57 protein-coding genes, 1 pseudogene and 1 riboswitch (2 of these 59 cut by a window edge) are annotated in these 57,671 nt (G+C 33.4%); of the genes and pseudogenes, 32 read left to right on the forward strand and 26 right to left on the reverse strand.

Features of this window, described 5'->3' with window-relative positions:
• Both CL818_RS06915 and CL818_RS06920 read right to left on the reverse strand, forming a co-directional pair.
• A protein-coding gene (locus CL818_RS06915; RefSeq protein WP_272973163.1) for a gluzincin family metallopeptidase crosses the window boundary here: on the reverse strand, positions 1–852 show its start. 1,962 nt of this gene lie to the left of the window's left edge; 852 of the gene's 2,814 nt are visible here — the first part of the coding sequence; the start codon lies at positions 850–852; the stop codon falls past the left edge of the window.
• A 73-nt stretch (positions 853–925) separates the two neighbouring features.
• Positions 926–1,615, reverse strand: coding sequence for an LOG family protein (locus CL818_RS06920; RefSeq protein WP_013187748.1), 690 nt, complete (start codon positions 1,613–1,615; stop codon positions 926–928).
• 248 nt (positions 1,616–1,863) lie between these two features.
• On the opposite strand from CL818_RS06920, the pseudogene CL818_RS06925 reads away from it, so the two are divergent.
• The 3 genes and pseudogenes from CL818_RS06925 to CL818_RS06935 all read left to right on the forward strand — a co-directional run bounded on the left by CL818_RS06925 (position 1,864) and on the right by CL818_RS06935 (position 5,377).
• Positions 1,864–3,128, forward strand: a pseudogene (locus tag CL818_RS06925) (PQQ-dependent sugar dehydrogenase).
• A 124-nt stretch (positions 3,129–3,252) separates the two neighbouring features.
• The gene (locus CL818_RS06930; protein WP_283641764.1) at positions 3,253–4,302 is read left to right on the forward strand and encodes an NAD(P)-dependent alcohol dehydrogenase; all 1,050 of its coding nucleotides are present in this window, start codon (positions 3,253–3,255) and stop codon (positions 4,300–4,302) included.
• A 166-nt stretch (positions 4,303–4,468) separates the two neighbouring features.
• The gene (locus tag CL818_RS06935) at positions 4,469–5,377 is read left to right on the forward strand and encodes an EamA family transporter (RefSeq protein ID WP_272973161.1); all 909 of its coding nucleotides are present in this window, start codon (positions 4,469–4,471) and stop codon (positions 5,375–5,377) included.
• Between the two features lie 53 nt (positions 5,378–5,430).
• On the opposite strand, the gene CL818_RS06940 is transcribed toward CL818_RS06935, so the two are convergent.
• Complete coding sequence (locus CL818_RS06940; RefSeq protein ID WP_013187752.1) at positions 5,431–5,691, reverse strand: hypothetical protein; 261 nt, start codon at positions 5,689–5,691, stop codon at positions 5,431–5,433.
• Between the two features lie 120 nt (positions 5,692–5,811).
• Here CL818_RS06940 and CL818_RS06945 point away from each other — a divergent pair, with 120 nt between their 5' ends.
• Positions 5,812–7,086: an MFS transporter gene (locus CL818_RS06945; RefSeq protein WP_272973160.1), complete on the forward strand. Its 1,275-nt coding sequence runs from the start codon at positions 5,812–5,814 to the stop codon at positions 7,084–7,086.
• A gap of 63 nt (positions 7,087–7,149) precedes the next feature.
• Here the strand turns inward: CL818_RS06945 and CL818_RS06950 are convergent, their stop codons facing one another.
• The 5 genes from CL818_RS06950 to CL818_RS06970 are packed head-to-tail and all read right to left on the reverse strand — an operon-like array spanning position 7,150 to position 13,962.
• Complete coding sequence (locus tag CL818_RS06950; protein ID WP_272973159.1) at positions 7,150–7,734, reverse strand: TetR/AcrR family transcriptional regulator; 585 nt, start codon at positions 7,732–7,734, stop codon at positions 7,150–7,152.
• A 10-nt stretch (positions 7,735–7,744) separates the two neighbouring features.
• A complete protein-coding gene (locus CL818_RS06955) occupies positions 7,745–9,151 on the reverse strand; it encodes a TolC family protein (RefSeq protein WP_272973158.1) in 1,407 nt (468 codons plus the stop codon).
• Between the two features lie 2 nt (positions 9,152–9,153).
• Positions 9,154–12,303: an efflux RND transporter permease subunit gene (locus tag CL818_RS06960; protein ID WP_272973157.1), complete on the reverse strand. Its 3,150-nt coding sequence runs from the start codon at positions 12,301–12,303 to the stop codon at positions 9,154–9,156.
• An 18-nt stretch (positions 12,304–12,321) separates the two neighbouring features.
• The gene (locus tag CL818_RS06965; RefSeq protein WP_272973156.1) at positions 12,322–13,455 is read right to left on the reverse strand and encodes an efflux RND transporter periplasmic adaptor subunit; all 1,134 of its coding nucleotides are present in this window, start codon (positions 13,453–13,455) and stop codon (positions 12,322–12,324) included.
• Positions 13,456–13,464: 9 nt separating this feature from the next.
• On the reverse strand, positions 13,465–13,962 hold the full coding sequence (locus tag CL818_RS06970; RefSeq protein WP_013187759.1) for a GbsR/MarR family transcriptional regulator: 498 nt from the start codon (positions 13,960–13,962) through the stop codon (positions 13,465–13,467).
• 263 nt (positions 13,963–14,225) lie between these two features.
• Between CL818_RS06970 and CL818_RS06975 the strand changes: the two genes are divergently transcribed.
• Positions 14,226–17,678, forward strand: a complete 3,453-nt coding sequence (locus CL818_RS06975) for a pyruvate carboxylase (protein ID WP_272973155.1) — start codon at positions 14,226–14,228, stop codon at positions 17,676–17,678.
• Between the two features lie 79 nt (positions 17,679–17,757).
• Here the strand turns inward: CL818_RS06975 and CL818_RS06980 are convergent, their stop codons facing one another.
• From CL818_RS06980 to CL818_RS06995, 4 genes are all read right to left on the reverse strand, one after another.
• Positions 17,758–17,967 (reverse strand): hypothetical protein, encoded by a 210-nt coding sequence (locus CL818_RS06980; RefSeq protein WP_013187761.1) that lies wholly within the window; start codon positions 17,965–17,967, stop codon positions 17,758–17,760.
• Positions 17,968–18,073: 106 nt separating this feature from the next.
• Complete coding sequence (locus CL818_RS06985; protein ID WP_013187762.1) at positions 18,074–18,988, reverse strand: helix-turn-helix domain-containing protein; 915 nt, start codon at positions 18,986–18,988, stop codon at positions 18,074–18,076.
• Positions 18,989–19,000: 12 nt separating this feature from the next.
• Complete coding sequence (locus CL818_RS06990) at positions 19,001–20,107, reverse strand: MBL fold metallo-hydrolase (RefSeq protein ID WP_272973154.1); 1,107 nt, start codon at positions 20,105–20,107, stop codon at positions 19,001–19,003.
• Positions 20,108–20,144: 37 nt separating this feature from the next.
• Positions 20,145–20,288 carry a hypothetical protein gene (locus tag CL818_RS06995; protein WP_272973153.1) on the reverse strand — a complete coding sequence of 48 codons (144 nt, stop codon included), beginning with the start codon at positions 20,286–20,288 and terminating at the stop codon, positions 20,145–20,147.
• Positions 20,289–20,515: 227 nt separating this feature from the next.
• Here CL818_RS06995 and CL818_RS07000 point away from each other — a divergent pair, with 227 nt between their 5' ends.
• Positions 20,516–21,544 (forward strand): LLM class flavin-dependent oxidoreductase, encoded by a 1,029-nt coding sequence (locus CL818_RS07000; RefSeq protein WP_272973152.1) that lies wholly within the window; start codon positions 20,516–20,518, stop codon positions 21,542–21,544.
• Here the strand turns inward: CL818_RS07000 and CL818_RS07005 are convergent.
• The 3 genes from CL818_RS07005 to CL818_RS07015 all read right to left on the reverse strand — a co-directional run bounded on the left by CL818_RS07005 (position 21,541) and on the right by CL818_RS07015 (position 24,600).
• Positions 21,541–22,866, reverse strand: coding sequence for a Na+/H+ antiporter NhaC family protein (locus CL818_RS07005; protein ID WP_272973151.1), 1,326 nt, complete (start codon positions 22,864–22,866; stop codon positions 21,541–21,543). The two genes, CL818_RS07000 and CL818_RS07005, sit on opposite strands and share 4 nt — an antisense overlap.
• A gap of 51 nt (positions 22,867–22,917) precedes the next feature.
• A riboswitch (SAM-I-IV-variant riboswitch) is annotated at positions 22,918–23,016 on the reverse strand.
• Positions 23,017–23,157: 141 nt separating this feature from the next.
• Entirely contained in the window at positions 23,158–23,961 is an 804-nt protein-coding gene (locus CL818_RS07010; RefSeq protein WP_272973150.1) for a type 1 glutamine amidotransferase domain-containing protein, read from the reverse strand.
• A gap of 6 nt (positions 23,962–23,967) precedes the next feature.
• The gene (locus CL818_RS07015; RefSeq protein ID WP_272973149.1) at positions 23,968–24,600 is read right to left on the reverse strand and encodes a nitroreductase family protein; all 633 of its coding nucleotides are present in this window, start codon (positions 24,598–24,600) and stop codon (positions 23,968–23,970) included.
• Between the two features lie 214 nt (positions 24,601–24,814).
• Here CL818_RS07015 and CL818_RS07020 point away from each other — a divergent pair, with 214 nt between their 5' ends.
• A complete protein-coding gene (locus CL818_RS07020; protein ID WP_272973148.1) occupies positions 24,815–25,192 on the forward strand; it encodes a nuclear transport factor 2 family protein in 378 nt (125 codons plus the stop codon).
• A gap of 48 nt (positions 25,193–25,240) precedes the next feature.
• Here CL818_RS07020 and CL818_RS07025 read toward each other — a convergent pair whose 3' ends face one another.
• Positions 25,241–25,801 (reverse strand): YceI family protein, encoded by a 561-nt coding sequence (locus tag CL818_RS07025; protein WP_286972473.1) that lies wholly within the window; start codon positions 25,799–25,801, stop codon positions 25,241–25,243.
• Positions 25,802–25,919: 118 nt separating this feature from the next.
• Here CL818_RS07025 and CL818_RS07030 point away from each other — a divergent pair, with 118 nt between their 5' ends.
• The 4 genes from CL818_RS07030 to CL818_RS07045 all read left to right on the forward strand — a co-directional run bounded on the left by CL818_RS07030 (position 25,920) and on the right by CL818_RS07045 (position 30,391).
• Complete coding sequence (locus CL818_RS07030; protein ID WP_272973146.1) at positions 25,920–26,789, forward strand: winged helix-turn-helix domain-containing protein; 870 nt, start codon at positions 25,920–25,922, stop codon at positions 26,787–26,789.
• Positions 26,790–26,893: 104 nt separating this feature from the next.
• A complete protein-coding gene (locus CL818_RS07035; RefSeq protein ID WP_272973145.1) occupies positions 26,894–28,207 on the forward strand; it encodes a DEAD/DEAH box helicase in 1,314 nt (437 codons plus the stop codon).
• A 183-nt stretch (positions 28,208–28,390) separates the two neighbouring features.
• Positions 28,391–28,840, forward strand: a complete 450-nt coding sequence (locus CL818_RS07040; RefSeq protein WP_272973144.1) for a KTSC domain-containing protein — start codon at positions 28,391–28,393, stop codon at positions 28,838–28,840.
• 21 nt (positions 28,841–28,861) lie between these two features.
• A complete protein-coding gene (locus CL818_RS07045; RefSeq protein ID WP_272973143.1) occupies positions 28,862–30,391 on the forward strand; it encodes an SDR family NAD(P)-dependent oxidoreductase in 1,530 nt (509 codons plus the stop codon).
• 13 nt (positions 30,392–30,404) lie between these two features.
• Here CL818_RS07045 and CL818_RS07050 read toward each other — a convergent pair whose 3' ends face one another.
• From CL818_RS07050 to CL818_RS07060, 3 genes are all read right to left on the reverse strand, one after another.
• The gene (locus CL818_RS07050) at positions 30,405–31,145 is read right to left on the reverse strand and encodes an acyl-CoA desaturase (RefSeq protein ID WP_272973142.1); all 741 of its coding nucleotides are present in this window, start codon (positions 31,143–31,145) and stop codon (positions 30,405–30,407) included.
• 70 nt (positions 31,146–31,215) lie between these two features.
• Positions 31,216–31,785, reverse strand: a complete 570-nt coding sequence (locus CL818_RS07055; protein WP_013187777.1) for a Crp/Fnr family transcriptional regulator — start codon at positions 31,783–31,785, stop codon at positions 31,216–31,218.
• Positions 31,786–31,848: 63 nt separating this feature from the next.
• Positions 31,849–32,217, reverse strand: a complete 369-nt coding sequence (locus tag CL818_RS07060; RefSeq protein ID WP_272973141.1) for a winged helix-turn-helix transcriptional regulator — start codon at positions 32,215–32,217, stop codon at positions 31,849–31,851.
• 232 nt (positions 32,218–32,449) lie between these two features.
• Here CL818_RS07060 and CL818_RS07065 point away from each other — a divergent pair, with 232 nt between their 5' ends.
• From CL818_RS07065 to CL818_RS07105, 9 genes are all read left to right on the forward strand, one after another.
• Positions 32,450–33,457, forward strand: a complete 1,008-nt coding sequence (locus tag CL818_RS07065; RefSeq protein WP_272973140.1) for a zinc-binding alcohol dehydrogenase family protein — start codon at positions 32,450–32,452, stop codon at positions 33,455–33,457.
• Positions 33,458–33,469: 12 nt separating this feature from the next.
• Positions 33,470–34,309, forward strand: a complete 840-nt coding sequence (locus CL818_RS07070) for a DUF4437 domain-containing protein (RefSeq protein ID WP_272973139.1) — start codon at positions 33,470–33,472, stop codon at positions 34,307–34,309.
• 18 nt (positions 34,310–34,327) lie between these two features.
• On the forward strand, positions 34,328–35,185 hold the full coding sequence (locus CL818_RS07075; RefSeq protein ID WP_272973138.1) for an AraC family transcriptional regulator: 858 nt from the start codon (positions 34,328–34,330) through the stop codon (positions 35,183–35,185).
• Between the two features lie 125 nt (positions 35,186–35,310).
• Positions 35,311–36,156, forward strand: coding sequence for an enoyl-CoA hydratase/isomerase family protein (locus CL818_RS07080; protein WP_272973137.1), 846 nt, complete (start codon positions 35,311–35,313; stop codon positions 36,154–36,156).
• Positions 36,157–36,184: 28 nt separating this feature from the next.
• Entirely contained in the window at positions 36,185–37,174 is a 990-nt protein-coding gene (locus tag CL818_RS07085) for a zinc-dependent alcohol dehydrogenase family protein (protein ID WP_272973136.1), read from the forward strand.
• A 67-nt stretch (positions 37,175–37,241) separates the two neighbouring features.
• The gene (locus CL818_RS07090; RefSeq protein WP_272973135.1) at positions 37,242–38,192 is read left to right on the forward strand and encodes an LLM class oxidoreductase; all 951 of its coding nucleotides are present in this window, start codon (positions 37,242–37,244) and stop codon (positions 38,190–38,192) included.
• A 16-nt stretch (positions 38,193–38,208) separates the two neighbouring features.
• On the forward strand, positions 38,209–39,024 hold the full coding sequence (locus tag CL818_RS07095; protein ID WP_272973134.1) for an SDR family NAD(P)-dependent oxidoreductase: 816 nt from the start codon (positions 38,209–38,211) through the stop codon (positions 39,022–39,024).
• Positions 39,025–39,083: 59 nt separating this feature from the next.
• Positions 39,084–39,686, forward strand: a complete 603-nt coding sequence (kefF, locus tag CL818_RS07100) for a glutathione-regulated potassium-efflux system oxidoreductase KefF (RefSeq protein ID WP_286972483.1) — start codon at positions 39,084–39,086, stop codon at positions 39,684–39,686.
• Positions 39,683–41,572, forward strand: a complete 1,890-nt coding sequence (locus tag CL818_RS07105) for a monovalent cation:proton antiporter-2 (CPA2) family protein (protein WP_272973132.1) — start codon at positions 39,683–39,685, stop codon at positions 41,570–41,572. Before kefF ends, CL818_RS07105 begins: the two co-directional genes overlap by 4 nt.
• A 21-nt stretch (positions 41,573–41,593) precedes the next feature.
• Here CL818_RS07105 and CL818_RS07110 read toward each other — a convergent pair whose 3' ends face one another.
• Positions 41,594–42,205: a hypothetical protein gene (locus CL818_RS07110; protein WP_272973131.1), complete on the reverse strand. Its 612-nt coding sequence runs from the start codon at positions 42,203–42,205 to the stop codon at positions 41,594–41,596.
• A 269-nt stretch (positions 42,206–42,474) separates the two neighbouring features.
• On the opposite strand from CL818_RS07110, the gene CL818_RS07115 reads away from it, so the two are divergent.
• Positions 42,475–43,251 carry a DUF1206 domain-containing protein gene (locus tag CL818_RS07115; protein ID WP_272973130.1) on the forward strand — a complete coding sequence of 259 codons (777 nt, stop codon included), beginning with the start codon at positions 42,475–42,477 and terminating at the stop codon, positions 43,249–43,251.
• Between the two features lie 104 nt (positions 43,252–43,355).
• Here CL818_RS07115 and CL818_RS07120 read toward each other — a convergent pair whose 3' ends face one another.
• Positions 43,356–43,913 (reverse strand): DUF4251 domain-containing protein, encoded by a 558-nt coding sequence (locus tag CL818_RS07120; protein ID WP_286972488.1) that lies wholly within the window; start codon positions 43,911–43,913, stop codon positions 43,356–43,358.
• 131 nt (positions 43,914–44,044) lie between these two features.
• Between CL818_RS07120 and CL818_RS07125 the strand changes: the two genes are divergently transcribed.
• The 3 genes from CL818_RS07125 (at position 44,045) to CL818_RS07135 (ending at position 46,696) form a co-directional block, all read left to right on the forward strand.
• Positions 44,045–45,265 (forward strand): multidrug effflux MFS transporter, encoded by a 1,221-nt coding sequence (locus CL818_RS07125; RefSeq protein WP_286972490.1) that lies wholly within the window; start codon positions 44,045–44,047, stop codon positions 45,263–45,265.
• Positions 45,266–45,420: 155 nt separating this feature from the next.
• Positions 45,421–46,296: a DUF72 domain-containing protein gene (locus tag CL818_RS07130; RefSeq protein WP_286972492.1), complete on the forward strand. Its 876-nt coding sequence runs from the start codon at positions 45,421–45,423 to the stop codon at positions 46,294–46,296.
• 10 nt (positions 46,297–46,306) lie between these two features.
• The gene (locus CL818_RS07135) at positions 46,307–46,696 is read left to right on the forward strand and encodes an acyl-CoA thioesterase (RefSeq protein ID WP_286972494.1); all 390 of its coding nucleotides are present in this window, start codon (positions 46,307–46,309) and stop codon (positions 46,694–46,696) included.
• Here CL818_RS07135 and CL818_RS07140 read toward each other — a convergent pair whose 3' ends face one another.
• The 3 genes from CL818_RS07140 to CL818_RS07150 all read right to left on the reverse strand — a co-directional run bounded on the left by CL818_RS07140 (position 46,697) and on the right by CL818_RS07150 (position 50,087).
• On the reverse strand, positions 46,697–47,620 hold the full coding sequence (locus tag CL818_RS07140; protein WP_286972496.1) for a mechanosensitive ion channel family protein: 924 nt from the start codon (positions 47,618–47,620) through the stop codon (positions 46,697–46,699).
• A gap of 21 nt (positions 47,621–47,641) precedes the next feature.
• A complete protein-coding gene (locus CL818_RS07145) occupies positions 47,642–48,739 on the reverse strand; it encodes an endonuclease/exonuclease/phosphatase family protein (protein WP_286972497.1) in 1,098 nt (365 codons plus the stop codon).
• Positions 48,740–48,800: 61 nt separating this feature from the next.
• The gene (locus tag CL818_RS07150) at positions 48,801–50,087 is read right to left on the reverse strand and encodes a mechanosensitive ion channel family protein (protein ID WP_286972499.1); all 1,287 of its coding nucleotides are present in this window, start codon (positions 50,085–50,087) and stop codon (positions 48,801–48,803) included.
• Between the two features lie 123 nt (positions 50,088–50,210).
• Here CL818_RS07150 and tsaE point away from each other — a divergent pair, with 123 nt between their 5' ends.
• The 6 genes from tsaE (at position 50,211) to CL818_RS07180 (ending at position 53,926) form a co-directional block, all read left to right on the forward strand.
• Positions 50,211–50,615, forward strand: coding sequence for a tRNA (adenosine(37)-N6)-threonylcarbamoyltransferase complex ATPase subunit type 1 TsaE (gene tsaE / locus CL818_RS07155; protein ID WP_502692223.1), 405 nt, complete (start codon positions 50,211–50,213; stop codon positions 50,613–50,615).
• A 38-nt stretch (positions 50,616–50,653) separates the two neighbouring features.
• Positions 50,654–51,853, forward strand: coding sequence for an alanine dehydrogenase (locus CL818_RS07160; RefSeq protein ID WP_013187798.1), 1,200 nt, complete (start codon positions 50,654–50,656; stop codon positions 51,851–51,853).
• Positions 51,854–51,923: 70 nt separating this feature from the next.
• Complete coding sequence (locus CL818_RS07165) at positions 51,924–52,298, forward strand: DUF4258 domain-containing protein (RefSeq protein WP_272973123.1); 375 nt, start codon at positions 51,924–51,926, stop codon at positions 52,296–52,298.
• Positions 52,299–52,367: 69 nt separating this feature from the next.
• On the forward strand, positions 52,368–52,913 hold the full coding sequence (locus CL818_RS07170) for an RNA polymerase sigma factor (protein WP_013187800.1): 546 nt from the start codon (positions 52,368–52,370) through the stop codon (positions 52,911–52,913).
• 31 nt (positions 52,914–52,944) lie between these two features.
• Complete coding sequence (locus CL818_RS07175; protein WP_272973122.1) at positions 52,945–53,460, forward strand: hypothetical protein; 516 nt, start codon at positions 52,945–52,947, stop codon at positions 53,458–53,460.
• A 1-nt stretch (position 53,461) separates the two neighbouring features.
• A complete protein-coding gene (locus CL818_RS07180) occupies positions 53,462–53,926 on the forward strand; it encodes a hypothetical protein (RefSeq protein ID WP_013187802.1) in 465 nt (154 codons plus the stop codon).
• Here CL818_RS07180 and CL818_RS07185 read toward each other — a convergent pair.
• Complete coding sequence (locus tag CL818_RS07185; RefSeq protein WP_272973121.1) at positions 53,923–54,957, reverse strand: sialidase family protein; 1,035 nt, start codon at positions 54,955–54,957, stop codon at positions 53,923–53,925. The genes CL818_RS07180 and CL818_RS07185 overlap by 4 nt on opposite strands.
• A gap of 108 nt (positions 54,958–55,065) precedes the next feature.
• Between CL818_RS07185 and CL818_RS07190 the strand changes: the two genes are divergently transcribed.
• On the forward strand, positions 55,066–56,277 hold the full coding sequence (locus tag CL818_RS07190) for an RsmB/NOP family class I SAM-dependent RNA methyltransferase (RefSeq protein WP_272973120.1): 1,212 nt from the start codon (positions 55,066–55,068) through the stop codon (positions 56,275–56,277).
• 5 nt (positions 56,278–56,282) lie between these two features.
• Positions 56,283–57,380, forward strand: coding sequence for an endonuclease (locus tag CL818_RS07195; RefSeq protein ID WP_272973119.1), 1,098 nt, complete (start codon positions 56,283–56,285; stop codon positions 57,378–57,380).
• Positions 57,381–57,384: 4 nt separating this feature from the next.
• Here CL818_RS07195 and CL818_RS07200 read toward each other — a convergent pair whose 3' ends face one another.
• A protein-coding gene (locus tag CL818_RS07200) for a ribonuclease Z (RefSeq protein WP_272973118.1) crosses the window boundary here: on the reverse strand, positions 57,385–57,671 show its end. 619 nt of this gene lie beyond the right edge of the window; the window shows 287 of its 906 coding nt (coding positions 620–906); its start codon lies beyond the right edge, outside the window; its stop codon occupies positions 57,385–57,387.

A 57,671-nucleotide genomic window follows, 5' to 3' on the forward strand; every position in this document is an offset into this window, starting at 1 on the left:
ACCTAATTCTGTATCTAAATAAGATAATATTCTATCTACGGCTAGAGCTTTTGCTTCTTCCGGTAAATCATCATCATCTATATTTGTTTCAATAGAGGTGTAGTCTGTAATAATTTTATCAAAAGTGTTCTCACTCGTTATATACAGTTTGTTCTCAATCCTATTGTTTCCTGTAAGTGTTACAATTTTCTTGTCACCATCAACACGTTCAGAAGTATTTAAAGAAGAGGTAACAACCTTATCGTTGGCAACTTCTATAGTTATGGTGATATTGCTTTTAGGCACAAATTGATCATCTAAATTCTTATGGCTGTAAGCTTTCCACTCTGTAGTATAAACAGAAGGTCTTATATACCAATATCTAAGCTTTAAATCACCATTTTCATAATAACCATAGCGTGTAAATTTTTCGTCGGGTATTTTAACAGTGTACGTTAATTTAAACTCGAACGTAGCGTTTGGTGCAAGTGGTGTAGGTAAAGTCACCTTAATAATGTCCTGCTTGTCTTTAGGGCGCTCCCAAACTAAATCTTGAGAAGAAGAGTTTGTTAACTTATGAATAGTGGTATGACCACGTTCTTCTGGTTTGGCAAAATAAAATCTGCGCAGATAGTCTTCTGAAAAACGCTTACCTAATGGTGTTGTTTTATCTGAAAAACTATTGGCCCAATCTAAAAGGTATATTTCAGATAAAGAATCTGCAGAGGTGTTTACAAAGGTTAGCTCTTGCTGTATTTCTAATTGATGCAAGTCATCATTTAATTTAACATTAAGAGACGTAGCATGTTGTGCAAATAAACTATTTACAGAAGCTACTAAACAAAAAAAGAGGAGAATTTTCCTAATACTCAAAGTGAATTATTTAATCTAAAACCAGTTACTTACTTAACAATACATATGCCATATATAATGATATACGATATTTTTAGAAGTTAGGACTTAAATTAAACTCATCGTAGAATTTATCTAGGATATCTAAGACTTCGTCTGCGGTGTCTACAACTTGCACAAGGTCCATGTCATGTGCACTAATATTTTGAAAGCTGTCTAACAAAGTATTACGAACCCAATCTACTAAACCACTCCAAAAATCTGTACCAACCAATATTATTGGGAATTTTTGAATTTTAGTAGTTTGTATTAATGTTATTGCTTCAAAAAGTTCATCTAGAGTTCCAAAACCACCTGGCATAACCACGAAACCTTGGGAGTATTTTACAAACATTACTTTTCTTACAAAAAAGTAATCAAAATCTAAACTCTTGTCTGAGTCTATATAAGGATTGTCATGTTGTTCAAAAGGTAAATCTATATTTAACCCTACAGATGTACCGCCAGCTAGGTGCGCACCTTTATTACCGGCTTCCATAATTCCTGGTCCACCACCAGTTATAACACCATAACCGTGTTGTACAATTTTCTCTGCAACATCTACTGCTAGCTTATAATACTTATGGTCTGGTTTTGTACGAGCAGATCCAAATATAGAAACACAAGGTCCTATCTGGCTCATGCGTTCAAATCCATTTACAAATTCACCCATTATCTTGAACAGAGCCCAAGAATCATTTGTTTTTATCTCATTCCAACCTTTATGGTGTTGTTCGTTTGTCATATCAAAAAAAATCTGTTTCAAAAGGCACTAACCATAACTCTATGGAAACGTAACCTTACGTCTTACATCATATCTAACGCCAAACTTAAGCATTGTTTTATAATTAACACTTTACTGTCTCATAGTTTTTTGAGGTATTCCTATTAAATTTTAAGATTGAATTTTAATTGTTAGTTAAAATTATATTAATTGATTTTTGAAGTGTTGAAAGCCTTTATTAATCACGTATTTTTAAGTAAAACTTAACTATGAAATATATAACAACATTAATTTGTTTTGCAGTGTTAATGAGCTGTAAATCTAAACTTAGCAAAGAGGAAAAAGAAACTATAGCAGAAACAGCATCGCCAGTTACGGTTGAGACCGCAATAGGTCCATTAACACTTGAAGCTCCATTCTCCAGTAAATCTGTAACAAATAACAGTAAGGTAATTGCTTGGCCAGAAGGCCAAACACCAATTGCTCCAGAAGGATTTAAGGTAACTCGTTTTGCAGATGAGTTAGAACACCCAAGATGGACTTACATTGCGCCAAATAACGATATTTTCGTAACAGAAAGTAACACTAAAAACAGTGCTAATAGAATTTCACTTTTAAGAGATAATGATAACGATGGTGAAATAGATGAGCGTTTTGTTTTTAAGGAAGGCTTAAATCAACCTTTCGGTATGCTTATTATTAATGATACATTTTATGTAGCTAATACAGATGGCTTGTACAGTTTTCCATACACCGAAGGCGATACTAGTTTAAAAGGTGAAGGTACTAAGATTGTTGAGCTTTCAGCTAGTGGTTATAACAACCATTGGACACGAAATATTATCACTAATAAAGCTAAGGACAAAATATACATCTCTGTTGGTTCTGCTAGTAATGTAGGAGAGCAAGGCATGGAAAAAGAAGAACGTCGTGCTACAATTCTAGAAGTTAACCTAGATGGCTCTGGTGAAATTACTTATGCAAGTGGATTAAGAAACCCAGTTGGAATGGATTGGAATCCTGTTACCGGAGAATTGTGGACAGCAGTAAACGAACGTGATAAGTTAGGAAACAACCTTGTACCAGATTATATTACAAGTGTAAAAAAGGTGGTTGGTACGGCTGGCCTTATAGCTATTATGGACAAATAAATGATCCTAGATGGAAAGACGAACCACACCAAGATTTGGTAGATAAAGCAATAATACCAGATGTTCCTGTTGGTAACCATACCGCATCTTTAGGTTTAACATTTTATACGGCAGATCAATTTCCTGAAACATATAAAAATGGTGCATTTGTAGGCCAACACGGTTCTTGGAATAGAGCAGAATTTTCTGGATATAAAGTACTGTATGTTCCATTTAACAATGGTAAGCCCCAAAAACCACAAGACTTTTTAACTGGCTTTATTGCTTCAGAAGAAGAAAGTACGGTGTATGGTCGTCCTGTTTGTGTAGCTGTAGCGCCAGATGGTAGCCTTTTAGTAAATGATGATGATGCAGGAATCATCTGGAAAGTTTCAGCTAAATAGATTTATAATCGATACCATATTACCATAGGTTAATTAATGTTGTTAAACTTCAACTAAAGCCTTATAAACAAAAGGCTATGGTAAAATAACAACGTATTTTTAAAGTAAAATTATAAATAATTATATGAGTACTATAAAAGCATACGGCGCCAAGAGTAGTGATGCCGATTTAAAAGAGATGACTATTGAACGTAGAGACGTTACAGATCGCGATGTAAAAATTGAGATTTCCTACTGCGGTGTTTGTCATAGTGATATACATACAGTAAGAAACGATTGGGGTGGCTCTAAATATCCTGTTGTTCCAGGACACGAAATTATTGGTCGCGTTGTAGAAGTAGGAAGTGATGTTTCTAACTTTAAAAAAGGCGAGCTAGTAGGAGTAGGCTGTATGGTAGATTCTTGTAGAGAGTGTAGCGCTTGTAAAGACGATCTTGAACAATTTTGTGAAGAAGGAATGGTTGGCACATATAATGGTAAGGATAAGCACTTAGGTGGACATACCTTTGGTGGCTATTCTGAAACTATTGTTGTAGATAAATATTACGTACTTAAAGTACCTGAAAACTTAGACGAAAAAGCAGTAGCACCTTTACTATGTGCAGGAATAACAACGTATTCTCCTTTAAAACATTGGAATGTAAAGAAAGGTGATAAAGTAGGAGTTATAGGTCTTGGTGGTTTAGGTCATATGGGTATTAAAATAGCTGCAGCAATGGGAGCAGAAGTTGTAATGATTACAACATCACCTTCTAAAGCAGATGATGCAAAGCGTTTAGGCGCATCTTCAGTTTTAATCTCAAAGAATGAAGACGATATGAAAAAGCACAAAGGATCTTTTGATTTCTTACTGAATACGGTTCCTGTAAAACACGATATTAATCCTTATATACAATTATTAAAACGTGATTCTACAATGTGTATGGTAGGTGCCATTGAACCTTTAGAGCCAATGCATGGTGGCGGATTAATAATGGGACGTAAGCGTGTTGCTGGTTCTCTTATTGGAGGTATTAAAGAAACACAGGAAATGTTAGATTTTTGTGGAGAACATAATATTGTGAGTGATGTAGAAATGATTGATATGGATACTATTAACACTGCTTACGAAAGAGTTACAAACTCAGATGTGAAATACCGTTTTGTAATCGATATGCAATCTTTGAAAAATTAATTTTTGTTATTGAATTAATTAAGCCGGTAAGTCTTACTTATCGGCTTTTTTAGTTCTTAATGATTGTTATATTTAAAAGCGTACAGGTATAGCAAAACATAAAATAAGCACCTACATTTGTTAAGCCTTAAAAGAAAGGAATCTTTTAAGGCTTTATTATTTTGTAATGAAAAGTAATCCGCTTCTTATAATTGTTGCTTTCTTCTCAATCTATGTATTTTGGGGCTCTACCTATGTAATGAATAAGTTAGCTGTTACAGAGTTAGATCCTTTAATGTTAGCATGTATTCGCTTTACAGCTGCAGGATCTTTAATTTTTATCATTGCTAAATGTTTAAAATTATCCCTTAAAATTTCTAAGAAACAACTATTGAATTGTGCTTTGGCAGGATTTTTATTTCTTGCATACGGTAACGGGATGTTTGTTTGGGCATTACAATTTGTAGATAGTGGCTTTGCTGCTATTGAAGCGTCATTACAACCTTTACTAATTCTAGTTTTAATGCGAATTGTAGATAGAAAGCCTATTAAACTAAAATCTGTTGTAGGTATAATTTTAGGAATTATAGGAATTTATTTATTAGTAAGTCAACAGGAGCTTACTACAAAAGAAGGAAGTGTTTTAGGAATGCTAGTAATTTTTACCTGTGTCTTAAGTTGGTGTATAGGTAGCGTCTTTGTTTCTAAAGCCGAACTACCAAAAAACTTTTTTGTAAACACTGGTTATCAAATGCTTCTTGGTGGTTTTATGTTGGGTATAGCAAGTGTAATAACTGGAGAGACTTGGAGCTTTCCTACAACTTGGCAAACCAGTACACAACTTTCTTTATTAGGACTAATATTTTTTGGAAGTATAGCCGCATTTACGTCGTTTAATTACTTATTAAAAGTTGTCTCAACAGAAAAAGTGGCAACATCTGCCTATATAAATCCCATAATAGCTATTTTTTTAGGATGGTACTTTTTAGATGAAACAATTACCACACAGACATTAGTATCTGCAGCTGTATTGCTTACAGGCGTTTACTTTATTAATAGCAGTAAGAAAATGAAAAAAGGAAAAAAGTTTACATAAAAAAAGCGACCCATTATTAAATAAGTCGCTTTTACATTTCTACTTGTATTTAATTAAGATACTAACTCTTTAGCATCTTCATTTACATTTTTACTAGTGTTAGCAATCTTACCTTTTACTTTATCAAAAGTATCTGTAACAGTATCGCTTACATCACCAGCTGTATCTTTTATTTTTGTACCAGCATCATTAAGTGTAGACTTAATTTTATCCTTTTTGTCTTTCGGTAATTTTTTATATCCTAAAACGGCTAAGGCACTTACACCTAATCCTATTAACGCTGCTATTCCTAAACCTTTGTCTCTCGTATTCATAATCTTCAATTTTTGGTTAATTATAATATGTGTTGCAATAACTTTTATTGCATAGTATATTGGACAAGATTCATACCATAAAGTCTTAAAAATATATAAATGTTGTAGTAGCTTCGCATTATGGAAAAGAAAAAGAATGATCCTTACGCAGCACTGCGATTTAGAGAGTTTAATATCTTCTTATTAGTACGTTTTGCTATGGTGTTTGCGTGGTCTATGCAATTTGTCGTGATAGAGTGGCAGGTTTATAGTATAACTAAAGATCCTTTTTCATTAGGTATTATTGGTTTAATGGAAGTTATTCCGGCTGTCTCTTTGGCATTGTTTGCAGGTCATGTTGTAGATCAAAAAGAAAAGAAAGGATTATTGTTAAAGTGTATACTAGGTTTCTCTGTCATTAGTTTTGGACTATTTCTCATTACCTGGCCAGAAGTAATAGGAGACTGGTCTCAAAATACAGTATTGTATACAATTTATGCACTGGTATTTTTAGGAGGTGTTGTAAGATCATTTATTGGTCCCACTATATTCTCATTATTCTCATTACTTGTTCCTAAGAAAATATATCCTAATGCTGCAACTTGGAGTAGCTCTGTATGGCAAATGGGTGCAGTTGTTGGACCTGCCATTGCCGGTTTTGCCATTAATTGGATAGGTGTACATTGGTCTATGTGTTTTGTATTTGCATGTTCTTTAGTGGCATTTATAAGTTTAACTCAAATACCTAAGAAACCAATTTTAAATACTAAGATAGGCGAACCAGTTTTTAAGAGCTTAAAGGAAGGATTAAACTTTGTGTTTTCTACTAAGATAATTTTAGGTGCGTTAACATTAGATATGTTTGCAGTTCTGTTTGGTGGTGCAGTAGCGTTGCTTCCTGTTTTTGCGCAAGATATCCTAAAGGTAGGACCAGAAGGCTTTGGAGTATTAAGAGCTGCGCCAGCAGTTGGCGCATTAATCATCATGTTTACCTCTGCGTATTTTCCTCTCAATAAAAATGCAGGTTACAAATTACTAGGTGCCATATTTGCTTTTGGCTGTTGTATAATATTATTTGGAGTGTCTACTTGGTTCTGGGTTTCTGTAATTGCATTATTCTTAAGTGGTATAACAGATGGTATTTCTATGATTATAAGACAAACCATATTACAATTGCGAACACCAGATGAAATGCGTGGTCGTGTGGCTTCTGTAAACTCTATGTTTGTTGGGTCTTCTAATGAGCTAGGTGCTTTTGAAAGTGGCTTAACAGCAAAACTTATGGGAACAGTTACTGCTGTAATATTTGGCGGTAGTATGACGCTAATTACAGTAGTTTCTACTGGAGCATTGTTACCAAGTTTAAGAAAATTAGATCTTCGGAAAGATTTAGAAGAACATGAACTTAAAGAATAAATAAAAACCCTCTTATGCAAACAACACATAAGAGGGTTTTCTTTTTTGAACGAATATTTGGTGTTAGTAAATAACTTTATAGTCTGAATTTACAATACCCTTTAAGTTATTTATAATTAAGTGATCTAATAATACATCTGATGAATAAAGAGAGAATAGGTTATCAGATTTGAAAACAACATTATCTACCCTCAAAAAATACAATTGTGATACCAATTTAATATCTACATCATTCCTAATAATATTATTTTCCTTAGCATCAACTAGTAAATAATAAATCATTTGGTGTACAACATCACTTCTAAAACCTTCAAAAACAACATCTGCTTTAGGATAATATTTCTTAAGTCCATTAATAAATGAAGGTTTAAATTCTTTTAAATAGTTAAAGCATATCTTATAAATCCAAATAATCTTTTGAATAGCATCTTTGTCTTTATCTTCCAATATGGCGTTTAATTTAGATATGACTTCTTCTAAGAGATGGTTAACGCTTTCGGCAACCAAATCTTCTTTATTCTTAAAGTGCTTATAAATAGTTTTTTTAGAGATTCCCAGTTCATTGGCCAATTCATCTAGCGTAAACCGTTTACTGCCAAATTTTGTGAACCGAGAAGCTGCGTGTTTTAATAGCTCTGTTTTTTCCATCTCTTTTATCTTATTGCCATCCACCGCCTAAGGCTTCATATAAATCTATAATATATAGTTGTTGTTGTAGCTTACTGTCTACCACATTAAGCTCTGCACTTAATGCACTCTGTCTGGCTGTTAATAAATCTAAGTATGTTGCAAAACCATTGTTTAACAGTTCTTCTGAATTTGTTTCGGCATTACGCAAAGCTTCAATTTCATTTAATCTGAATTCATATTTTTCAGTTTCAGCATTATATCCATACAGAGCATTAGAAACTTCTTGACCTGCAATTAATAACGATTGTTTAAAATTTAATAAAGCTTGTTCTTGTTGCGCAACAGCAACTTCATTTTGAGTTCTTATGGCACGTTTATTAAAAATAGGCTGTGTAAGACCACCTATTATGTTAGCAAATAAAGAATTAGTGTCTATAAGATCTGCCAAGTCTAAACTTTGAAAACCAGCAGTAGCTGTAAGTGTTAATGAAGGATAGTACATGCTTTTAGCCACATTTGTTAGTTCAAAAGATTCTATCAATGCATATTCAGCAGCCATTACATCTGGTCTATTTCTTAAAAGAGTAGTAGGAACACCAATTGCCAAATCTGTGGTAAACTCTAAATCATTAATAGTTCCACGTTCAAAATTTTGAGGTCCCTTTCCTAGTAATATACTTAGTGTATTTTCTGTTCTAAATATAGCAACCTCTAAATCTACAACCAACGCTTTAGCATTATTGAGAAGAGCAACATTTTGGTCAACAGCAATTTGTGTAACCTGTCCAGCGTCTTTTAATGCTTTTATGGTTACAACACTATTGTCCCTTGTTTCAATTGAAGCCTTAGTAACTTCTAACTGCGCATCTAATGCAAGAAGTTGATAATAAGCTGTAGCAATACGCGCTACTAACTCTGTTTTAACTGCTTGGTGAGCAGCAACAGTTTGTAAGTAGTTAGCTTGTGTTGCTCTTGAATTACTTCTGATTTTTCCCCAAATATCTGCTTCCCAAGACAAACTTGCATTAATCTCAAATTGATCTGTAGAGGTATTTGAAAGAAAAGACCCAAATTGAGAGTTTTTTGAAAGTTCTTGATGTGTTAGGGTTGCATTAGCACCTAATGTTGGCAAGTAGCCTACCTTTCCTTGTTTTATATAAGCTTCTGCAGCAACTATTTGCTGCAAAGCAATACGTATGTCTATATTATTAGAAAGACCTTCTTCTATATAGTTCACTAAATATTGATCCTTAAATAGATCTTTATATGAAACCGTTGCTGCAGATATACTATCCTGTGGTAATTGGTCTGTTCTAAATAAATTTTCTGTAGTGCTAAGTTCTGGTCTTGTATAATCTTTGGCAACAAAACAAGAGGTTAGTAGTGCAGAAACACTAACTATAGCAACTATGTTATATATGATTCCTTTTCTCATGTCTAAATTGTTTCTTCTAATTTTTTAGATTCTTGTAGTTGAGGGCTGCCAGAAATTTTTTCTTGTAGCCATTGGAAAAAGATGAATAGAATAGGGATTACAAATACACCAAGAATGGTACCTATAAGAAGACCTCCAACTGCACCAGAGCCTATAGATCTGTTTCCTTCTGCACCTACACCTTTAGCAAGCACAAGTGGCATAAGCCCTAAAATAAAGGCAAAAGATGTCATTAAAATTGGTCTTAATCTTGCTTTAGCACCATCTATTGCAGCATCTACAATTGGCTCACCTTGCTTACGGCGTTGCAAGGCAAACTCTACAATTAGTATGGCATTCTTAGCTAATAGCCCTATTAGCATGATTAATGCTATTTGAAAATAGATGTTGTTTTCTAATCCTAGTACCTTGGTAGTAAAAAAGGCTCCAAATACACCTAAGGGTAATGATAATATTACAGAAAAGGGTAGTAGGTAGCTTTCATATTGTGCTGCTAATAAAAAGTAAACAAATAGAATACATAGCATGAAAATAATCACAGTTTGGTTTCCAGCACTAACTTCTTCTCTAGAAAGTCCTGAAAATGCGATGTCATATTCACTTGATAATTTTGCAGCTTCTTCTTGTACAATTGCCAATGCATCTCCAGTACTAAAACCAGGATTAGCAGCACCACTTACTTTAGTTGAATTATATAAGTTGAAACGTGTTACAGTTTGTGGTCCATAAACCCTATTAAGTGTTACAAACTGAGTAATAGGAGTCATTTCACCACTGCCAGTTTTAATATAAATCTCATTTAAAGAATTTTTATCTGTACGATCTTCGGGTAACGCTTGCATATATACACGATACTGCTTACCAAACCTTGCAAAGTCTGATGCATATACACCACCAATATATCCTTGCATAGTAGAGAAAATACTACTTACAGGAACTCCAAACTTTTTAGCTAACGGTACATTAATATCCATCTCATATTGTGGATACTTTGTATTGAAAGAAGATTGGCCATATTGTATTTCTGGATGCGACATTAAATTGCCAATAAACTCTTGTGTTGCAGCATCTAAGTCTTTAAAGTCTCCACCAGTACGGTCTAGCAAGTTTACCTCAAACCCAGATGATAATCCAAATCCTGGAATACTAGGAGGCGCAAAAAATATAATCTTTGCTTCTGGAATACCCGCAGCAATACCAAATAAACGCTTAGTTATAGCTTCTGTAGATAGGCTTTCATCCTCACGCTCTGACCAATCTTTTAGTTTAATAAAGCCTAATCCGTAATTACTACCAGATCCACTAATTAAACTACGACCATTTATAAGCGAGATTCCATCTACACCTTCCAACTCTTTTGCTTGATTGTAAATTTCTTGGTTTATCTCATTTGTTCTATCTATAGATGAGCCTGCAGGTAATTCAACATTAATAAATATTAAACCTCTATCTTCTGTAGGCACGAAACCAGTTGGTGTAGTAGTGGCAGACCACCATATACCAACTCCAGCTAAAACTAGAATAGCAACTGTAATCCATTTTTGTCTGTACAGAAAACTTAGTGAACGTCCATAGCGTTGTATTGTAGCATTAAAACCACGGTTAAAAGCTCTATAAAAACGTTGTAAAAACTCTTTTTTCTCTTGAGCATCTTCATCGTGTGGTTTTAAAAATAAGGCACATAATGCAGGACTTAATGTTAATGCATTAATTGCCGAAATTAAGATGGCTACAATTAAAGTTACACCAAACTGTTCGTAAAATACACCTGTAGGACCTTGTACAAACGTTACTGGAATAAACACTGCTGCCATTACTAATGTAATAGATATAATAGCACCAGATATTTCATTCATAGCGGTTAAAGTTGCCTTTTTTCCACTTTTTGCACCTTCATCTAACTTGGCATGTACAGCCTCGACGACCACAATGGCGTCATCTACCACAATACCTATGGCGAGTACCATTGCAAATAGCGTTAACAGGTTAATAGAGTAACCAAAAAGGTTAAGGAAGAAAAATGTTCCTATTATCGAAACTGGTACGGCTATAGCAGGAATAAGAGTTGACCTAAAATCCTGTAAGAATATAAATACAACTATAAACACTAATAAAAATGCTTCTAATAAAGTATGCACCACTTTTTCAATAGATGCAGAAAGGAAGTTATTGGTGTCGTAATTTATAAATGCTTCAACTCCTTCTGGAAAATCTTTCTCAAGACGAGTTAATTCAGATTTAATATCTTCAATAATCTCTTGTGCATTAGATCCTGCAGTTTGATAAATGGCCAAATTAATACTAGGATAACCATTGGTAGTGGAGCTTGAGTCGTAACCTTGGGCATCTAATTCTACTTTTGCAATATCATTAAGCCTTAAGTATTCGCCATTATCTAATGCTTTAATAACAATATTCTCATATTGCTCTGCCGTCTTAAATCGACCACTATAAGTGATAGCATATGTAAAAGCTTCTCCATTATTTTGTCCTAAGGATCCTGCAGATGCCTCTAAGTTTTGTTCACTCAAAGCTGCAGAAACATCTGCCGGTATAAGACCATAAGCAGCAAGTTTCTCTGGTTTTAACCAAATACGCATGGCGTAATCTTGTCTCGAAAATACATTAACATCTCCAACACCGTTAACACGCTGTAAAGATGGTATTACGTTAATTCTTAGGTAATTCTGTATATAAGTGTCATTGTAATCTTCATTTTTAGAAAGTACAGACATAAACATTAAAGCACTAGTTTGTTGCTTTTGTGTTTGCACTCCTGTTTGTATAACCTCTTGCGGCAATAATGGGTTTGCTCTTGCAACACGGTTTTGTACGTTAACAGCAGCGATATCTGGATCTACATCTTGATCAAAGAAAACAGTAATATTAGCGGTTCCATTATTAGTAGCGTCTGATGTTATGTAGGTCATACCTTCCACACCATTAATTTGTTCCTCAATAGGAATTATTACACTTTCTAATATGGTTTCTGCACTCGCGCCAGGATAGGTGGCAGTTACTTGTATAGTTGGTGGTGCAATATCTGGATATTGTTCAATAGGAAGCGTAGAAAGACCTAAGATTCCTAATATAACAATGACTATGGAGACTACTGTAGATAATACAGGTCTCTCTATAAATGTTTTTAACATAAGTTCTAGGAGCTACAGTTATTGAAATAATGTTTGAATAGGCTTCGCAATACTATCAAAAGGTACCTCTTGAGGAGTAATAGGTGTTTTATTCCTAAGCTTTCCAATACCTTTTACAACAATCTTGTCTCCGGCAGAAATACCAGAATCTATAATAAACAAGTTGTTAGAAGTGTCTTTTACATTTACTAGTGTAGCAATGGCTAAATTTTCACTATTAACTTTGTATAAAAAAGTTTGTCCTTGTTGTTCAAATGTTGCTGTTTGTGGGACAACAACTGCATCTGTATACTCCGTAGGTACTTTTATAGTACCACTGTTTCCATTAGTAATTAATTGATTAGGGTTTTTAAATACAGCTCTAAAGCTTACTGTTCCCGTATTAGGATCTATCTGTCCTGTAACAGTTTCAATAACACCGCTTTGAGCATATTCCTGACCATTGGCAAGTATTAATTTTACATTAGGGAAATTCTTAAGTTTCTCATTTAAGTTCTTTCCTTCAGTTTTCTGTAAAAAATTAAGATAGTCGCGCTCATTCATAGAAAAATTAGCATAAACGTCTTGAATGTCTGAAACAGTAGTTAATGGTTTAGTACTTGTAGCACTAACTAAAGAACCTTCTCTATAAGTTATAGAACCAACAAAACCATTAACAGGGCTTTTCACAGTTGCATAACCAATATTAGCAGCAATACTATTGTAACCGCTTTTAGCTTGTTCAAGTTTAGCTTTTGCAGTTTCTAATTGTACATTACTTATAATACCTTTTTCCACTAAAGGCACTAATTTATCTACTTCAACCTGAGCAGCATTTACATTAGCTTTTGCAGCAGCAGCATCTTGACTTAAAGATTGTGTTTCAAGTTTAAATAGAGCTTGTCCTTTTTTTACTTGTTCACCTTCATCTACCAACACTTGTTGTATATAGCCAGATACTTTAGCTCTAACTTCACTATTTACTTTTCCCTCAATTGTTGTTGGGTAAGTTAAATAAGACGTTACAGTTTTATTAGGAATAGTACTTACAGCCATAGGAGTGGCTTTAGGTTGGGCTTCTGTTTCTGAGTTAGCATTACTGTCTCCACAACTTATAAGCGTTACTGTGGTGACACCTAACAACAGGCTTAAATATATGATTCTCTTCTTCATTAGTGTAGGTTATAGTTTAGGGTTGTTTTTAAGTTTTTCTTTTAAGTTAGAGATAGAGGAAGTTGCTTCTGCTAAAAATTCTAAATAATTAATATGAAAGGTTAGGTCGAACATATCTTTTTCTTCGGTTTCTGGTAGGTTATTTACAGATTCCTTGTAGTCTTTAATTTCTGAATGAAGATTTTTCTGAACATTCCAAGTAGTTATCATTTCGTCTATATGCTGCAAAATACTGTCACGATTAATGATGTAGTATTTTTTTCGATCTCCAGCTTTAGTGAAATATTCTATTCGTTTTAAATCACTTAAGTGATTTAAATGTGTAGAAATTGTGCTTTTACTAGCACATAATTGAGTAACAAGATCTTCAAATGTAGTTCCTACTTTCCCAGTTAATATGATGTAGGAGAGTATTCTAGCTGCAACTGGAGCAAGACTGTCTTTTTGCTCAATAAACACACCTAGCTTTTCTACTAAATCTCTTTTCTTATGACAAATGTCATTCATATAGTTATATATTTTTCACAAAATTACGATTGGTTCGGAATAAACCGAACTTAACGAAGTTAATTGATTGTTAATCTTATTTTTATTTTAATTAACATTTATCAATAAAATACTAGCATACACATTTACTATGCGTGCATTGTATTTTGGGTTTATTTTGTAACTTGTTAGCGTTATTATAACAATTCAGAAGAAATTACGAGTACAATAATTATTAACTTAGATTCTTATATAATTTTTATCACTAAAATTTAGATAACCCAATGAATATTAATAAAGTATTAGTTGCCAATAGAGGAGAAATAGCTATTCGTATTTTTAGAGCGTGTACAGAGATAAACGTAAAAACAGTTGGCGTTTATACTTTTGAAGATCGCTATTCATTACACCGATATAAAGCAGATGAGTCTTACCAGATAGGAGAGGACAACGATCCTTTAAAACCCTATTTAAATAAGGATGAATTAATTAGAGTAGCATTAGAAAATAATGTAGATGCTATTCATCCTGGATATGGGTTTCTTTCTGAAAATGCAGAATTTGCTCAAAAGTGTAAAGACAACGGAATCATATTTATTGGACCTAAAGTGTCAGTTTTAAAATCTTTAGGAGATAAGATTACTGCCAAGCAAGTGGCGTTAGAGAATAATGTCCCAATTATACAAAGTAACTCAAAAGACTTAGACTCTATTGATATTGCTATTAGCGAGGCAGAAGCCATTGGCTATCCAGTAATGCTTAAGGCTGCTTCTGGTGGTGGTGGTAGAGGTATGCGTGTTATAAGAGAAGAAGATGAGTTAAGGCGTGCATTTAACGAAAGTAAACGCGAAGCCTTAAATGCATTTGGAGACGATACCGTTTTTCTTGAAAAATTTGTAGAAAACCCTAAGCATATTGAAATCCAGATTGTAGCAGATAATCATGGTAATATGGTGCATTTGTTTGAACGAGATTGTTCTGTACAACGTCGTTATCAAAAGGTAATAGAGTTTGCACCTTCGTATGATTTAGATACATCTATAAAAGAAGATTTATATAAGTATGCAGTAAAGATTTGTAAAGCGGTAAACTATAATAATATAGGTACTGTAGAGTTTTTGGTAGATGATGATGGCTCTATTTATTTTATTGAAGTTAATCCGCGTATACAAGTAGAACATACAGTTACAGAAGTTGTTACTAATATAGATTTGGTAAAAACACAGTTGTTTATAGCTGGAAATTATAAGTTAAGCGATCAACAAATTAAGATTCCTAATCAAGAAGCTGTAAAGGTTAATGGTTATGCTTTACAATGCCGTATTACCACAGAAGATCCTCAAAATGATTTCAAACCAGATTATGGTACAATCTCTACTTACAGAAGTGCCTCAGGATTTGGTATTCGTCTAGATGCTGGTAGTGTGTATCAAGGTGCTACAATATCACCTTTTTTCGATTCTATGTTGGTAAAAGTTACTGCTAATAGCAGAACATTAGATGGTGCTTCACGAAAAATTAGAAGAGCTTTAGCCGAGTTTAGAATACGTGGCGTAAAAACCAATATGCCATTCTTAGATAACATACTAGCTCATGATACATTTAGAAAAGGTGAGGTAACGGTAAACTTTATTAAATCTCATCCAGACTTATTTACGTTTAAAGCACCTAGAAACAGAGCAACAAAATTAGTAACCTATTTAGGAGATGTAATTGTTAACGGAAATCCAGATGTAAAGAAAAAAGATCCATCTAAAGTATTTATAAAACCCGAAGTACCAAAGTTTGATAAGTCTGCCAGCTATCCAGAAGGCACAAAAGATTTACTTACAAAATTAGGTCCAGATGAATTTTCTAAGTGGTTAAAAGCAGAAAAGAAAGTACATTTTACAGACACCACAATGCGAGATGCACACCAAAGTTTACTTGCTACACGTATGCGTACTTACGATATGCTTAAAGTTGCAGAAGGTTACGCTAAAAATCATCCAGACATTTTTAGTATGGAAGTTTGGGGTGGCGCAACCTTTGATGTTTGTATGCGTTTTTTACAAGAAAACCCTTGGCAACGCTTAAAATTGCTTAGAGAGGCAATGCCTAATGTATTATTACAAATGCTTATTAGAGGTTCAAATGGTGTTGGTTATACTGCATATCCAGACAACCTTATTGCAGAATTTGTAGAACAATCTTGGAATACTGGAGTAGATGTGTTTAGAATTTTTGATTCTTTAAACTGGATGCAATCAATAGCACCTTGTATTGAACACGTAAGAACTCGTACTAAAGGTCTTGCAGAAGCCTCAATATGTTATACAGGTGATATCCTAAACCCTGAAAATAAAAAGTATAACCTTAACTATTATACAAGTTTAGCAAAAGATATAGAAAATGCAGGTGCACATATTCTTGCCATTAAAGATATGGCTGGTTTATTAAAACCCTATGCAGCGTATGAGTTAATATCGGCATTAAAGGATACCGTAAATATTCCTATTCACCTACATACTCATGATACATCTTCCATACAGGCAGCTACTTATTTAAAGGCTGTTGAAGCTGGTGTAGATGTAGTTGATGTAGCTTTAGGAGGCTTATCTGGTCTTACGTCTCAACCAAACTTCAATTCAGTTGTAGAAATGCTTAAGTATCAAGAGCGCTCTTCAACAATAAATACCAAGTCTTTGAGCGAATATTCTCACTATTGGGAAACAGTGAGAGATTATTATTATCCATTTGAGTCTGGTCTTAAAGCAGGTTCTGGAGATGTATATACTCACGAAATTCCTGGAGGACAATATTCTAATTTAAAACCACAGGCGCAAGCATTAGGTTTAGAAGATCGTTTCCACGAAATAACGGCAATGTATGCAGATGTAAATTCACTTTTTGGCGATATTGTTAAGGTAACACCAAGCTCTAAGGTTGTTGGAGATATGGCACAGTATCTTGTAAGTAATAACCTTACAATAAAAGATGTATTGGAGCGTGGAGATAGTATATCATTCCCGCAATCTGTAGTTAGTTTCTTTAAAGGTGACTTAGGGCAACCAGTTGGTGGATTCCCAAAAGACTTGCAAAAACTTATCTTGAAAGACACAAAAGCTTATACAGAGCGACCAAACTCTCAATTACCAGAATTAGATATAGATAAAGAGTATAAGGAGTTTAAAGACATGTTCGAAAATGATATGAGTAGAACACTGGATATTACAGACTTCTTATCTTACAAACTTTACCCAAAAGTATTTTTAGATGCCTATAACAATCATTTAAAATATGACAACCTGATAAACCTGCCTACTAAAAACTTTTTCTACGGCATGGAGATAGGTGAGGAGATAATTATTGAATTAGATAGAGGTAAAACTCTATTAATTACCTTAGACTCTGTTGGAGAACCTAACGAAGATGGTATTGTAGATGTTTATTTTAGGGTTAACGGCCAAGGTCGTATTGTAAAAATAAAAGACACTTCTGTTAAGGTAGATAAGGTTGAATATAAAAAAGCTGATAAAGCAGATGATAAAGAAATAGGTGCGCCGTTACAAGGAATGCTGTCTACCATTCTTGTTAAAAAAGGAGATGCTGTAAAAAAGAATCAACCTTTATTTATTATTGAAGCAATGAAAATGGAAACTACAATTACTGCAAATGTAGATGCTACTGTTAAAGAAATTATTCTTAAAGAAAATATTATGGTAAACTCAGAAGACCTAGTATTAACTTTAGAATAATTGGTAATTATTATAAACTAAAAAACGGCTTTGTGAGTATGTATCACAAAGCCGTTTTCTTTTTTGTTAAAACAATTATTTAATTGCTAACAGAATCTTTTAATTTATCAATTTTCTCAGATAGTTGCCCTTCAACATCGTCATAAGTTTCTTTTATTTTCTTTCCTGCGTTATTAGCACGTTCTTTAAGTTTAGCTTTTTCTTCTGGCGTCATGTTTTTATATTTCCAAAATCCGAATGCGCCTGCTGCCAAGCCTAATAAAGCCAATAATCCTTTTGAGTTTTTCATAGTTATAGTTTTTACTAAAGGTACAAATCAGCTATTTGAGTTTTCATAATAAAAACTCAAAATTATTAGATTTCAAATCACGCTTTAAATACTATTAACAACGGTATTAATTATAGCTTTGTCTAAACGCATTGGGACTAAGCGCAGTTTTCTTTTTAAATATTTTACTGAAATATTGAGGATACTCAAACCCCAAATTATAGGCTATTTCGCTTGCACTCACTGTTGAATTTAGAAGATTATATTTAGCTTTTTCAATAATAAACTTGTGTATGTGGTCTTGCGTGCTTGAGCCAGTTTCCTTCTTTAGCAAATCACTTAAGTATTTTGGAGACATATTTAATGCAGCACCACAATACTGTACAGTAGGAATACCTAATTCCTCTTGTTTATTTAAAGCATAATAATCTTTTAGTAAGGTTTCAAATTTACTCACCAAGTCTTGGTTAAGATTTGTCCTTGTATAAAATTGGCGATCATAAAACCGTATACAATAATTTAGCAACAGCTCTAAATTTGAAATAATTAAAGTTTGGCTATGCATATCTATTTGCTGCGTAAATTCCTGCTCAATTGTTGTAGCAATAGCAGATAGTGTATTACGCTCATCATTTGATAAATGAAGCGCCTCGTGAGATGCGTAATCAAAAAAGGAATACTTATCTATTTTTTTACCAAGTTCAGATTTTCTAATTAAGTCAGGATGAAAAACGATTGACCAGCTTCCGCTGTTTGTGGGAATATTTTGTTTCTCAACTTCAACAACTTGATGTGGCGCCATAAATATCATAGAGCCTTCTTCAAAATCATATTGATTTCTACCGTAGTTGGAAATGGTATAGGCACAACTTTCTTTCAAGCTAATTTGATAAAGACCTAAAGCATATTTAAACTTTTCTAAGTCTTTTTTCTGTAGTTCATTAGTAACTCGAAGCACAGAGATTAAAGGATGTTTAGGTTTTTCTAATCCAAAGAATTTATGAACTTCAGCTATACTATTTATTCTTAAAATATCTTTCATAATAAACTATATTTAAAGTGATTGCCACCATTTATTAAAAGTATTAGTTGAATCGTTTATAATGATATGTTCACCAATTTGTGGGGTTATTACCTTAATACCTAAAGCATCAGCTTTTTTTGTAACCCTAGTAATCGGGTCTTTCCAATCGTGTAATGCTAACTTAAAACCAGCCCAATGTATTGGCATAATTTTCTTGGCATTAACATCCAAACCAGCTTGAGCGGTTTCTTCTGGCATCATATGTATATCGGACCATTGTTCATTGTATTGGCCACATTCTAGTAAAGCGATATCAAAAGGACCATATTTTTCACCTATACTTTTAAAATGAGATGCATAACCACTATCACCACTAAAATATATATTTTCTGATGATGATGTAATAACCCAAGAACTCCATAACGTGCTTTGTGAATTATTAAGCTTTCTACCTGAGAAATGTTGAGCTGGTGTACATACTAATTTTAAATTTTCATAAGATACATTTTCCCACCAATCTAGTTCTGTTATTTTAGTTTCAGGAACGCCCCAATATTGTAAGTGTGCTCCAAGACCAAGTGGTACAAAGAAATGCTTAGTTTTTTCTTGTATACTTTTTACTGTTTCATAATCAAGATGATCATAATGATCGTGAGAAAATATAACAGCATCTATTGTTTTAAGCTGTTTTACATTTATTGGCATCTCCTTGTTAAACCTGTTACCTCCTAATAAAGGATGTGGAGCAGCTACGTTACTAAACATAGGATCTAATAAAATTGTTTTCCCTTCTATCTGCAATAAAAATGATGAATGTCCAAACCAAACCAAGCGAGCGCTACCCGTATAGTTTTCAATGTGTTTAACGTCTGTTTTTTTTACTTCCAAGTTTTTCATAGGTCGGCCATTAGGAACTTTAGTAGTGAAGAATTTATAAACTATAGGTATAGTTTCTATAAAACTTAAATCTTTAGGTACAGGATTCGTATTATGAAATTTCCCGTCCTTAAATTGAGCAGACGCAAGGTATTGTTCTTGTCGATCTTCAGAAATATTCCCTCCAAAATTTGGGTAATAGGTGGTAACCAATAGGTAGGATACAACCAATACACCTATAATTGCTATAATTGTTATCATTAGTTTTTTTAAAATTCGTTTAATCATTAGTTTTCAATTAAAACATTAGAAACCTAGATTGATTACCGTTTCCAAAACGTAAAAAAGGTTTAGAGTTTAGTCGTTTTTTAGGATGTATTAATAGTGTTTCTTCTTTTGCAAGTTGTTCTGCTTTATTACCTTTAAGTTTATCCTTTTTCATAACTAAGTATTTTGTGTTTATATACAATTGTTACGTATACATTGCAAAGTTAGAGGAAAACAGAAGGTCAAATTGTACTCTAATTACCTATAGTTGAATACTTATTACTGAAATATAGGATATATTAAATCATTTTAGTGAATTTGTATACTTCTTGTTTTAATTACGACTATTTAAATATTACATACGAGGTGTAAGAATGTATACTAAGTAAAAAAGTTACGTAAATGTCTAAAGATAAATCACAGGAAACTATACCATATTCAATATTAGAATTAGCAACTGTTGGTAAAGGAGTTTCGGTTTCAGATACTTTTAAGAATAGCTTAAAATTAGCGCAAGCTGCAGAAGATTTAGGCTATAAAAGATTCTGGTTGGCAGAACATCATAATATGGTGAGTATTGCCAGTTCTGCAACTTCTGTTTTAATAAGTCATATTGCTGGTGGCACCAAAAGTATACGAGTTGGTTCTGGAGGAATTATGTTACCAAATCACTCTTCTTTAATTATTGCTGAACAATTTAGTACGCTTGCACACTTGTATCCAGATAGAATAGATTTAGGGTTAGGACGCGCTCCAGGAACAGACCAGACCACAGCACAAGCCATAAGACCAGATAGAATGCAAGCTGTGTATCAATTTCCTCAAGAATTAGAGCAAATACAAAAGTACTTTTCTAAAGAAAATGTAAATGCTAAAGTGAGAGTGCCCATTGCAGAAGGTATTAACTTACCAACCTACATATTGGGTTCAAGTACAGATAGTGCCCACTTAGCAGCCAAACTTGGGTTACCATATGTTTTTGCAAGTCATTTTGCGCCTACACATTTATTTGAAGCATTTGAGATATATAGACGAGAATTTAAACCCTCTAAATTTCTTAAAGAACCAAAAACTATTGCTTGTATTAATGTTATAGTTGCAGACACAAATGAAGAAGCAGAACGCATTTCTACATCTATGATACGTATGCTCATAGGAGTTTTAACTGGTAGATTAGATTATATGCAACCACCAACAGCTATGACGCCAGATTTAAAAGCTGTAGTAGAAAACCCTGCATTACAGCGAATGATGGCTTATGCTTTTGCTGGAGACAAAGCAATGGTGTCTGAAAAAACAAAACAATTTTTAGAAGACACACAAGCAGATGAGCTAATGGTAGTATCACATATTTACGATTATGAAGACCGCTTAAAGTCTGTAACTTTATTTGCAGAATTAATGAAAGATCTTAATGCAGTACCAGCTTAAATGCGTTTACGTTTTATAGAGTTAGTTAATGGTTTAAATGTCATAAACAAAAGTGTCCACACTAATAACAGTAATAAGTACCAGGTGTTAGATATTAGGTCTAGATAATCTATAGCGCCTTCTGTAAGACTTAAAATCATTAGTACTTGAGCTCCATAAGGAAGTAAACCTTGAGTAATACATGCAAAAATGTCAAGAATAGATGCTGTTTTTTTGTTGTCTAAGCTATAATCATCATTAATAGTTTTGGCTATTGGTCCTGCTATAATTATAGAAACAGTATTATTTGCTATAGCCAAATTTATACTGCTTACTAGAGCACCAATGCCAAGCTGAGCAGTTGCTTTATTTTTTATTAAAGACTTAATCTTATCCAAAATAAACTGTATACCGCCATGTTTTTCAACTAAAGCTGCTAAACCTCCAGTAAGTAGAGAGAGTAAGAAAATTTCTGTCATACTGGTAAAACCTGTATATGCTAATGTTGTAAACTCAATAATGGTGAAATCTGCATAGGCCAAACCTAAAACTCCTGCAGCAATAACACCTAATAGCAATACTACAAATACATTTATTCCTATAATACTTAACGCTATAACTAACAGGTATGGTAATATTTTTAAAATTGAATACTGTTGTGAGGCTTCTATTACCTCTGTTGGCTGAAATCCGAATCCTTGTATAATAAGTATAATAATGGTTGCAAATGCAGCAGGTAGTGCAATTTTAATATTCTGTTTAAACTTGTCACTCATTTTACATCCTAAAGATTGTGTGGCAGCAATTGTAGTATCAGATATTACAGAAAGGTTGTCGCCAAACATTGCTCCACCAAGTAAGCCACCACAAAGTATTGGTAAGGATACACCACCTTGATCTGCAATACCAACTACAATTGGGGCTAGAGCTACAATTGCACCAACAGATGTACCTGTTGAAACAGATAAGAATGCTGCAATAATAAATACTCCAAAATAAATATATTGAATAGGAATAACATCTAAACCTAAGCTTACTATAGCATCTACACTTCCTGTTGCTTTGGTAACTGTTGCAAAAGCACCCGCAAGCAAATAGATGAGGCACATTGTTAGGATTTTGTCATCTCCGCAGCCTTTAAGTAAAGTATTTATTTTAGCATTTATTGTGTCTTTAAAAAGTATAAATGCGGTTATAATACCAACAATTACTGCGATGGGAGAAGGAAGTGCATAAAAATCTCCCTGATGAATACCTACGCCTAAAAAGGTAAATACAAATACAAATAGTGGGAGTAAAGCTTTAAAACTTGATTTTGGGGATACTAAAGGTGTTTCTGTCATAATATGTTTTATTACAGAATCACAAAAGATGTTAGGAAGCGCAAATGGGTATGAATTAACATTTTTTCCAATTGAATTTGGCTTATCTATTTTAGCACCTTGCTCGTTATTGCAGGTTGCTATCTCTCTTTGAGATTCTTGATAATTAAGGCTTCAAAAGTACATGATAACTCATAGAAATCATATGCTTTTAAAGTAATTTTTAAATGAATTTAAAACCGAAAATATGGTAAAATTATAATGCGCTTAAGAACAAAGCCTTAAGCGCATTTTATTAGAATGTAAGTGAGTTTACTTAAGGGATTCTAACAATTTTTCTGCAACTAACTCAGATGATGCTGGGTTTTGACCCGTAATAAGGTTACCGTCTTGCAATGCATAGGCACCCCAATCTTCTGTTTTAGAATACTCACCTCCGTTTTCTTTAAGCATGTCTTCAACTAAAAAAGGAACAACATCTGTAAGCTGTACAGCTTCTTCTTCTGTATTTGTAAAACCAGTTACTTTTTTACCTTTAACTAAAGGTGTACCGTCTTGAGACTTCACATTTTTTAAAGCTGCTGGTGCGTGACATACAAAAGCTATTGGCTTATTTTGAGAATTAAACGTTTCTATTAACTTAATAGAAGTTTCATCTGTTGCTAAATCCCATAAAGGTCCATGACCACCAGGATAAAATACAGCGTCAAAATCTTCTGCATTTACAGTAGATAGAATTTTTGTGTTAGCAATTAATTTTTGAGTCTCCTCGTCGTTATTAAAGCGTTTAGTATCTTCTGTACTTGCGCTTTCATCATCACTTTTAGGGTCTATTGGTGCTGCGCCACCTTTTGGAGTTGCAATAGTTATGTTTGCTCCTTTATCTTTTAACGTGTAATATGGATTTGCAAATTCTTCAATCCAAAATCCAGTTTTTTCTCCAGTATCTCCTAGTTGATCGTGAGATGTTAATACAAATAAAATATTCATAGTTTTTTCGTTTTGTTGTGATGCTTCTGCAAGTGTATCAGAAGCGTTTTGTTTAGATTCACTTTTACAACTTGTAGCTGTAATCACTAATGCTATTAGTGTGGTGATTTTTAAAAAATTGGTCATTATATATTAATCTAGTACTGTTACTAATTGTTCTTTAGGTTTTCTAACCTTAACTTGGTTTGCCAACCAATCATTATCTTCATCTCTATATCCTAATGGTAATAATACAGCACTACGTAAACCTTTTTCTCGTAGGCCTAAAATTTTATCTACAGCATCTGGATCAAAACCTTCCATTGGCGTGGCATCTACTCCTTCGTAGGCAGCAGCTGCAACAGCAAGTCCAAATGCAATGTATGCTTGTTTAGAGGCGTGAATAAAATTTTCTTCGGCATCCTTTTGAGGATATGTATTAAGTAACATTTGTCTGTAATTCTCAAAACCTTCATTTTCGTAACCTCTTACAGAGTTTGTCATATCAAAAACTTGGTTTATACGTTCTGCAGTGTAGGTATCCCAAGCAGCAAAAACAAGAAGGTGAGAACTGTCTGTAATAACAGATTGATCCCAAGCTACAGGTTTTATTTGTCCTTTTATATCATTGTTGGTAATCACAATTATTTCGAATGGTTGTAAACCACTAGATGTTGGAGCTAAACGTGCTGCTTCTAAAATCCTGTCGATTTTGTCTTCATCCACAGTCTTTCCGTTCATTGCTTTTGTAGCGTATCTCCAATTTAATTTATCTAATAACTCCATTATAAAATGTTTATCACGTTTAAAATATTCAACATAAAATCTATTTGCTAATTTGTGTTTTTAGTGAGTTTATATTGATTGTTAGTGCAAATTTATTTCAAATTTTAGCACTACATTTATTTTTAACTAACCTTAATTCTTTTGATTAACCTAGGTTAAATAAGACAAGAATAAGTGCTGAAGAAATTGATTATCTTGGATAAAAATTAAACGAATGTCATTAGAACAAAATAAAAGCAGAGCCATTGCTTTTTATGAAATGGCCTACAACGGAAACCCTAAAAAAGCGATTGAAAATTTTGTTGGAAAGGAGTATATACAACACAATCCAGATGTTGCAGATGGAACTTTGGGTTTCGTTAATTATTTTGAACGTATGCACGCCGAATACCCTAATAAAAGTATAGAGTTTATAAGATGTATTGCAGAAGGTGATTTAGTTGCCCTACATACACATCAAACTTGGCCAGATCAAGATGAATATGTAACTATGGATTTCTTTAAATTTGATGATAACGGGAAAATCTGTGAACATTGGGATGTTATACAACAAATTCCTAAGGTCTCTAAAAACTTAAATACAATGTATTAATATTTTGATTGGCGTTGGAACGCGTTGTACCAACGCCAAAATTTTGCATTATTTAAACTTTAGGTATAAATTAAACTCTACAGCTTCTGAAATTGTACTGTCTTTTAAATCGTGATTGTAATTAATTTGCCATCGAGATCTATCTATTTTAAATCTTGCGGTCATCGTGTTATTGGTGCCATCTGCTTTAGCTGTAAATTTTACAGGTTTAGAAACATCCTTAATAGTTAACATCGCATCAATTAAATGTTCATTAATGCTTTTATTATATACCACATTTGTAAATTCTATATAAGCTGTGGGATATTTATAAATATCAAAAAAGTCCTCATTCTTTAAATGTGATACCAAACCTTCATTATAGCCACCATCAACATTTTCAATTGTTGTCATATCTATAGTGAAATGACCACCAGTAATGTTTCCGTTTATGGTAATGAGTTTTCCGTCGTTAAACTTAACAAAGCCATGATGACCGGCAATTTTAAAGACATAATCAGATTTCCAATTTAGTAGACTTTCATCTGTATCTAAATCATACATCTTTTGAGAATTTGAGATGCAAACAGATAGCATCATCACGCCAAGGCAAATAAGTAGTTTATTCATAATTTTTATATTTTAGAGTAAAGCTACTTTTAGGGATATTTAAAAGTGTCAAAAGAATGTAAAAGAAGTGTCAACAGCTGTAAAAATTCAGCAAATTGCGTGTTATTTGCACTATATTATGAAGTTTAGATATCATTATTTTATTCTATTTACAGCAACGTTGTTTCTATTGCTCACTTTGAGTTGTTCCACTAAGGAAAAGCCTGAAGTGTCCTCAGAACATATTAAAGTTGCTTTAAGAAGTGTTGGGCATCAACTATTATTGTTAGAAAACGACAGTACTTCTTTAGTAAAGCCTATTGAGAAAACAAACGCTACTACGTATAAGTTATCTTTTGAACGCTCATTTCAAATAGATCCTGAAGTATTAAACGCTACAATAGATAATGTCTTTAAGTCTAAACTAAACATCCATAATTATTTAGTTGAAGTGGTAGATTGTACCTCGAATGAGGTTGCATATAGTTATGTTACAACAGCTTTTAAAGATGAAGATATAGTGCCTTGTAGTGGTCGTGTTTTACCAAATGATTGTTACACCATTCTAGTAATGCTAACAGAAATACCAGAAAAAACATCTTCAACTAAAACTATAATATTCTACATATTAGTTACATTGGTGTTGGCATTTCTTGTACTTGTGTTTTATAGTAAATATGCAAGCTATAAAAGAGAGCAGCAAGAAGATCAAAACACAAACTATATAGGTCATTTTAAATTTTATCCAGATCAATTAATTTTGGTTAAAGAAGCAGAGGAAATCCAACTATCTAATAAAGAATGTGAGCTACTGGCATTATTTGTAGCTAAGCCAAATGAAGTTATAAAGAGAGAAGAACTCACCAAAAAAGTGTGGGAAGATAATGGAGTAGTAGTTGGGCGTAGTTTAGACACTTATATTTCTAAATTACGAAAGAAACTTGCTTCAGATGCTTCTATACAGCTAATAAATGTGCACGGTGTTGGTTATAAACTTGTAACCAATTAACCACTATCATAAACAAAGAGTATAACTAAACCTCAAATCGTATTGTAGCTCTTAAACTCTATCTATCTTTGCTGTACACAAGATGCACTTAAACTTTGAGAAAAATGGCTACAGATATAAAAACCCAAAAGGAAATTCTAGATAAGCTTAATATTAAAACGCTTAATCCTATGCAGGAGGAAGCACTGTTAGCAATCACATCTACAGCAAATACAGTATTACTATCTCCAACAGGTACAGGAAAGACCGTAGCTTTTTTATTACCATTAATTAACGACTTAAATAGAGATATAGAACAAGTACAAGCTCTAATTTTAGTTCCATCTAGAGAACTAGCCATACAAATTGAGCAGGTTATAAGAGAAATGGGCTCTGGCTTTAAAGCTAATGCGGTATATGGTGGAAGGCCATTTTCGAAAGATAAAATTGAACTCTCTCACGCACCAGCTATTTTAATTGGTACGCCTGGTAGAGTAGCAGACCATTTAAGACGAGGAACTTTTGAGACTGCTGAATTAAAGACTTTAGTTTTAGACGAGTTTGATAAGTCTTTGGAAGTTGGGTTTGAAACAGAGATGAAAGAAATTATTGAAGCGTTACCAACTATTGAAAAACGCATCCTAACATCTGCAACCCAATTAGATGAGATACCTGTCTTTGTTGGTGTCACAAAAGAATTAACTATAGACTATTTAGATACAAAACGCTCTAAATTAGAAATTAAAATGGTTATATCTCCTAATAAGAATAAACTTGAAACCTTAGCTCAACTCTTACATCATATTGGAAATAAGCCTGGTATCATATTTTGTAATTTTAAAGACACTATACGCTTTGTAAGTGACTTTTTATTAGGTGAAGGCATACCTCACGGCTGTTTCTTTGGAGGTATGGATCAAATAGATAGAGAACGTGCTCTAATTAAATTTAGAAATGGAACTCATCAAATTATCGTTGCCACAGATTTGGCTGCACGCGGTTTAGATATACCTGAGTTAAGTTACATTATACATTTTCAGCTTCCCTTAAAAACAGAAGAATTTACTCATAGAAATGGCCGTACCGCACGTATGAACTCTGAAGGTACAGCATATGTATTGCAATGGAAAGAAGAATATTTGCCAGAATTTATAACCGCTAAGCAAATTATCACACCAGAAGTTAATGTTCCTAAATTAGCTTCAACTTGGGCAACACTGTTTATATCTGGTGGTCGAAAAGATAAAATTTCAAAAGGAGATATTGCGGGACTATTGTTTAAACAAGGACAACTTGATAAACATGAAGTTGGTATAATAGAACTTAAGCAAGACTGTGCGTTTGTTGCTGTACCTGCTAAAAAAGCGCAACAAATAGCAAATAAAACTACAGATACTCGCTTAAAAAAGAAGAAAGTAAGAATTACAGTTTTAGAGTAACAAGAACTTTATTCAAGTATTTGTATAAGTTTATTAGTCTGGATTGCAGGTTTTTCAATGCTCTTCATCAAATCGCTTTTTCTGTCTGATTTTCAAAAGTTAAGCATCTAAAATTAAATGCTTAATACATAAGCATGCAGACTAAAAATAAGCGTACTTTCGCGCCTTCAAAAAAGATAAACTATGAAACGCATTTCAGAATATAAGAAGTTGTTTGGTGTAGAAAAGGAAATAGAGTTAAAGACTTTAAAGAAAAGCTACCGCAACTTAGTAAAAGAATGGCACCCTGATAAATTTCAGAGTGACGATGCAAAAAAAGCTGAAGCCGAAATACAAAGCCGAAAAATTATTGATGGATACCACTTCTTAGTAAGCATGGCACCAGAAACAAAGGCTGCAAATCTTGAGGCTTATACTAAAACTATAACTACAGAGAGTATTGCAGACTACCACCATAAAGGTATGCTGTTAGAAGTAACCTTTACAGACGGTACTACGTATGAGTATTTTGGTGTAACAAAGCCAGTTTATATTAAGTTAGTAAATGCTGGAAACTTAAACCGTTTTGCAAAACGAAACATTTATCCAAAGTTTGTACGCAGACAATCTAAGCGTAATTTACAAGACACCTAATTTATAAAGACACTCGCTGCTATGAGCAAGGCTACAAATAATAAAGATATAAATGCTTGTATTGCAACGTTGCAATCTCTTTTAGAAGACACCAATAGGTTGTTTGATTTACCAGAAGAGCAACGCATAGCTTTATTTAAAGCAGCTGGTGCCTTAACTAGACCTAACCGAGACGAGTTTGATCGCCGTCGAAAAGACGCTAAAAAAGCGGCTAAGCGTAAAATGATTACGCGAGATAAACATGCTAGAAAAGCAACAGGCATAAGATCTGCCAGAGAAGCTTCGGTTTTTGAAGCACCGAAACTACTTACTGCGGCTCCTGATGAACAACTAGAGCTAGAGTCTCCAAGAAACTGTTACGTTTGTAAAAAAGTGTACACCAAATTGCATCATTTTTATGATACAATGTGTACAGATTGTGGCGATTTAAATTATGCGAAGCGTTTTCAAACAGCAGACCTATCTAACCAAGTTGCCGTAATTACAGGTTCTCGTTTAAAAATAGGATATCACATTACGTTAATGCTATTAAGAAGTGGTGCTAGAGTAGTGGCTACTACACGTTTTCCAGCAGACTCAGCTATCCGATTTTCAAAAGAATCAGATTATAATGTTTGGAAAGACCGCTTACATATACACGGTTTAGACTTACGCCATATCCCTAGTGTCGAAATTTTCTGTAACTATATAGAACAGAAATATGAGCGTTTAGACATTCTTATAAATAATGCTGCTCAAACAGTTAGACGTCCTTCTGGCTTCTACTCACATTTAATGTTAAATGAAAAACGTTCTATTAATGAGCTGCCAGAATTAGCGCAACCACTTTTAAAAGACCATTCTGAATGTTTAAAGGAACTTTCAGACCTAAGTGTTTCTACTAGTAAAACTAGTAAAAACAATGTCTTGCCGGTAACTTGGCACGGTCCAGAACTTGGCATAGGATTAAGGAACTCTGCAGAGCTATCTCAAATTCCTTATAGTTTTGATAATTCTTTAAAAGCTTCTGAAGTATTTCCTGAAGGTGAATTAGATGCAGATTTACAACAAGTAGACTTACGTAAGACTAATAGTTGGCGCTTAAAATTAGGTGAAATTGAAACTACTGAAATGGTAGAAGTACAACTTGTAAATGCAGTTGCTCCTTTTGTATTATGCAATAGGTTGTCTAAACTAATGCTTAAGGAAGATACGGGTAAAAAGCATATAATCAACGTTTCAGCAATGGAAGGAAAGTTTCATCGCTTTAAAAAAGAAGATCGTCATCCTCATACAAATATGGCTAAAGCTGCACTTAATATGCTTACACATACTTCTGCTGCAACATTAGCTAAATCTGGTATTTATATGAATGCTGTAGATACTGGTTGGGTTACAGATGAAGATCCTGCAGAACTTTCTAAAAAGAAACAAGAAGTTCATGATTTTCAACCACCACTTGATATTGTAGATGGTGCTGCACGTGTAATGGATCCTTTAATTGATGGAATTAACACAGGAAAGCATTGGAGCGGTAAATTCTTAAAAGATTATTTTCCTATAGATTGGTAAAATAACTAGAACCTTATTTCTTAATAGGTATAGGTTTTAGGTGTATAATTCTTAAAGCATCTAATAGCCTTATTACAAGGTATGTAACATCTATCTCATACCATTTTACACCAAAATTTGCACGACTTGCATATTTGTGATGATTGTTATGATAGCCTTCGCCCATCATTAAAAAATCGAATCTAAATAAGTTCTTGCTCGTATTTTTCATAGCAAAATTTACATAACCATAAATATGACCAAACCAGTTTATGATAACACCATGAATAGGAGCCATTAAAAATGTAATAGGTAGTAATAACCATTGCCACCAGGCAGTTGCAAAGAATGCAAAGAATAAAATGTAGCCAGTTATCCATAATAACCTAGAAATTCTTGAGCTTGCAAACATATCAAAACTAGACCATTGTGGTATGTTTTTAGTAAAACGAGGTTCTACAGCAATGCGCTGTTTGTTTATATCTTGATATATAGTTTTTGTTTTCCACATCATAGCAAATATGTTGGCATCATGTGATGGTGAGTGCGGATCTTCTTCTGTATCTGTATATGCGTGATGCATTCTGTGCATTATTCCATATCCGTAAGCACTTAAATAACTTGCACCTTGAAAAATCCAGGTAAGTATAAATGTAATACGTTCCATTGTCTTAGACATTGTAAACACTTGGTGTGCAGCATACCTATGAAGAAAAAACGATTGAAAAAATAAGCCTCCATACCAAAGTACTAAGACAAACAGAATAACAGCCATAACTTTTTTTTTACAAAAGTAATTGCACGTTATATGCCAAACAATGAACCTAAATCAATTAAATTAAAAATTAAAGCCGTTTCCTTATCCTACTTAAGGCTTGTGCTGTCACGCCTATGTAAGAACTAATGTATTTTAATGGAATTACTTTTAATAGTTCTGGACGTTCCTTAAAGAGTTTTATATAGCGTTCTTCAGCTGAAAGGTTTAATAAATTTTGTTCACGTTTAGATTTTACCAAAAATAAACGCTCTGCTGTTAGCCGTCCTATTAAATTACCTATTTGTGTTGTCTTATAAACAGCTTGTAAATCGTTATAGGAAATACTTAGCAAAGTTGTTTCTGTAAGTGCTTGTAATTGATAGGCAGAAGGTTGCCGAGTTATAAAAGAATCATAAGCGCTAACAAACTGATTTTTAAACGTAAAGCCAAAAGTAATTTCTTTGTCTGGATCTTCTTTTGGGATAAATAATCTTACTACACCAGTTTCAATAAACGATATGGTATTTTCTATTTCATTCAATTTTAAGAACACATCTTTCTTCGGAATAACACGCCGTTGAAGTTTTGAGGTAAAAAATGCCCAATCTGCAGCAGATATCGATGCAATTTGATCTAGGTATGCTTTAATTTGTTGCACTATAAATGGGAGTAAATTTAGTTAGTAAAGGTAGTTTAAATTGAATCTTATAGGCTATTCAGATTATTCAATAATCTCACCTTTTTCTTTAACCACAACTTGTCCCCATTCTGCAATAGCATGTAAAACAGGAGATAAAGTTTCCCCAAATGGAGTTAGAGCGTATTCAACTTTTAAGGGTGGTTTTTTTGTATAAACACGCCTAGTAATTAAGCCATCTTTCTCTAGTTGTTTTAACTGTAAACTTAGTGTGCGCTCTGTAATTGTAGATATAAGCTTATAAAGTTCGTTATAACGCTTCTTGCCACTAGTAAGATATATTAAAATAACGCTTTTCCATTTACCGCCAATAAACTCCATAGCAATACTAGTAGTACAAGAAAAGCTCTTGTCGTTGTAAGTTATTAATCTTTTTTTGTGTTCAACCTCCATAAATACCTTAAATAAGATTCCAAAATTACAACACTAAACTAATGTATACAACTATACTTTTTATAGTTAAAATTATAACATTTAAAATATTGATATTAAGAACTATAAAAACACTAAGTGTTAAATCTAGGGTACTATCATGTTTGACCGTTATTGTGAGATTGCAAGACTACATTTACTTTTGTAGCTATACTTTTTATAGTACAATATAACAACGCATAAAATATTACCAATGAAAGCAATAGGTTATAAAGAGAATTTAGATATAGAAAATGACAATTCTCTTCAGGACATAGAGTTAGAAACACCAAAAGCACAAGGAAGAGATATACTTGTTGAAGTTAAGGCAATATCTGTTAATCCTGTTGACTATAAGGTGCGCTCTGGAATGAAAGCAGAAGGAGACAAGTGGAAAGTTATAGGTTGGGATGCTACCGGAATAGTAAAGGAAGTTGGAGAAGATGTTAGTCTTTTTAAAGTAGGAGATAAGGTATGGTATGCTGGAGATTTTACACGACAAGGTAGCAATGCAGAATACCAACTCGTCGACGAGCGAATAGTTGGCAATAAGCCAAGCAATTTAAGTTATGCAGAAGCTGCCGCATTGCCATTAACAACACTTACTGCTTGGGAGCTTTTATTTGACAGGCTACAAGTCTCAAAAGATGACGATAGTAAATCTATTTTAATTATTGGTGCTGCTGGTGGCGTAGGATCTATTATGGTTCAGTTAGCTAAACAGCTCACTAAGCTAAATATCATTGGTACTGCATCTCGAGAAGAAACAACGTCTTGGTTACAAGATTTAGGTGTTCATAACGTCCTAAATCATAAACATAAGTTAAGTGAGGAATTAGAAAAGCACAATCTTCCTGCTCCAGATTATGTAGTAAGCTTAAATGGCACAGAACATCATATAGATGAGATTGTTAAATTAATAAAGCCTCAAGGTAAATTCGGGTTTATTGACGATCCTAAATCATTAGACGTTATGCCTTTTAAGTCTAAAGCAGTATCAACTCATTTTGAATTTATGTTTACACGCTCTATGTTTCAAACAGAAGATATGATAGAGCAACACCATATATTAAACAAAGTATCAGATTTAATAGATAACAATACAATCAAAACAACCTTAGGAGAACATTTTGGGCGAATAAACGCAGAAAATCTTCGCAAAGCACACGCGTTCTTAGAAACAGGGAAAGCAAAGGGAAAAATAGTCTTAGAAGAATTTTAAAACCACGAACACATGAAAAATTACACTGCATTTACAATCGCTTTATTAATAGGAATTTTAGCTAACGCACAAACACCAACTACAGACAATACAACATCAATAAATGAAGTAGTTACAGCAAACCAAGTTGAATGGGGTTGGCTAAACCCGCTACGTGGCGATAAAAGTCCTGCTGCTGGTAAACTTTGGGGTGATCGTACTAGTACGAATGCTTCAGGATTTCTTGTTAAATTTAAAAAAGGATTTTCGTCTCCTGCGCATATTCATAATGTAACGTATCGAGGTATGGTCATTTCTGGTTTACTTCATAATGATGATGAAAAGGCAGAAGAAATGTGGTTGCCAAAGGGTTCTTTTTGGGTACAACCTGCAGGCGAAGCACATATTACAGCAGCTTCTGGCAAAGCTAACTTGGCATATATAGAAATTCAAGAAGGCCCTTATTTAGTAAAACCAACATCAGAAGCTTTTGATAATGGAGAACGTCCTGTTAATATTGACAAGTCTAACTTGGTTTGGCTAAATGCTAAGGATATCACGTGGATTAAAAATGATAGTGGTGTACAAACTGCTTTTTTATGGGGAACTCATGAAAACGAACAATTAAGAGCATCACTCATCAAATTACCTAAAGGCTTTCAGGGAAGTATTAAAAACCTAAGTCCAAATTTTAGAGCTGTAATTATTTATGGTAACCTAGCCCATAGTATTAGTAAAGATGCTAAACGCTCTACATTGCAAGCAGGTAGCTATTTTGGAGCAGCTAAAGATTCAGTACATAGAGTAGATGCTTTAGAAGAGACTACAATTTATATTCGTAGTAATGGCGGTTTTAATATAACTTCAAAATAATATTTAGCTGTAATTATTATGCCGCGTACAATTATAGAAAATATTGTAATTCAGGAATATAAGGATCAAATATTCTTTGAGTTTTGTAAATATACAACCATACGTTTTTTTGAGATTCTCTATTTTGAAAAGGGTACAGGCATTATTAAAATAAATGGCAAAACGGTAACTTATACACCTAATAGCATTTTTGTATTTGTACCGGATGATATTTATATAGTTAACGCTAAAACGGCAACAAGTACAGTAACCATAAAATTTTTAAAGAGCTTTTTTAGAAACACTAATTCTCAACCTGCAGTCCTACCTGTTAATGATTGGTTTAGAAAAATAGAAGAGATTTTAAATAGTGAGAGTCATCAATTAAGAGAGATGAAGTTTGAAAATGCTTCTGATAAACTGCATTTAACGTCTCTAATAAATATGGTTGCTACAGAATATCATAAGAAACAGTTCTATGATATATTCATTATTCAGAATTCATTATCTGTCATTTTACATTTGATAGCGAGAAATATTCAGTTTTTAAATACTGAATCCTCAAAAGTTACAGAATCTTCTAAAATTCAAAAGATTATAAACTACATTCATTCAAATATTTATAATTCAGAACTACTTACCACGAAACACTTAGCAGAAGAGTTTCATATGGCAGGAAACTATATTAGTGAGTACTTTAAAAAACATACAGATGTCTCACTGAAAAAATACATTATAAATTACAAGCTTAAACTTGTAGAAACTCGGCTAAAATATACAGATTTACAAATCTCCGAAATTGCTACAGAGTTGGGTTTTACAGATTCTAGTCACCTAAATAAGACATTCTTAAGTTATAAAGGCCAAACCATTGGTGCTTTTAAAGCAAACCTTTAATAGTACGATACATAACCCTCATTTTTTACCTATAACACATTGTTTTTTACCAAATTATAGCAGGATGCGTACAGTAAATTTGTACTGTAATTAAAACAAAACGCTAATCAACTAAATAAAAAACAATGGAGTATAAAAATTTTCAAACCTTTTCGGCAAAGCAAAACGGTGGCATTTTAACCGTAGATATCAATTTTGGTCCTGTAAATGTTCAAGGCCAAGAGATGTTAGCAGACTTAAGTAGTCTTTGCTTACGTCTAGAAAGAGACAGATCTGTAAAAGTGGTCATTTTTGAATCTTCTAACCCTAATTATTGGGTGTGCCATTATGATACAGATCTTTTAAAAGACATGTCAATAGAACCAGTATCAAGACAAGACGTACAATTATTAGATCTGCAAGTAGTTTTAGAGCGATTAAGCAAATTACCACAGGCAACTATCGCTAAAATAGAAGGGTTTGCACGTGGTGGTGGTCATGAAATGGCATTGGCATTAGATATGCGCTTTGCAGCTAGAGGAAAAGCAAAGTTTATGCAAATGGAAGTAGGAATGGGCATTTTACCTTGTGGTGGTGGCGCTTCTCGTATGGCTAGACAAACTGGTTTAGGCAAAGCTTTAGAAATTATCTTAGGTGCAAGAGATTGGGACGCAGATGAAGCTGAAAAGTTCGGGACTATAAACAAAGCTTTAGATCCAGATGAAATAGATGATTATGTAGCTAGGTTGGCACAACGCATTTCAAAATTTCCAGCAGAATCTATTACTGCAAGCAAACGAGCAGTTTATGCCTCAATAGATTTACCTATACAAGAAGCTTTAAAAGAAGAAGCATACCAATTATTTCAGGCAACTAGTAAAACTCCAGCGGTTAAGCGTTTTCAATACGCGAATGATAATGCTGCTCAATTTAATCACGATAATCAAAAGAATTGGGAACAAATGATAATAGATATACAAGAAGTAAATTAAATATTAATCAATAAAAATAAAGATAGAGATGAAAGCAATGTTAATTAAGGAATATGGGGAACAGGCAAAGTTTGAAGTTTCAGACATTCAAAAACCCGAAGTAAAAACAAATCACGTATTAGTAAAAATAGCAGCATCAAGTGTTAATACAATTGATACGATGATACGCAATATGGGAACAGACTTACCATTATCTCCAGCAACACCTGCATTATTAGGAATGGATTTTTCTGGAACAATAGAAGCTGTTGGAAAAGGTGTTGAAGGCTTTAACATAGGAGATGAAGTATATGGTTGTGCTGGTGGTCTAGCAGATTTACCTGGAACTCTAACAGAATATATTGTTGCAGATAGTAAACTTATAGCGCATAAACCAAAAGACTTAACAATGCGTGAAACAGCTGCCTTACCATTAGTAGGGATTACAGCTTATGAGGGTTTAACTCGTGTTGGTGTAAAAGATGGGCAAAAAGTATTAGTTCATGGTGGTTCTGGTGGTGTTGGTCATTTAGCAGTGCAATTAGCTAATTACTTTGGCGCAGATGTTTATGCAACAGGAACTGGTAAAGATCAACAAGCTATTGTGGAGCAATTTGGAGCGACATTTATAGATTATAAAACAGAAAGTGTAGAAAGTTATACTTCGAAATATACCAACAATACGGGTTTTGATGTAGTTTTTGATACCGTAGGTGGCGCAAATTTAAATAACTCTATAGAAGCAGTTGCTCTAAATGGACAAATTGCTACTACAGTCTCATTATGTGAATTAGACTTAACACCTTTGCATTTTAAAGGTGCAGCCTTACACGTAGTATTTATGTTAATACCTATGTTACACGATTTTAAAAGAGAGAAACACGGAGAAATTTTAAAAACTTTGGCAGAAATAAGTAATTCTGGAAAATTAACTCCAATACTAGATGCACAAACATTTTCATTAGAAAACGTTGGTCAAGCCTATGCACATTTACAAAGCGGGAAAGCTATAGGGAAAGTTGTGGTAGAGAATAATTAAACCCATCAATTTTTAAGATTATAATGATGTGCTTCCGCAGTAGGAAGCACATTTTTCTAACAACACTATGACACAATTTGAATCTATAAATAATGCATATAACTCAGTATTTAAACCAAATGAGTTAACAGTAGGCGTTGTAGTACCTATTGAAAACTATGCTCAATCTGCAGTACCTACAATGCAAGAGCATTTAAAACGTGTAAAATACATTGAAGAGTTAGGTTTTAAAGCATTATGGATTAGAGATATACCTTTTAATGTGCCTAGTTTTGGAGATGCAGGACAAACTTATGATCCGTTTACATATTTAGGCTTTTTAGCAGGCCAAACTTCTAAAATTGCACTTGGTGTCTCAAGCATTGCATTACCGCTTCATCATCCTCTGCACGTTGCAAAATCTGCTTCAACTATAGATAAATTGTCTAATGGTAGATTGCTATTAGGTGTGGCATCTGGAGATAGATATGATGAATATCCAGCAATGGGAATTTCATATGAAAATAGGGGAGAACTGTTTAAAGAATCTTTTCAATATATAAGACAGCTTCAGGATAACTTTCCGACAATTAACACAAAAGGTTATGGAAACTTACAAGGTAATATAGATATGTTACCAAAAGCAACTACTCATAAAATACCGTTGTTAATGACAGGTAGCAGTAGGCAAACGCTAGAGTGGAATGCAGAACATGCAGATGGCTGGATGAATTATCCGAGAGATTTATATCAACAACAACTTACAATTAAATCCTATAGAGATTTGGTTAGCAGCTATCACAATTTCGATAAACCTTTTATGCAACCTATGTATTTGGATTTACAAAAAGATCCTAATTTTAAACCACAACCAATACAATTAGGGTTTAGATTGGGGATAAACTATCTAACAGATTATTTAGACAAGTTGAGAAGTATAGGAGTTAATCATTTAGCATTAAATTTAAGATTTAATACCATGGCAATTAACACTACTTTAGAACAGATCTCTAAAGAGGTATTGCCAGAGTTTCATTAATCATCATTACACAATTATGAGTAAAACAATAGTAATAACAGGAAGTACAGATGGTATCGGGAAGTTAACAGCCTTAAAGTTAGCCAAACAGCAACATAACATTTATGTACACGGAAGAAATAAAGCGAAATTAAAAGAAGTAATTTCAGAATTAAAAGAAGCCTCAGGCAACTCAAATATTAATGGGTTTGTAGCAGACTTTTCTAAAATAGAAGATGTTAAAGCTATGGCTAAACGTATAAATGAAACCATCTCAACATTAGATGTTCTCATAAATAACGCTGGTGTTTTTAAATCAAAAACTGCTAAGAGCGCTAATAATTTAGACATGAGAATGGCGGTAAATTATATTGCTCCTTATGTATTAACCAACGCCATAATCTCTAAGATTGAAGCTTCAGAAGCACCGAGAATTATTAATTTAAGCTCTGCAGCTCAAGCTACTGTTTCTATATCTGTTTTAAAGGGAAATGAGCAAATAGCAGAAAGTGCCAGCTATGCTCAAAGTAAATTAGCTCTTACAATGTGGAGTTTTAAGTTAGCTCAAGAATATCCTAACATTACAACTATTGCAGTAAATCCTGGTTCTTTACTAAATACAAAAATGGTAAAAGAAGCATATGGTCAACATTGGTCTTCAGCAGAAAAAGGGCAGGAGATATTAGTTGAGTTAGCTACAGAAGAATTTTATAAAGATAAATCTGGGCAGTATTTTGATAATGATCAAGGAGATACTAAAGGTGAGTTTAATACGGCACATCCAGATGCATACGACGCTCGTAAAGTTGAAGAGCTCATAACACAAACTGAAGCTATATTAGAAAGTTTATAATGCTCAATATGCTTTATAGAATGTAAAGCATACTCATAAATTTCGATTAAATTCGTAAGATGAAAAAAATATTAATCCTGTTTGCACATCCTAAATTTGAGAAGTCTAGAGCCAACTCGGCACTAATTAATCAAATTAAAGATAAGGAAAACGTATATGTTCATGATTTGTATGAACATTATCCCAATTTTCATATTAACGTAGCTTATGAACAGGAACTAATAAGCGCTCATGATGTTATTATTTGGCATCATCCGTTTTATTGGTATAGCTGTCCGCCACTTATGAAACAGTGGATAGATATGGTTTTGGAATTTGATTGGGCTTATGGTCCAAATGGTAATGCCTTATTGGGTAAAACCTGTTTAAATGCAATAACAACTGGTGGCTCTAAAGACGTATATTGTTCTCAAGGATATAACAGCTTTACAGTTGAGCAATTTTTAAGACCGTTTGAGCAAACTGCAAACCTTTGTGGTATGACTTATTTACCACCATTTGCAGCTATGGGAACACACACATTATCTGATGAAGCTTTGCAAAAGAATTGCGAAGATTATGATAAGTTATTAGATCTTCTGCAAGATGAATTTCATTTAGGAGCATTTAAGGATTGTCCTTTTTTAAATGATTTGCCACAGTTAAAAAATACAGTAACATGACAGGAAGTTTACTATTTCAAGCTATTGTATTTTTGGCAGGTGCAATAATCTGCGTTTCAATTGTTAAACGGTTAGGGTTAAGCTCTGTTTTAGGGTATTTGTTAGCTGGTGTGTTAATAGGACCTTATGTGTTAGGTTTTATAGGAGAAGAAGGTGACGATATCTTACACTTCGCAGAATTTGGAGTAGTGGTAATGCTATTCTTAATAGGCCTGGAAATTGAACCAAAAAATTTCTGGAAAATGCGAAAATCTATACTTGGTATGGGTGGTATTCAAGTAGGGCTTACCATGATATTTACCTACGCATTTTTCTATGTGATGGGTTATACTTGGCAAGTTTCCTTAGTAATTGCAATGGCCGTTGCACTATCATCTACCGCAATTGCCTTACAGACTATCAAGGAAAAAGGACTTATGGAGACTACTTTTGGCTCGTCTTCATTTTCTATACTATTATTTCAGGATATTATAGTAATCTTTATGTTAGGAGCATTACCATTACTTTCTAATGCATCTTCAGAGCCTTCAACAAATGATCATAGTAATACTGCTAGTTTAATTGAAAGCTTACCTATTGGTTTTCAAACCTTAGCAATTATAGTGTCTGTAATTTTAATAGTGTTGGCAGGCCGTTATTTAATAGCACCAATGTTGCGCAAAGTTGCAAAAACTGGTGTTCGTGAAATGCTAATTGCTGCTGCCTTTTTAATTGTTTTCGGCATATCATTCTTAATGGAGTTTGTGGGATTAAGTCCTGCATTGGGAGCCTTTTTAGGTGGTGTGGTATTGTCTAATAGTGAGTTTAAACACGAATTAGAGAGCACTCTAGAACCCTTTAAAAATTTACTTTTAGGGTTGTTTTTTATGGCTGTTGGTGCTTCAATAAACTTTATTGTTATAGCTAAAAGTCCGTTTACTATAGGCGGTATTTTGTTGGCCATCATAGTACTTAAGGCTGCAGTATTATTTATCACCGCACAAGTTTTTAAATTAAAACTAGATCAAAAACTACTGCTTACCTTTAGTTTAGCTCAAGTAGGTGAATTTGCATTTGTACTCTTATCTTTTGCATTTCAGTTACATATTTTAAACCAAGAACAAATAGATATTATGCTAGTTATAACGGCATTATCTATGTCTTTAACACCAATTATCGGTCTTTTAAATGAGCGCTTACTACTACCGAGATTTGGCACCAAAGAATCTATTAAACGACCAATGGATCATATTGCAAAATCTCAAAAAATTATATTAGTTGGATTTGGTCATTTTGGAAGTACAATAGGAAGGTTTTTACGGTCTCATGGTGTTGAAGCAACCATATTAGATCAAGATTCTAATAGAGTAGATTTCTTAAGAAAAATGGGGTTTGAAGTGTATTATGGAGATGCCACACGGTTAGATCTGTTAGAGTCTGCAGGTATTGCTGAAGCTAAAATTGTTATTTGTGCCACAAATAAAATTGGCGTTTCCAAAGCTATAAGTTCAATAATTAAAGAGAAGTATCCTCACGTTGAACTTATGATTCGTACTAAAAACAGATATGATGCTTATGAATTGTTAAACCTAGGTCATGAAAATATTTACCGCGAAACTTTAGATACATCTTTAGCATTGGCGAGTGATGTTTTAAACAAGTTAGGATTCAGAAAGTATACGCTTAGCAGACAAGTGCAAAATTTTATTAAATACGATGAAACTAGCTTGAGGCGATTAGCAAAAGAGCCTAAACGAGAGGAAGACTACATTTTTAAAGCTCGAAAAGAACTAGAGGAACAAGAAAAGCTATTAGAGCAAGACTTTAAGCGTGGTGTTGTAGATTATGATAACCATTGGGATGGTGAGCATATACGTAACACTTTAAAAACCTCTAAATCTACTTAAATTTATCACCCTTTAACTTAATTAGTTACTTTCAAAAAGCGCAATGATAGCCTCTAAGAATTGTTCTTTTACTTTATCCTTAGATTTTGGATTTTTAGCCACTAGAGTAGTGGTGGCAATTGGCTTATCTTCAGCAGTCTTTGCTATATCGTATACGGCAGCTTCAATAGTATAAGATGTTAATTCCTTTTTATCATACTCAAGATTTTCTGAACCTGTATATCCTAATTTTAAAGGCTGTAAAGAATTCATATAATTATGTAGCGTATGTTTTCTTACAGTATCAACCTTAACAGCTTTTTGAGAAGCCAATAAAACATTGTAAATACCTTTTGCTTTACAGTCTGCCACAAATTCTTTAATCTCTTCTTGAGACGGATTTTCTTTGTATTCTATATCTGGAAATTCATCATGCATTTTAAACATGGTAACGCCTTTGTTGGTTAATGCTGTAGCTACCATATTCTCAAAATCTACCTGTAAAGCTTTGTCTTCTGTATTGGCATACACTAACAAGGTATTAATTTGCTCTGCATTAAAGTCATTGGAAGCCCATTGCGTAGGTATTATTTTAGAAGAAGCACATCCTGAAACAACAATTAGTAATAGTAAAGACCAAGTAAGAGTTTTCATAAGATAAGTTTATATGCAAGTTAGTTAAATTGGGTAAGAATTGAAAGTAAATCTATAGTCTGAAGTAGAGTTGATAACTTACAATTAACGTTGTACAAATCAAATGAATGATCTAAACGCAATTACCAGCTTCTACATTTAAATAGTACATATTTATGACTAGTAATATTAGTATTAATTTAATTTTTCAAACGAATGTTAAACCTGTGTTATATGTATATAGAGAAGGTTTTCTTTAGCGTACTTTCATTTTTGATTAATCTTTTTACATGACAAACAAAAGAGAGTATTTTGCGAAATTTGGAATTGCTACTAAAGGAATTATATATCTTCTAATAGGTGGTCTTAGTGCTATGACAACCTTAGGCTTAGGTGGAAAAGAAACTGGAAGTTTAGGAGCATTTAAATACTTAGCCAAACAAGTTTACGGTCAAGTTATATTAGCCATAATTGCAATAGGATTAACAGGTTATGTGTTCTGGAGACTTTATCAAACGTTTATAGACAAAGAAAACAACTCAAATAATTTTAAAACCATAACCAAGAAAATTGGATTTTTCTTTAGTGCATTGTTTTATGGGTATTTGTCTTATACAGCAATTAAAATACTATTAAATGTAAATTCATCCAATGGCGGATCATTCCAAACATTATTAGACAGTACAATAGGTCAAATTGCGCTTGTTTTAATAGGAATAGGACTGCTAGCTAAAGCTATGTATCAACTTTATCAAGTGTATTCTGGTAAGTACAAAGAAAAGATACAAGAATTTGGTTTAGATAGTAAAAGACAACAACTATTGGTAAATTCAGGTCAATTAGGACTTACTACACGTGGTATTGTCATTGCAATTACGGTATACCTAATCTTTAAAAGTATGTTAACATATGGTAAAGGTAACGTTGTAAATAAAGAACAAGCGTTTCAGTTCTTGAAAGGTAACTTTGGAGATGTGGTATTTATAAGCATTTCAATTGGCTTAATAGCATATGGTGTATATATGCTTATTAAAGCTAAATATTCTAATAAGCTTATTAAATCCTGATTAGACATATTACTTAATATTCANNATANANNACANTTGTNCTATAATTTATATTATGTAAAATAGAATATTTTGTATTTAAGATGTAATTAAAACTGTTTCCTCTATTCTAAAGATTCATTTGTAGTTCGCTTTGCCTTACCTGTGTATTCTATATTAGTACGTTGTGAACTTGTAACTAATAATGTNGTNCGNTTATTTGAAAATANAGTTAGGTTTATGGTGTACAACTCAGAGTTTCCCTTTATATCAAATGANATNTCNACAGCACGTTTTTTATCATTTTNAATNNCNTTATANTTNTTTGGCTGTGCNTTAAAATCTATTGCACCGTTTGATCCAAATCCNCTTCCTATNCGTCGTTCTCCATAAAATGGTAANTGCGCAGAAATGGTATCGTTTGTNACTTTTAAATAATTNGGGTTTCCCTGTAAACTAATTCCTGCCACAGAATTTCCGTTNCCAAGAATATTTGAATTCTGTAAACTGTTTAATCCGCTNGACGCTTGTGGTCTTGCATAATCTGAAAGTATTGTAAAATCTTTTTCAGCTATAAAAGACTTAAGAGTATTAAAAGCTTCTTGTTCTTCAATTGTAGGTTCTTTAGCAGTACCACAACCTACTATGCTTAATGCTATTACTATATATACTAACCATTTCATACGTTCTTATTTTACATAATATATATCAAAACTAATACCACAAACATAGGTTAATTTTAAACCTACATAATTTAAGAAGACCTTAAGTAAATTACAAATTTTGAGAGCAAAACATAGAGTATTTTTGCAGGATGCAAAATCAAAAAGCACAATCTCAGTTAGAATTTGTGGCTCTCATGGCATCTTTAATGTCTGTAGTAGCCTTAACTATTGATGCTTTATTACCTGCTCTGGACGTTATAGGTGCTGCAATTGGTGTTACAGATATAGTAAACAACCAANTGCTTATNATCATGATCTTTTTAGGTCTTGGTGTTGGTCCGTTAATCTTTGGTCCGCTATCCGATAGTTTAGGAAGAAAGCCTGTTGTTTATATGGGGTTTGGTATTTTCTTTATAGGAAGTGTGATTTGTGTTCTTGCTAATAGCCTAGAGGTTATGATTATTGGTAGAATATTACAAGGCGTCGGGCTTTCTGCACCACGTACAATTAGTATTGCCATTATAAGGGATATGTATTCTGGAGATTATATGGCGCGTATCATGTCTTTTGTTACCGTAGTCTTTATTCTTGTTCCTATTATCGCACCTGCGTTGGGTAAATTTATTTTAGATGCCTACAATTGGCAAGGTATATTTTATGTACAGGTGTTAATAAGCATTTTAGTATGCCTTTGGTTTTGGAGACGCCAACCAGAAACATTAGCTGCAGAGCATAAAAAAAAGGTNTCNACAACAGTATTTACTGAAGGTTTTAAAGAACTCATAAAACATAAACGCACTATTATTTTTACCGTAATCTCAGGATTTGTCACAGGTTCTTTTATGGTTTACTTAAGTAGCTCNCAACAAATTTTTGAAATACAATACCAGTTAAAAGATGAGTTTCCTTTTATTTTTGCTGGNTTGGCAGCTTCAATAGGAAGTGCTATTTTATTAAACAGTTCATTAGTAATTAAGTATGGTATGGAGAAACTTATAAGTACCTCACTCCTAGCCTTTTTTGTAGTATCTGTTATATATGTATGTGTGTTTTATAACAGTCCTAATCCTAGTGTTTGGGTATTGTTAGGCTTTTTTGCGTGTCAGTTTTTTGCCATCGGNTTTCTCTTTGGTAATCTTCGTGCTGTGGCTATGGATTCTGTAGGACATATTGCAGGAATTGCTTCTGCTATCACAGGATTTATTTCAACTATTATGGCTGTGCCTATTAGTATATTTATTGGTCGTTATATTAGTGGTACTGCACTACCTCTATTTATAGGCTTTTCAATTTGTGGTGGTATTTCTCTCCTATTATTGTTTTATTTAAAGCGTGAAAAACGCCTACAACTACAAACCGGCAAAGCTTAATTAAGCTAATACATTTTCAATNTATTTTAAAGCTTTTATAATCCTAAACNCTTATAGTTATATAGAGTTTAGCTGTGTGTTTAATCACTTTTTCTAAGCGTTTACAACTACCTTTGTAATAGCTAGTAAAGAATATAAATGTAATCTCATTTAANATGAAGTTTGGAAAAGTAGACAATCCNGAATTGGTAGATTTCACCTTACCTCCAGATCATTTTGAGACCAAACGTGTTCTTAATAATTGTACAGTTAACGGAAAAATTAACCTTTATATTGGCTGTGCTAAATGGAGTAAGACAGAGCTTAAGGATTTTTATCCGAAAGGAACAAAAGATGAGTTACCNTATTATAGCACACAGTTTAATGCTATAGAATTAAATGCTTCGTTTTATAGAATTTTTCTGCCAGAACAATTTAAACTTTGGAATGAGAAGACAACAAAAGGGTTTAAGTTCTTTCCGAAATTAGTTCAAAATATAAGTCACTTTAAACGCTTATCTGAAGATGCCCAACCCTATCTTGATCAGTTTTTAGCTAGTGTTATACAATTGGAAGAAAAACTCGGAATGTGTTTTTTACAGATGCCACATAATTTTGCTCCTAAAAGTATAGATCGACTAGAACCATTCTTGCAGAAATTTCCAGAGGATATTCCTCTTGCAATTGAGTTTAGGCATAAAGGTTGGTTTGAAGACCCTAAAGTATTNACAGCATTGTGTGATATTCTTGAANCTTATAAAGTAACNCTTATAATGACAGATTCTCCNGGACGAAGAGATGTACTTTCTATGCGTTTAACTACAAATACAGCGTTTATTAGNTTTAATAGNGTTAATACNGAACAAGATAAAGTAAGATTNGACCAATGGATGCATAAATTTGAAACTTGGCAAAAGCAAGGTTTGCANAATATATACTTGTTTATACATCAAAAGATAAATGAAGATCATCCGTTATTAGCAGCTTATGTTATTAAACAAGCAAATAAAAAATTAGGAACACAGCTTAGTGTTCCAACAATGTTAACTTAAAATATAAACTATGAATTTTCACACCCGAAAATGGATAAAACCAGAAGACCTTAACCCAAACGGCACTTTATTTGGAGGNCGCCTATTAGAATGGATAGATGAAGAAGCAGCACTTTATGCCATTATTCAACTAGAAAACCCTAAAACGGTNACTAAATATATGAGTGANATTAATTTTGCGAGCTCTGCCAGAAAAGGAGATATCATTGAAATAGGTTTAGAACCAATTAAGTACGGTACCACTAGCCTAACACTTAAATGTGAAGTGCGTAATAAAATGACCTACGATACAATTATTACTATNGATACTATTATAATGGTAGCATTAGGTGAAGATGGAAAACCAAAACCACACGGTAAGACNCAAATAGAATATCAAAAAGACCGTATGGCTAAATAATTANTCTTNAGGTTCTTTTANCTGTTGTGCNATACGAACAGGAAATTCTTTTTCACCACCATAAAGTTTAATTTCCTGAATATCTGCTGGCATATAGAAACCGTGTTCTTCGAGTGCTTCTTTTACATTTCTTACCACATTTCCCTTGGTAATAAGTGCCATACGCCTAAAATCATAGGTNTCTACCCAAAAGAACACCTTTAAGTTTACTGTACTAGTTGCAAGTTCATCTTCNATCACAAAATTTACATGTTCTTCATCTTCAACAACATTGGGTTCTTTTCTCAAAGCCTCTAATACTACTTTTTTAGCNCCTTCAATATTATCTTCATAGGCTATTCCTATNATGAAATCCCATCTAAAAAAGCCGTCTTCNGTATAATTGGTNACAGGTTCTGTAAGCACATCACTATTGGGGATATACACATCTTTACCGTCAAAAGTTTTAAGTTTTGTATACCGAAACTCTAACTCTTTTACTTTTCCGAAATTATCGCCTATGGCTACAGTATCATTTACATCAAATGGTCTGTTAAANGTAAGTATTATACCTGCTATAAAATTTTCACCTATATCNTTAAAGGCAAAACCTAACACTACGGCACTTGCACCTGCAGCAGTTAAAATACCAGTAGCAATACCACCCAAACCTGCTGCACGTAATCCTATCATTATNGCAACAACTATAAANAGAAACCGTATAGCTTTTCCTAAAAACTTACTCATTAAAGGATCTTGTGTACGTGCAGAAATACGCCTACGTGAGAAGTTACCTATCCAAGTCCCTATNANTACACCTAAAATTATGATGAGCAAGCCTAACCCNATTGCTGGAAGTTGTGCAATAAACGCATTGTAAAAGTTTACTGTAGACTCTACTATTGTTAATTCATTATTAGTAGTAGTTGCTTGTAATAGTAACATAATTTAAAGTGAATCTTTTATTTAGTTCGTTATTTCATCTATCATCTCAAAGCCTGGCTTTCCTTTAATCTGCTCTTCCATCCTACTCAACTCATCTTTAGTTGGTGGCGGCATTTTTTGTTCGGCTGCCTTTTCAGGTTCAAAAGATAGTGAGGCATAAAATGGAAAATGATCGGAGTTTATATCATTTCCTAAGCCTATTTCTATAACTCTAAAATGCTCAGANACAAACATATGATCTAAAGGCCAGCGCATTAAAGGATTATTTGCATTAAATGTATTAAAAAATCCTCTTCCCTTTCGCATATCCAACAAACCACTTATACGCTGAAATAATGTTGTNGTTTGTGACCACGCCACATCATTAAAATCTCCTGTTACTATAACTGGCAATTCAGATTTAGAAGCTAATTGTGCTGTAAGCATCATCTCCTTATCTCTATCTGAAGATGTTGGATTGTGTTGCGGCATTGGTGGCGTTGGATGTATAGCATACAATTGCACTAACTGTGTGTTGTTTAGCTTTACTTTGGTGTGTATGGATGGTATACCATCATCTACCATAAACATGACTTTAGGGTTAACAAGTTCTTTTCTTGAATAAAGTAGCATGCCATAAGTATTGTCTTGTGGNACTTCTACTTGATANGGATATCTCGCATTAACAATAGGAGNAATATTTTTCTGCCAAATTTTATCTGTTTCAGTAAGAATGATAACATCTGCATTTGCTGTTTTAATCTCATCTATTAAAAAACGAGGCTCTTTATTTTTTTGAAGAACATTGGCCACATAAATTTTTAAACTGTCGTGTTGCTCGTCTTCAGTTACATTTCCAATTTCTGTTGAAGACAACGGTGTGTAAGGATAAATTTTAGAGATCTGAAAGATAAAACAAGCTATAATACCGCCTATAATAATATAGTCGTTTAACCATTTGTAATCAAATTTTATAAAGTATAACGCTAAAGCTGTCGCTGTAATACAGGTAAGTTGTACGTGTGGAAAATCGAATATTCTTACCCACCAAAAATCTAGTGAGACAAACCTGAAAAGCGTTAATACGATAACGATACAACCAAAAATTTTGATTGCGTTGTAGAGATGTTGTTTTGTCATTGGTTAGTTGTAAGTAACACAAATATACTTGTAAGTCACTCAAACTTCTGCCAACAACTTGTTAATCATTTCTTAGCGCACGTTGTACATCTTTTCCAGATGGCAACTCGAAGATTTCTAAATCAAAATACTCNATGGCTGCAATAAGATGGTCAAAAATATCTGCCATAATAAGCTCGTATTTCTCCCATTGTTTATGGTGTGTGTAGCAAAATATCTCTAATGGTATACCATGTTCTGTAGGTGCCAAGTGCCTTACCATTAAAAATAGATTTTGGTTAATTAATTCATTTTCATTTAGATATGCAGTTGCATAATTTCTAAACACTCCTAANTTAGTTTGATTTCGACCGTTTACAATGTGAGACTTATCTATTTGATGTGTTCTGTTAAAACGCATCACTTCTTTTTGTCTATGCTCTAAATAAGGTGATATAAGCTGAATTTTCTTTAANCGCTCAATATCTTCATCATTAAGAAATCGAATAGAACTTTGTTTAATAAAAATACTACGNTTTATACGACGCCCTTTTGATTCCTGCATTCCTCTCCAATTCTGAAAAGAATCACTAATAAGACTGTATGTAGGAATGGTAGTATATGTGTTATCAAAATTTTGAACGCGTACAGTAGCAAGGTTTATTTCTGTAACATAACCGTCTGCTCCATATTTGCTAAAGGTTATCCAATCTCCAATCCTAACAATGTCATTAACAGAAATTTGTATACTTGCCACAAATCCTAGGATGGTATCTTTAAATATTAAAAGTATTACTGCAGATACTGCACCAAGAGATAATGCAAACTCTTTGATAGAAGTACCGAATAATTGAGACAATACTAATATAATTCCTATTGCCCAGAGTATGATCATTAATACTTGAACATAGCTCTCTATAGGTTTGTCTGCATACTCTTCTTTNGTTCTTAAATAGTATTTAGTACTTCTTAAAATACTTCTTAACAAGCGTACCGCAAGGAATATAACGTATATGTTAATTATGGTTGTAAAGAAACCTAGCGTTTCTGGAAAATCGTAAACCAAATATGGTAACGCTAATTTTATTAACGTTACAGGAATAATATGTGCTACATACCTNGGAAAGTTGGTCTGCAACATATGATCATCAAAAGTATTTTTACTTTTAATGGTAAATGCTCTAAAACCTTCAACAATTGCCCATCTTAAAAAGCGATCTAGCATATAGACTGCTGTTCCAAAAACCAGACAGTTTAATAAAACGCCAAGCATAGTTGCATTTATCACCGTCATACCTTGTGATGTAAGCAAATCTTGAAAAAAGCAAGCGTATTCAGAAAGCGCTTTCTCGTTAATAGACATATTCATAATTTATAATACAAAGATACCAAAGTTTACAAGGAGGCATTACTAATGTATAAATCATTTGTAGGAAAAGGATTTAAAAACACATATAAGATATCTCTATATTTGCAGCATATTTTTAAAGAGATGACACTTACTTATAAGCTTTCAGAAATAGATGACATTGCAGCACAACTTATAGAAATGTTTAAGTATAAAACTATTNTATTTGAAGCAGAAATGGGATCTGGAAAAACTACTTTAATAAAAGCCTTAGCAAGTTGTTTAGGTGTAAATGATATTACAGGAAGTCCAACATTTTCTTTAGTAAATGAATATCAAGGATTAACTGATAAAGTATATCATTTTGATTTGTATAGAATTGAAGATGAAGATGANTTATATGATATTGGTTTTGAAGACTATCTTACAGANAACGCCTATGTTTTTATAGAATGGCCAGACATTGCCACGCCATTTTTGGAAGATCAAGTACACACCATTAAATTATTAGCAATCAATTCTGATACTAGGCAACTTACATTANAGTAATTTTTCTAACTTTACTAAGTAAGCACTAACCAAGACTCATGAGTAAACCTAGTACACCATTTTCTAAAGCAGAATTATTGCCCCAAGAAGAAAAGCTAGAAGTTAAGAAGCAAAAAGGCGAACTTTTTATAGGTATCCCGAAAGAAAACTCCTATCAAGAAAAGCGAATATGTCTTACTCCTGATGCTGTTGCAGCTATAACAGCTCACGGGCATAGAGTAATGATGGAGTCTGGTGCTGGTGAAGGTGCACGTTTTACAGATAAAGATTATAGTGAGGCTGGTGCTAAGATTACACAGGATACGCAAAAAGTATTTTCTTGTCCTATGATTCTTAAGGTAGAGCCACCTACTCACGAAGAAATAGATATGATGAATCCAGCTTCGGTTCTTATTTCTGCACTTCAACTAAAAACCCAAGATAAATCTTATTTTCAAAAGCTAGCTGAAAAACGTATTACAGCATTGGCATTTGAGTTTATAAGAGATGAAGATGGTACATATCCAGCTGTAAGAGCGTTAAGTGAAATAGCAGGAACAGCGTCTATTTTAATTGCCTCTCAAATAATGAGTGGTCAAAAACCTGGTACAGGACTTATGTTTGGTAATATTAGTGGAGTACCTCCAACCGAAGTGGTCATTATAGGTGCGGGAACTGTCGGTGAGTTTGCAGCACGATCTGCCGTTGGTTTGGGAGCCAATGTTAAGGTGTTCGATAATTCTATCACAAAATTAAGATGTATACAAACCAATATTGGTAGGCCACTACATACCTCTACCCTACAACCAAAGTATTTAATGAAAGCTTTAAAGCGAGCCGATGTTGTAATTGGTGCAGTAAGAGGTAATAATAGAGCTCCTGTATTAGTAACTCAAACAATGGTGGAGCAAATGAAAGCTGGATCAGTTATTATTGATGTTAGTATAGATATGGGTGGTTGTGTAGAAACTAGTGAAATAACTTCCCATGATGAACCTATTCATGTAAAACACGGTGTTATTCATTATGGTGTACCTAATATACCATCAAGATATTCGCGTACAGCTTCTGTTTCTATTAGTAACATCTTTACACCTTACCTGTTACACATTGCCGAAGAAGGTGGATTAGAAGATACTGTGAGGTTTGATAAAGGCTTAAGAAATGGCATTTATTTTTATCATGGCGTACTTACTAACAGGTCTGTTGCAGAGTGGTTTGATTTAAATTATAGAGACATTAACCTACTTATATTTTAATCTGCTGCCAAACCTTACGGTTTGTGAGATATAACTTCTAAATTTGCACCCTAACCTTTAATTTTCTATTGTGAAACTTATACATCGTGTGAGCTACTATTTAGGTGGTTTTGTTGTAGGCATAATTATCCTCATATTTTTCTTGGGAGGCAAACGTGCTTCCTGTGACTATGGCCCAGAGTCAAGAGTTTTAAAAAACATAAAGCTTAAAGATCGCATATTTACTAGCGAGGCTATAGCAGAAATGGCAAGAATACAGTTAGATACTTCAGATATTTCAGCGGCATTACTAAACGGAGATGTTATCTTTTCTGAAAGTAATACAAATTTAGACTCTTGTAATATCTATGCAATTTCACATTATAAAGGCGATCAAGAATTTAAATTTAAAGCAGAAAACTGCAAAGAGAAAGCTACAATTAGTGATGTAGAACTAGTTGAATAATATTTTTTTAAGGAGATTAAACCTTTTCTGTAAATAACCGTCTAACCATTAGTAAGATATCTTAAGTACTTGGAAGATCATCAATCACTTTTTATAACTCAGCTTAAAGACAAGGCCACAAGAGAGACAGCCTTTAGGAAGCTTATGGCCGATTATAAAGAACGGTTATATTGGCATATTCGTAATATCGTTAAGTCTCATGACGATGCAGATGATGTGCTTCAAAATACATTTATCAAGATTTACAGATATATAGATAAATTTAAAGGAGACAGTAAGCTATACACTTGGATGTATAGAATTGCAACTAATGAAGCTCTTACATTTTTAAGCAAACAGGCTAAAAGAAAATCTATAACAGATGAGGAGCTACAAACAAGTCTTATTGAAAATTTAGAAAGCGATGTTTATTTTGAAGGCGATGAGATTGCTAAAAAATTACAAGAAGCTATAGCTACATTACCAGAAAAACAACGCCTAGTCTTTAATATGAGATATTTTCAGGAATTAAAGTATGCTGATATCTCAGAGATTACAGAAACAAGTGAAGGGTCTTTAAAGGCTAGTTATCACTTGGCTTCAAAAAAAATTGAAGAGTACTTAAAAACAAATTAAACCTTTTAAGTATATAAGAGTCAAATTAATAATGAAAACGAATAATAAATCACATAACGCTTCAGGTTTTAAAACTCCAACTAATTATTTTGATGGATTTGAAGACCGTATGTTCTCTAAACTAAGTACTGAAAATGAACTTAAAGAGAATACGCCTAATGGTTTTACTATTCCAGACGGTTATTTTAATACTGTAGAAGATAGCGTTTTTGCTAAGCTTAATATTCAGAAAGATGCTGATGAAACTTCTACATCTAACACACCTACCATTCGCTTAAACTATTGGTACCTATCTGCAATTGCAGCTGTATTAATTGTTTGTATGATGGTGGTTAACATACAAAAAACAAACACATTAACGTTTGATACTATTGAAATTACAAGTATTGAAGATGCTTTAGAAGAAGGCTATTTAGACATTAGCTTATCTGATATTACATCATTATATGAAAACACAGAACTTACAGCTAGTTTTGATGTAGATGATGATGCCATTTTAGAATATTTAGAAAACAATATAGACGATCAATCATTTTATTCTGAATAATATGAAAACATATATCACCCTATTTATCCTTTTTATATCTGTTGCAGCTATGGCGCAACCAGATAGTAAAGAACGTATCGAAGCTCTTAAAACCGCTTACCTAACAGAGCAACTTGAGTTAACTAGTAAAGAAGCTCAAAAATTTTGGCCTATTTACAATGCATATAGTGAACGATTACATGATCTGTATGTAAGAGAGCACAAAGAGGTTAAAGACGAACTTCGCAATTGTAGTGATGAGCTTTCAGAAAGTAAATCTGCTCAACTTGTAGAAACTTTTATCAGCATAGAAGAAAATAAGGTAAAAGAACGCAGAAACTTGGTTAAAAACCTTGCGCCTGTAATTTCAAAAAAGAAAACAATTAAACTTTTTAAAGCAGAAGATGACTTTAGACGTCGTTTGCTAAAAGAGTATAGAGAAAGGCGTCACAAAGAAGAAGAGGAAAAACGTAAGGAGCAACCTTAATTAAAGGTTAGTTTAGCTACTCTACCTTTACCAGTTGCATATGCAGTTGTAGGGTTTAAAAACCTTATAGAGTAAAAACCTTCATCACTTAGTGTTTTCCATTCTTTTCCTGCATCACTAGTAAAGCTAATCCCTGTAAAGCCTACAGCAACCAATGCTTTACCTTGTCCTTCTGGTACGTATTGTACACAGCTTTTATAACCAATTCCAGAGTTGTAAGCAACTAAAGACCAACTTTTGCCACCATCTATAGTAACAGCTTTGTTTTGAGAGTTGTTATCAGGTTGTGTATAATCTCCACCAACAATAAATCCGTTGGTTTCATCATAAAAATCTATAGAGTAACCACCAGTAGTTTCTTTTCCTTGTATTAAAGGAGTTGTTGCTACAGACCAGGTATATCCTCTATCTTCAGTATAAAAAACTCTACTAGCTTTACCGCCAGAAATTATCCAAGCCTTGTCTCCTATCACTTTAATATTTGTGTCACTTGCAGCAAAAGCAGCTTCACCATCAAAAGATGGCGGTAAATCTTCACAAGCAATTTTATTCCAAGTTAAGCCACCATCTCTAGTGATAAGTATAGAAAGACAACCATTTGTAGGATCTCCCATAGCAATACCATCCATAGAATCCCAGAATGCAAGAGAATCATAAAATACAGATTCACCTTCTTCGGTATATACTATAGATATTGTGGCGTCTTTATTTTTATAAGGTAAAGAAATTAACGTTCCAGGATTACCAATTGATAATGCATAAAGCGCATCATTAACAGCAACACTTCTAAACGCTAAAGTTGAGAAGACAGAATCTTGTTTTGGTGATGGAAAATTAAAGAACATCTGGCTATCATCAAACTTATTACCTTGTCGTTTTAATACTCCAAAACCGGTATTATACGCTAAGGCTAATGTATCTTCAGCTATAATCTCTAAACCTCTAATACTTAGGTCTTCGTTAGTATATATAACTTCAATATCTACAGATGAAAAGTTAGCAACTTCTTCTGTTGTGGTTTTGCATCCCATTATTAAAAATAAGGTGCAATAAACAATGGTTTTAAAATTAAAATGCATGCTTTAAATATAGGTCTATTCTTATTATAATCTTACCTTTGCAGGCTTAATTTTTTATATATGCGTCTTCACAGAAATCTTGTATTTGCTACTATTGATGCCTTAAGGGACATCTTTAACGAAGGTAAATATGCAGACAAGGAAATAGGAAAAGCTTTAAAACGTGATAAGCGTTGGGGAGCAAGAGATCGTGCTTTTATTGCAGAAACCACTTATGATATTGTAAGGTGGAAACGCCTTTATGCTGAAATAGCTGAAGTTAAAGAACCTTTTTCAAGAGAAAATCTTTTTAGACTTTTTGCTGTTTGGTGTGTACTAAGAGGAATTAATTTACCAGACTGGCCACAGATAGAGCCTACTCCAACACGTCGTATAAAAGGGCGTTTTGATGAGTTGAGCAAGATTAGAAAAATTAGAGAATCTATTCCTGATTGGATGGATGAACTAGGTGAAAAAGAATTAGGTAAAGTTTGGGATAAAGAAATAGCAGCTTTAAATGAACAAGCTCCAGTTATATTAAGAGCAAATTCTCTTAAAACAGACACACGTAAGCTAAAGAGCTTATTACTTGATGAAAATATTGTAGTTCAACCTGTAAAGGGTTATGATGATGCTCTGCAACTTGTTGAGCGCCAAAACGTATTTACTACAAAGGCATTTAAAGATGGCTTGTTTGAAGTACAAGATGCAAACTCACAATTAGTGGCATCTTTTTTGGATGTTGAAAACGGAATGAGAGTTATAGACACTTGTGCAGGAGCTGGCGGAAAAAGCCTTCACCTTGCAGCTTTAATGGAAAATAAAGGTCAAATTATAGCTTTAGATATTTATGCAAATAAGCTAAAAGAGCTTAAACGCCGTGCAAGAAGAGCTGGTGCTCATAATATTGAAGCAAGACATATTGATAGTACTAAGGTTGTAAAAAAACTCTATAACTCAGCAGATCGTGTTCTTATTGATGCACCTTGTAGTGGTTTAGGGGTTTTAAGTAGAAACCCAGATGCAAAATGGAAACTTGAGCCTGAATTTTTAGATAAGCTAAGAAATACACAAGCTGAAATATTAAATAGCTACTCAAAAATGGTAAAGTCTGGCGGTAAGATGGTTTACGCTACGTGTTCTATTCTTCCTAGCGAAAATAATGAGCAGGTAAAAGCATTCTTAAAGCGTGACGAAGGAAAAGATTTTAAACTAATAAAAGATAAATCAATGCTATCATCTACATCAGGTTATGATGGATTTTACATGGCATTATTAGAAAAAAATAGTTAATTGAAATGAGAAAAAAATTACTTTTTACAGCATTATGCTGTTTAACTTTAACGCTTGCTGCTCAAGCACCATCGGGTTATTATAATAATGCTCAAGGCCAAACAGGCTATAGTTTAAAAACTGCATTACACAATATTATAGATAATGTAGATGATGCCAATGGGCAACCTTTTCATATGCCACAGTCTTATGGCGACTTATGGGATGTTTATGAAGATTCTGACTCTAGAATAGAAAACGGAAACACTTTTGTTTGGGAAATGTATTCAGATTGTGATTTTGAGTTTGTAGTAGACCAAGATATGGGCTCTGGTGGCGGAAATGAATGTGAGTTTTTTAATAGAGAACACTCTTTTCCAAGAAGCTGGTTTGATAATGATGGGTTACCAATTTTTACTGACCCTTTTCACGTAATACCAGCAGACAAAAAAGTAAACGGTATGAGAGGAAATTTAGCATACGGCGAAGTTTCTAATGTATCATACACATCTAACAATGGCTCTAAGATAGGCTCTAGCGCATTGGCAGGTCCTACCGGTAATGTTTTTGAACCTATTGATGAATTTAAGGGAGATATAGCAAGACAATACTTTTACGTTGCTACGCGCTACGAAAATTTAATTAGCGGATGGGAAACTAATGATACAGATGGCGACTCTATGCTTGATGGATCTTCGGATCAGGTTTTTGAAGATTGGGCATTAAATATGCTTTATGAATGGCACGTAAATGATCCTGTAAGCGCAAAAGAACTACAACGACAAGAAGCAATATTTGATTTTCAGGGTAATAGAAATCCTTTTATTGATAATGAAGATTGGGTTTTTGAAATTTGGGGAAACTCTTTATCAACGAATACTGTTGTATTGCAAGAGTTTAAAATGTATCCTAATCCTACAAATGGTAACACATTAAACTTTAACTTACCTAATGCTGATAATTCTATAGTTGAAATTTATTCAATCTTAGGAAATCGTGTGTTAATCACTAAAGGTACTTCTGAAGCTTTTAGAATCAATATAGGTAATCTAGCTTCTGGTGTATATCTTGTTAAAATTCAGCAAGGACAACAGTTTAAAACATTAAAGTTAATTAGACGCTAAGCGTTTAAAACACAAATACTCTTTCATCTTTAGCAATCTCTGTATTTTCGAATACAGAGATTGCTTCGTTTTTAAACATATTGTAATCTGGATATCTAGTACTAAAATGTCCTAAAATTAACAAACCGACATTTGCTTTTTTTGCTATGTGTGCAGCTTCCACAGCGGTTGTGTGTTTTGTAAGCTTTGCCAACTCACTATGTTGCTCCAAAAATGTACTTTCATGATAAAGAGCAGTAGCGCCTTGTATTATAGGAACTATTGATTCTGTATACATGGTATCACTACAAA

Origin of the sequence: Croceibacter sp. (genome assembly GCF_002716225.1) — a bacterium.
In the GTDB taxonomy this organism is placed as follows: Bacteria; Bacteroidota; Bacteroidia; order Flavobacteriales; family Flavobacteriaceae; genus Croceibacter; species Croceibacter atlanticus.

What these genes read in the sequence shown, in the direction of transcription:
- CL818_RS06920 (WP_013187748.1), bottom strand. Translation starts at nt 1,615, where the DNA reads ATGACAAACGAACAACACCATAAAGGTTGGAATGAGATAAAAACAAAT.
- CL818_RS06930 (WP_283641764.1), top strand. Translation starts at nt 3,253, where the DNA reads ATGAGTACTATAAAAGCATACGGCGCCAAGAGTAGTGATGCCGATTTA.
- CL818_RS06935 (WP_272973161.1), top strand. Translation starts at nt 4,469, where the DNA reads ATGAAAAGTAATCCGCTTCTTATAATTGTTGCTTTCTTCTCAATCTAT.
- CL818_RS06940 (WP_013187752.1), bottom strand. Translation starts at nt 5,691, where the DNA reads ATGAATACGAGAGACAAAGGTTTAGGAATAGCAGCGTTAATAGGATTA.
- CL818_RS06945 (WP_272973160.1), top strand. Translation starts at nt 5,812, where the DNA reads ATGGAAAAGAAAAAGAATGATCCTTACGCAGCACTGCGATTTAGAGAG.
- CL818_RS06950 (WP_272973159.1), bottom strand. Translation starts at nt 7,734, where the DNA reads ATGGAAAAAACAGAGCTATTAAAACACGCAGCTTCTCGGTTCACAAAA.
- CL818_RS06955 (WP_272973158.1), bottom strand. Translation starts at nt 9,151, where the DNA reads ATGAGAAAAGGAATCATATATAACATAGTTGCTATAGTTAGTGTTTCT.
- CL818_RS06960 (WP_272973157.1), bottom strand. Translation starts at nt 12,303, where the DNA reads ATGTTAAAAACATTTATAGAGAGACCTGTATTATCTACAGTAGTCTCC.
- CL818_RS06965 (WP_272973156.1), bottom strand. Translation starts at nt 13,455, where the DNA reads ATGAAGAAGAGAATCATATATTTAAGCCTGTTGTTAGGTGTCACCACA.
- CL818_RS06970 (WP_013187759.1), bottom strand. Translation starts at nt 13,962, where the DNA reads ATGAATGACATTTGTCATAAGAAAAGAGATTTAGTAGAAAAGCTAGGT.
- CL818_RS06975 (WP_272973155.1), top strand. Translation starts at nt 14,226, where the DNA reads ATGAATATTAATAAAGTATTAGTTGCCAATAGAGGAGAAATAGCTATT.
- CL818_RS06980 (WP_013187761.1), bottom strand. Translation starts at nt 17,967, where the DNA reads ATGAAAAACTCAAAAGGATTATTGGCTTTATTAGGCTTGGCAGCAGGC.
- CL818_RS06985 (WP_013187762.1), bottom strand. Translation starts at nt 18,988, where the DNA reads ATGAAAGATATTTTAAGAATAAATAGTATAGCTGAAGTTCATAAATTC.
- CL818_RS06990 (WP_272973154.1), bottom strand. Translation starts at nt 20,107, where the DNA reads ATGATAACAATTATAGCAATTATAGGTGTATTGGTTGTATCCTACCTA.
- CL818_RS06995 (WP_272973153.1), bottom strand. Translation starts at nt 20,288, where the DNA reads ATGAAAAAGGATAAACTTAAAGGTAATAAAGCAGAACAACTTGCAAAA.
- CL818_RS07000 (WP_272973152.1), top strand. Translation starts at nt 20,516, where the DNA reads ATGTCTAAAGATAAATCACAGGAAACTATACCATATTCAATATTAGAA.
- CL818_RS07005 (WP_272973151.1), bottom strand. Translation starts at nt 22,866, where the DNA reads ATGACAGAAACACCTTTAGTATCCCCAAAATCAAGTTTTAAAGCTTTA.
- CL818_RS07010 (WP_272973150.1), bottom strand. Translation starts at nt 23,961, where the DNA reads ATGACCAATTTTTTAAAAATCACCACACTAATAGCATTAGTGATTACA.
- CL818_RS07015 (WP_272973149.1), bottom strand. Translation starts at nt 24,600, where the DNA reads ATGGAGTTATTAGATAAATTAAATTGGAGATACGCTACAAAAGCAATG.
- CL818_RS07020 (WP_272973148.1), top strand. Translation starts at nt 24,815, where the DNA reads ATGTCATTAGAACAAAATAAAAGCAGAGCCATTGCTTTTTATGAAATG.
- CL818_RS07025 (WP_286972473.1), bottom strand. Translation starts at nt 25,801, where the DNA reads ATGAATAAACTACTTATTTGCCTTGGCGTGATGATGCTATCTGTTTGC.
- CL818_RS07030 (WP_272973146.1), top strand. Translation starts at nt 25,920, where the DNA reads ATGAAGTTTAGATATCATTATTTTATTCTATTTACAGCAACGTTGTTT.
- CL818_RS07035 (WP_272973145.1), top strand. Translation starts at nt 26,894, where the DNA reads ATGGCTACAGATATAAAAACCCAAAAGGAAATTCTAGATAAGCTTAAT.
- CL818_RS07040 (WP_272973144.1), top strand. Translation starts at nt 28,391, where the DNA reads ATGAAACGCATTTCAGAATATAAGAAGTTGTTTGGTGTAGAAAAGGAA.
- CL818_RS07045 (WP_272973143.1), top strand. Translation starts at nt 28,862, where the DNA reads ATGAGCAAGGCTACAAATAATAAAGATATAAATGCTTGTATTGCAACG.
- CL818_RS07050 (WP_272973142.1), bottom strand. Translation starts at nt 31,145, where the DNA reads ATGGCTGTTATTCTGTTTGTCTTAGTACTTTGGTATGGAGGCTTATTT.
- CL818_RS07060 (WP_272973141.1), bottom strand. Translation starts at nt 32,217, where the DNA reads ATGGAGGTTGAACACAAAAAAAGATTAATAACTTACAACGACAAGAGC.
- CL818_RS07065 (WP_272973140.1), top strand. Translation starts at nt 32,450, where the DNA reads ATGAAAGCAATAGGTTATAAAGAGAATTTAGATATAGAAAATGACAAT.
- CL818_RS07070 (WP_272973139.1), top strand. Translation starts at nt 33,470, where the DNA reads ATGAAAAATTACACTGCATTTACAATCGCTTTATTAATAGGAATTTTA.
- CL818_RS07075 (WP_272973138.1), top strand. Translation starts at nt 34,328, where the DNA reads ATGCCGCGTACAATTATAGAAAATATTGTAATTCAGGAATATAAGGAT.
- CL818_RS07080 (WP_272973137.1), top strand. Translation starts at nt 35,311, where the DNA reads ATGGAGTATAAAAATTTTCAAACCTTTTCGGCAAAGCAAAACGGTGGC.
- CL818_RS07085 (WP_272973136.1), top strand. Translation starts at nt 36,185, where the DNA reads ATGAAAGCAATGTTAATTAAGGAATATGGGGAACAGGCAAAGTTTGAA.
- CL818_RS07090 (WP_272973135.1), top strand. Translation starts at nt 37,242, where the DNA reads ATGACACAATTTGAATCTATAAATAATGCATATAACTCAGTATTTAAA.
- CL818_RS07095 (WP_272973134.1), top strand. Translation starts at nt 38,209, where the DNA reads ATGAGTAAAACAATAGTAATAACAGGAAGTACAGATGGTATCGGGAAG.
- kefF (WP_286972483.1), top strand. Translation starts at nt 39,084, where the DNA reads ATGAAAAAAATATTAATCCTGTTTGCACATCCTAAATTTGAGAAGTCT.
- CL818_RS07105 (WP_272973132.1), top strand. Translation starts at nt 39,683, where the DNA reads ATGACAGGAAGTTTACTATTTCAAGCTATTGTATTTTTGGCAGGTGCA.
- CL818_RS07110 (WP_272973131.1), bottom strand. Translation starts at nt 42,205, where the DNA reads ATGAAAACTCTTACTTGGTCTTTACTATTACTAATTGTTGTTTCAGGA.
- CL818_RS07115 (WP_272973130.1), top strand. Translation starts at nt 42,475, where the DNA reads ATGACAAACAAAAGAGAGTATTTTGCGAAATTTGGAATTGCTACTAAA.
- CL818_RS07160 (WP_013187798.1), top strand. Translation starts at nt 50,654, where the DNA reads ATGAGTAAACCTAGTACACCATTTTCTAAAGCAGAATTATTGCCCCAA.
- CL818_RS07175 (WP_272973122.1), top strand. Translation starts at nt 52,945, where the DNA reads ATGAAAACGAATAATAAATCACATAACGCTTCAGGTTTTAAAACTCCA.
- CL818_RS07180 (WP_013187802.1), top strand. Translation starts at nt 53,462, where the DNA reads ATGAAAACATATATCACCCTATTTATCCTTTTTATATCTGTTGCAGCT.
- CL818_RS07185 (WP_272973121.1), bottom strand. Translation starts at nt 54,957, where the DNA reads ATGGGATGCAAAACCACAACAGAAGAAGTTGCTAACTTTTCATCTGTA.
- CL818_RS07190 (WP_272973120.1), top strand. Translation starts at nt 55,066, where the DNA reads ATGCGTCTTCACAGAAATCTTGTATTTGCTACTATTGATGCCTTAAGG.
- CL818_RS07195 (WP_272973119.1), top strand. Translation starts at nt 56,283, where the DNA reads ATGAGAAAAAAATTACTTTTTACAGCATTATGCTGTTTAACTTTAACG.